Consider the following 57671-nt stretch of genomic DNA (forward strand, 5'->3'; position numbering starts at 1 on the left):
GTTCGATTTAATAGAAAGGTCTACTCGGGCGCAACGACTTTGGGTAAAGACACATAATGCCCAGTAAAAGCAGCACACAATAACTCGTTACAATACAATCCAACTTCTAAAGTGACCTTAATACGTTTGCCATCAGCCAGTCCCGACATGTCGGTATTTGGCCAAATCACTTTAGCAATGGGATCGGCTGTAATAGGTTTAATGTATTTTATATTTGCATCTGCCAATACAATGTCCCCCTGTACAGTTAAACGTTGTTGTTGCAACCACACCATGCCCCAACCAGTGAGAGTCATTAACGTATAAATACTTCCAGCAAACATAGTATTATGAAGGTTGATGTTCGGCGATAACGGCGCTGTGACCTGTAATTCGGCGCCACTAAAACTAAGCGGAATGACTTGCATAAACTGACTTAATGGAATGGTGCTGTGCCAGGTATTTTGCAACTGCGTTAATAGTTCACTAAAACTACCACCGATTGGCATGACATTATCTTGTGACATCACAACTCCTTCTTGCCTGTATCTTAAAGCTAAACCTGCAAATTAAAGGTTACTGGGCCGTCATTGATTAATTCAACCTGCATGTCGGCACCAAATTGACCCGTTTGAGTTTCAATGCCTTGTTGGCGACAAAAATTAACAAAATCGAGATACAATTGTTTAGCTTGCTCTGGAGTCGCGGCACACGAAAAACTTGGCCTTAAGCCTCGCCCGGTATCTGCTGCCAAGGTAAATTGCGATACCACGAGTAACTTACCACTCACTTGCGACACATTAAGATTCATTTTGCCATTTTCATCGCTAAACACTCGATACTTCATGACCTTAGTTGCAAGCTTTGACATTTTATCAGCATCGTCTTCACGCTCAACACCTAGCAATACCAATAATCCTTGATCAATTTTACCGACAACCGCGTTATCAACTGTTACCGACGCCCGTTTTACACGCTGAATTAATGCAATCATAAAATCCTAACACCCTACAATGACAGGTAAACATGATGCCTTGAGATATTCCATGTCGCACGATATTACTATTTCACGCAACATATCCCGGCAAATTATCTAAAGTATTTAAGACTTATCCACCGTTGAATCACTTTCCGCTTTAGCCTGTGAATGATTTGTGGTGATAACAGGATCATGTACATTCATTTTTTGAGCATCATCTGCTTCGCTCGATGTTTCGCCTTCAGTAAAGATTTCAGCTTTCATCTCTTCTGCAATCACTGCCAAGCTATCTAAATACTCAGGTAATGCCGCTGTAATTTCGGCACCAAGTAACACGATCATCCACGACAGATACACCCACACAAATAAAATAGGAATAACAGCTAACGCACCATAAATCGCTTCGTAACTAGGAAACTGTGTCACATAAAATGCAAAACCTTTTTTGCCCGCTTCAAAGAGGACTGCTGCCACAATGGCTCCAAGTAGCGCATGTAAAAAATGCACCTTTTGGTTAGGCACGACCATGTATAGCAATAAAATAGAGGCCACAGAAAACAACAATGGGATCCGCTCTACAATCCACGGAACAATGCCCGAGAGCTCTGTGCCAGTAACAACTTCTAATGACACCACATAAGAAGTCGCAACTAAGCTTGCTCCAATAAGTACAGGGCCTAGCGTGAGCACCATCCAATACATCGAAAATGACACCACGTATGAACGTTTTTCGCTAATTCGCCAAATGTTATTTAACGCTTTATCGATTGCCGATATCAACATAATGGCGACAAAAACTAATGCGATAATACCAACAAATGTCCCCTTCGAAGCATTGGCGACAAACTCGTTGATATACACTTGAACCGTGTCACCTGCCGCTGGAATGAAGTTATTATAAATAAACCCTTCAATCTTGCCCCTAATGCCTTGAAAGACCGGAAAAGCAGACAGCATCGACATGGTCACAGCCACCATGGGTACTAACGACAACAAAGTGACATAGGCCAAATGGCCCGCGCGAATATTAATTTGGTCGTCGGCTAGGCGCTGCTTAAGGTGCAGTAAAAACTGTCCTATACCAGTAAAGAACTCGACAAATGGTCTAAAATCAAACTTCTTGGGCATAATAATCCTTATTTCATAGTCCGTTAGTGGAGATAACATTTGTATTAAGCCTCTAACTTCGTACAATGTTATAACATATTAGTGCTAAAAGAATGGAGCGAATTGATGTCTCAGCAAGGTTCGGCGGGTAATGTCCTCGCAGCAGTAGCAAGTTTATTTTTCCCAGGCCTAGGTCAGCTTTTACAAGGACGCATTTTAGCGGCATTGTTGTTTTTCTGTATTACTGCCGTGTGCTACTTCTTTTTCGTATTAGTCATTCCCGCCATTATTGGTGGTTTGTTCCATTTATGGAGCATTATCGACGCTGCAAAATTTAAATCAGGCAGTTAATCAAATATGATCGTTAGCCTCTTTGAGGTTACGTTCAACTCAAACAATAAAAAGAGATACATTGATGAAAAAATGGATATCACTGACACTATTAAGTAGCAGTTTACTGTTGAGCGGTTGTCAAAGCGCCTATTACGGCGCCATGGAAAAGGTCGGCTATCACAAGCGCGACATTATGGTTGACCGTGTTCAAAATGCCAAAGAGTCACAAGAAGAAGCACAAGAACAATTCAGTTCTGCCCTCGAAGAAATGCAAGCTTTGCTGGCTTTTGATGGTGGCGATTTAGAAGACGCCTACAACAAAGCTAAAGATGAATATGAATCTGCGCAAACAGCAGCAGACGAAGTCACAAACCGTATTGATAAAGTAGAGGATGTTGCCGACGCATTATTTGAAGAATGGCAAGATGAGATCACCGAAATCAGTAAAGCCAGCTTACGTCGCAATAGTACTAACAAACTAAACGAAACTAAGCGCGCTTATGCCTCATTAGTGAAAAGCATGCGCCGTGCAGAAGCAAAAATGCCACCAATTTTAACCGCTATGAAAGATAATATGCTCTATCTAAAGCATAATTTAAATGCCCAAGCAATTGGCGCTATAAAGGGTGAATTTGCTAGCTTACAAACTGACATTTCAAGCTTAATTAATGAAATGAACAAGTCGATTGAAGAATCAAATAAATTTATTGCTTCAATGGAACAAGGCTAATCGAAAATACTTGGAAGTTAATAGTCATTGATTTAAGTATTGGCTATGTGAGCACGCTGAACATAGCCAATACCATCTAAGTAAACTACTCTATTGGTGATGCATCGACCGGTAATACGTTGTGGCTAAAGATTTGTTTTAACACCACTGTGGTCTCAATGTTAGAAACGTACTTTAAGTTGCCTAAAGACTTTTTAATAAACTGCTCGTAAGCCACTAAGTCTTTAGCGACGATTTTGAGTAAGTAATCATGTGAGCCCGTAACTACAGAGCATTCCATTACTGCAGGCAATTGTGCCACCGTACTTTCAAATAGTGCAGTAGACTCATCCGAATGCTCACTCAAGCGCACTGAAGCATAAACCACGACACTTAAACCCACTTTTGCTGGGTCTACCTGAGCACCATAACCAACAATCACTTTATCCAATTCAAGCTTTTTGACTCGACGCAGACAAGGCGTATCAGACATATTTACTTTGTCGGCTAATTCAGAAACAGCCATCCGGCCATTACGCTGTAATATTTCTAACAGCTTTAGGTCTTTCTTATCCATTGAACTGGTCGCTTTTTACTGAGTGATTATTAGTATAAATATCATATTTTTGAGTGAAATCCTCTACAAATCGTTCTTAAGCATAAAAAAATCAAGTTTCTAGACTCAATAAACCCTTTGTCATTATTGCTACAAACAAAAATGCCATGAAGTTATCTCCATGGCATTCGTTTTACCTTAAAATATTAACCATATTAGCACTCATCGATATACACTTCGACAAGCGGTTGCTCACCGGCAGCTAAAGGCTGCGAGTAACGTATTTCGCACTTGTTTGCGTCGTAGTCAGCGTCAGGGCGAATTCGTAAACCAGTTCGACCTGAAGAGGTATAAGTGGTTATTTCAAAGTCCACACCGTCGGTAATGTTAATCATTCTGGCAATACCTGCAGTTGCTGTATGACGAGGATAACCATAAGCGAGCGTAATCGATTGGCCTTGTACGGTAATACTATTACCCAAACTGTTCCCTGTACTTGCAGGCGCAGTTTCATCGCAACTGGTACTAATAACACAGGCTGAATACACCATGGTTTTACCACTACTGATCGCCGCTGCAACACCTTGCATTGAGCTGGCATACGCATCGCTTTTTAAGCTAATAAATTTAGGTGCCGCCGCCACAGCTAATACACCCAAAATAATGATCACGACCACTAGCTCAATTAAAGTAAAACCGTTAGGTTTGGTTTGTGCATAGCGAGAGATTTGTGCGAGTCGGCTCATTATGTAATCGTAATCCTTAATCTAAGTACGTTAAGCTGATTATTTAACTGTATATCTAGTGCGGTAACTAACACGCATACATTACTTGGTCTTTGCCTGCATGCTTGGCTTGATACATGGCAACGTCTGCTCGATGAATAAGGCTGTCGGTATCAGTATCGACGCCATCGTATTTAGCTATGCCAATACAGGCGCTAACATGTAACTGGTGGCCATTTATATTATAAGGCTGCTTAATTAACTCTAACACTCGTTTAGCCTTACGATTAACAGTATCACACAGGTTATCGTTCTGTAAAAGTAACACAAACTCATCACCACCATAACGAGCTAAAATATCTCCAAACTCTAAACTGGCCGCAACCTGTTGGCCAATACTCACCAATAGACTGTCACCAATGCCATGACCATAAGTGTCATTTACTTTTTTAAACCCATCTAAATCGATAAATAAAAGAGAAAATGATTGTTTCGCATCGATGCGTTGCTGAATCGTATATCTAATAGACATCCGATTGGCTAACCCTGTAACCTGGTCATGATTGGCTAAATGCAATGCTTCTGCTTGAGCTTGAGCTAAATCAGCAGTTTTATCTTTCACTCTTTGTGCCAACTCTGCCTGACTATTAATCACCTGTTTAGACATACAATGAAAGCTGTCAAACAAAGTCACAAATTCGGTAGTTTCAATACGCTGTTTAGCCATGGGGCTTAATTGGGTGGGTTGTTCTGCTAAATTACACACTTGAGTTGTCAGCGCTGCAATCGGTCGTGTGATCAATCCGGTCATCCACCAACTTATTAACAAACAGGCAAAAAACGATAGGGAAGCAACCCATAAAATTGTATTAATTTCAGATTCTGCTCGAGCATACAATTCATCTAAAGGTTGTGGGATCATCACCCCCCACCCAGTTGTTGGCACAACAGTATAAGCCGCTATCATATCTTGCTTAACTGCTGGTGAGTAAAACTCCATCACACCGGTATTGCCAGCCATCATTTGTTGCACAATGCTGACTTTAGACAAACTTTTACTACTGGCTTGCCACTCTTTATTCGGATGAGCTAAAACATTACCTTGGCTATCGACAATAGCAGCATGACCTTTTTTGCCAAATTTAACTGCAGACTGCAATAAACCGATAAATGCTGGATTCATTACCGCCAACCAAATACGTTGTTGTTTATCTTTACGGATCATATACAAGGTTGGATTAACGACACCGAGTTTATGCACATCAGTAAATGTAGCGCTAGATAATTGAGAAAGATCAAAAACATTATCGCCTTCAATTAACGATAAGGGTTGCAATTGTGCAGGGCCAAATAACACGTTGACGAGCTGACCTTGAGCGTTATATTCGCCAACTGACTCAACATCAATGTCTTTAAAAAGTGAGATAAATTCTGAAGAAATTTGCTGCTTGAAAACAGAGTCAGTCGCATGATTAAATATCGATAAGGCATCAACACTGTAACGGTCTAGTGCTTGTGATAAGTTTTTAGCTAACAATAAATGTTTGTCGTGCACCGTTCTATATTCATTATCGAGTGCATTATGGCTGGTCCACAACGCTAATACACAAATAGGTATTAGCGACACTAAAGTCATCGCAATTAATAACAAATACCTAAATGATAATTTCATCTAATTATAATTCTCATTATTTTTATTTTGGGCATGTTTCTGCATTGTGGATGAGAAATATATCGAGCATATTTCAGCATTGCCGCTGGGTATAGCAATACAAAGGCAACACCTTAGACACATCTGTTTACATTTGCAACATACTGCATAACAAAAAACCCCGATAATTGCTTATCGGGGTTGGGTATTTTGCAATACTGAGTCGTCTATAAAAATAGACTCATTATAGGCTGTAGTACATCTCAAACTCTAATGGGTGAGTAGTACGTGCTACACGTTCAGCTTCACCTTTCTTAATTGCGATATAAGACTGGATGAAGTCTTCACTGAATACGCCACCTTTAGTTAAGAACTCATGATCAGCTTGTAGATTCTCAAGCGCATTTTCTAAAGAGGTCGCAACTTGTGGGATCTCAGCCGCTTCTTCAGCAGGTAAGTCATACAAGTCTTTGTCCATTGCTTCACCTGGGTGGATCTTGTTTTGAATACCGTCAAGACCAGCCATTAGTAGTGCAGCAAAACCTAAATATGGGTTTGCATGTGGATCAGGGAAACGCGCTTCGATACGACGGCCTTTAGGGCTTGGTACCACTGGGATACGGATTGACGCACTACGGTTACGCGCTGAGTAAGCTAGCATAACTGGAGCTTCAAAATGTGGTACTAAACGCTTATAAGAGTTAGTGCTTGGGTTGGTAAATGCGTTCAATGCACGAGCGTGCTTGATGATACCGCCAATATAAAACAAAGCTAATTCACTTAAGCCAGCGTACTTGTCACCAGCGAATAAGTTAACGCCGTCTTTTGCTAAAGATTGGTGAACGTGCATACCGCTACCGTTGTCACCAACGATTGGTTTTGGCATAAATGTCGCTGTCTTTCCATAAGCATGAGCCATGTTATGAACAACGTATTTTAGAATTTGGATTTCATCTGCTTTTTTAGTCAGCGTATTAAAACGTGTCGCGATTTCGTTTTGACCCGCTGTTGCCACTTCATGGTGATGCGCTTCAACAACTTGACCCATTTCTTCAAGCACTAAACACATTGCTGAACGTAAGTCTTGTGATGAATCGACAGGAGCAACTGGGAAATAACCCCCTTTAACCATTGGACGGTGACCAGTGTTGCCGTCTTCATAGCTAGTACTTGAGTTCCAAGCAGCTTCTTTGGCGTCGATTTTAACGAAACAACCTGACATATCAGTGCCAAAACGTACGTCGTCGAATAAGAAGAATTCTGGCTCTGGACCGATCAATACTGTGTCAGCGATACCCGTAGAAACAAGATACGCTTCTGCTTTTTTAGCAATTGAACGTGGGTCACGATCATAACCAGTCATAGTACCTGGCTCTAAAATATCACAACGAATAAGTGCTGTTGTTTCTTCAGTAAATGGATCTAAAACGAACGTTGTTGGATCAGGCATTAATACCATGTCTGATTCATTGATGCCTTTCCAACCTGTAATTGAAGAACCGTCAAACATTTTGCCGTCTTCAAAAAAATCTTCATTGACTTGATGAGATGGAATAGAAACATGCTGCTCTTTACCTTTAGTGTCGGTAAAGCGCAAATCAACAAACTTAACTTCTAACTCTTCAAGTTGCTTTAAAACTGATTCAACTGACATTCTTAAGCCTCCGGTAGGGTAAAGGGTTGTCCCTTAATATAATCTTGGTATTCGCCAGATGGTGCATCTGGAAAACGAATTTTCATTATTACGATTACTGCCAATAAAGCGATAATCATGCCAATTAGTTAACCTTTTGATTTTGTTGATTTTGAAAATATCTAAAATCAGCAAAACAAACACTTCGCACCAACCTTGTGCATCACTATGTTTCAATGTGGTGCAAAAGTCCATTGTGGTGCGTGTGCAAATTGATAAAATTTTAGCCACTGTCACATTTGTGTATGACAAGCTTGTTACGATTACTTAAATAAAGGTTTTAACGTGGTTTTTGAGCTCAATCAAGCTGAAAAAATTGATGTGTTCAAAAATAATCCTATCTACAAAAGCCGTGCTGAAGTAGAATGGCACGCTTTTTTGTAGTGTATATAATGATATTTCACTATGAAGCCCCCTTTTTTTATTGATGGTTTAGAGGTTTATCCGTGCTAGAGAATTTACGTAACATCGCCATTATTGCCCACGTTGACCATGGTAAAACTACCCTGGTAGACAAGTTGTTGGCGCAGTCAGGAACCCTTGCATCTCGTGGAGAAGCTACTGAGCGGGTTATGGATTCTAACGATCTTGAAAAAGAACGTGGGATCACCATTCTGGCAAAGAACACTGCCATCAAGTGGAATGACTACCGTATTAACATCGTAGACACACCAGGTCACGCCGATTTCGGTGGTGAAGTAGAACGTGTTCTATCTATGGTAGATTCAGTTTTACTATTGGTTGACGCTGTTGATGGCCCAATGCCACAAACTCGCTTCGTAACCAAAAAAGCGTTCGCGCAAGGCTTAAAGCCGATTGTTGTAATCAACAAAATTGACCGTCCAGGCGCTCGTCCAGATTGGGTTATTGACCAAGTATTCGATCTATTCGACAACTTAGGTGCAACTGACGAACAGTTAGATTTCCCTATTGTGTATGCTTCTGCATTAAATGGTTTTGCTACTTTAGACCCAGAAGATACTAGCACAGACATGACACCTCTTTTCCAAACCATCGTTGAGAAAGTTTCTTTCCCAGACGCTGATTCGGAAGGTGCATTCCAGATGCAAATTTCTCAAATCGATTACAACTCATACGTAGGTGTTATCGGTATTGGTCGCATTAAGCGTGGTAGCGTAAAAACTAACCAACAAGTTACCATTATTGGTGCTGATGGTAAGAAACGTAACGGTAAAATGGGCCAAGTATTAGGTTACATGGGTCTAGACCGTACTGAAGTTGAAATCGCTAACGCCGGTGACATCGTGGCCATTACTGGTTTAGGTGAGCTAAAGATTTCTGACACTATTTGTGCAGTGAATGAAGTTGAAGCATTACCGCCATTAACAGTTGACGAACCAACGCTAACAATGACGTTCCAAGTAAACACTTCTCCGTTCGCGGGTAAAGAAGGTAAGTATGTGACTTCACGTAACATTCTTGAGCGTTTACAAACTGAATTAGTTCATAACGTTGCATTACGTGTTGAAGAAACTGACAGCCCAGATCGTTTCCGCGTATCTGGCCGTGGTGAATTACACTTATCAATCTTAATTGAAAACATGCGTCGTGAAGGTTACGAGTTAGCGGTATCACGTCCTGAAGTAATTCTTAAGACTATTGATGACCAGCTATGTGAACCATTCGAAACGGTTACTGTTGACGTTGAAGAAGAACACCAAGGTACCGTAATTGAAAAATTAGGTATCCGTAAAGCTGAAATGAAAGACATGCAACTTGACGGTAAAGGTCGTGTACGTATCGATTTCGTTATCCCAAGCCGTGGCTTAATTGGTTTCCAAACTGAATTCTTAACTGCGACTTCAGGTACTGGTTTGATTTACCATTCATTTGATCACTATGGTCCACATAAAGGCGGTGACATCGGTCAACGTGCTAACGGTGTATTGATTTCAAACGCAACGGGTAAAGCATTAACATTCGCACTATTTGGTCTGCAGGACCGTGGTCGTCTGTTTATTGGCCATGCTGCCGAAGTATATGAAGGTCAAGTAGTTGGTATTCACGCTCGCTCAAACGATTTGACAGTTAACTGTCTTAAAGGCAAGCAGCTAACCAACATGCGTGCATCTGGTACTGACGAAGCTCAAGTATTGACTCCACCAATCAACTTGACTCTTGAGCAAGCGCTTGAGTTCATCGATGATGACGAGTTAGTAGAAGTAACACCTAAGAATATCCGTGTTCGTAAAAAATTCTTAACTGAAAACGAACGTAAGCGTAACAACCGCGGTTAATTCTGTTCAGTAAAAATATCTAGCCCAGATAATTATCTGGGCTTTTTTATGCCTGTAGCAACATGAAAACATTTAACTAGGAAGTTTAATTAAAGATCTGTAATACTCATCCACAACATTTAACATTAATTGGGAGTCGATATGAGTATGTTGCAACATGTCAGTGTGGCAAAACAGGCCAACGTATATTTTAATGGCAAGGTCACAAGCAGAAGCGTGTTGTTTACCGATGGCAGCAGACAAACTTTGGGTGTAGTACTACCGGGTGAATATGAGTTTTCAACTGCTGAAGGTGAAATCATGCAAGTGACTTCTGGCGAATTTGAGGTGTTACTACCAGGCGAAACAGACTGGAAGGCATTCAGCGCAGGTAGCCAATTTGAACTTGCACCAAATGTGAGCTTTAGCTTACGCACGAGTCAAATATCAGAATACTGCTGTCATTATATCTAGCAGCAAATTTAGCATATTGTCAGATCAGCTTAATCAAGACAGATTAAGCTGATTTTTTAATAAAAAGCGTCTACTCTATGAAAATATTGGTTTTCAAGGAGTTCAACATGCGCGCTATTTTACTTATTGGCTTGCTTATCATTAGCGCCAGCAGCCTCGCTACGGTTTATCGCTGGGTAGATGAAAATGGTAAAGTACATTATTCTGACGAACCAAAAGCTAACGCAGAAGCTGTTGACCTTAATCAGAATACTCAAAACAGTATGACCATCAATACCCCGCCCCAAGCTAGTGTGACACCGAAAGAAACCACACAAGTTAGCTATACAGTCACGATTATCTCACCACAAGAAGAAGCGACCATTCGCGATAATAATGGCGACATCAGCGTCGATGTGAGTGTTGCACCAAAACTGCCAAAAGGTGCCAAAATGATATTGCTAGTAGATGGTGTAGCGGCAACTGAGCCACAAACCTCAACGACATTTCAACTCAAGGGTATTTTTAGAGGCGAACATAACATTGTTGTCAATGTGGTAGCACAAAGCGGCAAAGTACTTGCATCTAGCTCTCCAAGAAAGGTATTTCTGCACCAGGCATCAGTATTTGGACCGGCTAAAAAGTCTAGATAAAAAGATAAAATTTATATTATTCATTAAGTTAACATTAATGTTTAGATTTTTTGTCTCGATTGCTGTTTGTGTGGAATAGGTTGCAGCCTGCACCAAACTGGTGCACCATGTTAGTGCAACCCCATATTAGGACGGCGAATGGACACCAATAACCTACTCAATCATTTAGTTACGGCAGTGCTGGTTATCAACACGGAGCTAAAACCATGCTATGCCAACGCCGCAGCGGCGCAATTACTTGGGATAGGCAATCACAAACTACTTGAGCAAACATTACCTGAACTTTATCAATTAATGGGAGTAGAGCCACAGCTACTTCGCGATGCCATTGCAGCCGGCCAAGGCCTAACCGTAAACACAGCGGCACTAATTACTCTTGACGGACAGCATCACACAATTGATATCACCTTAATGCCCATTGAAAATGATGCCAACCTGAGTATTTTAGAGTTACGCCAAGTTGATCAGCAACGCCGTATACATCAGCAATTAAATATGGACGCCCAGCAGCAAGCTGCACAGTTTTTAGTTCGTAATTTGGCTCATGAGATTAAAAATCCTTTAGGCGGTCTTCGGGGCGCAGCGCAGTTACTCTCTCGAGAATTAACCTCCCCCGATTTAAAAGAATTTACCAGTTTAATCATTGAACAAGCCGATAGACTACGCAATTTGGTCGACCGACTTTTAGGCCCACAACGCCCAACTCAACATTCTGTACATAGCATTCACCAGGTGGTGCAGAAAGTATTAAAATTAGTGCAAATGGCACTACCAGACAATATTAAACTCAAGCGAGATTACGACCCGTCGATCCCAGACTTACAAATGGATCCCGATCAAATGCAACAAGCTGTGCTCAATATTGTTCAAAATGCGATTCAAGCATTGGAATCCTGTGGCGGCGAAATTTTAATAAGAACGCGCACTCAACATCAAGTCACCATTGGTACTCAACGTTATAAATTAGTCTTAGCATTGTCGATTATTGATAATGGTCCAGGCATTCCACCCGACTTAGTAGACACACTTTTTTACCCTATGGTTACGGGCCGAGACGAAGGTTCCGGTCTAGGGTTATCAATTGCTCATAACATTGCTCGTTTACATGGCGGCCGTATTGATTGTATTTCAGCACCTGGACACACCGAATTTATTATTAACCTGCCATTACAATAATTAGTATGCCCTTTATTGGCAGAATGAGGTTTTAACATGAACATAAGCGAACAAGTTTGGATCCTCGACGACGATAGTTCTATCCGTTGGGTATTAGAAAAAGCACTCAAAGGTGCCTCGTTGTCTACTGCAAGCTTTGCCGCTGCCGAATCACTGTGGCAAGCTCTAGAATCATCACAGCCACAAGTTATTGTGTCAGACATCCGTATGCCCGGTACTGACGGATTAACCTTACTCGACCGCTTACAGCTGCACTACCCACATATTCCAGTCATCATCATGACAGCGCATTCAGATTTAGACAGCGCAGTAAGTGCCTATCAAGCAGGAGCTTTTGAATATCTCCCTAAGCCATTTGATATCGATGAAGCCATTAGCTTAGTTGAGCGCGCACTAACTCATGCCACAGAACAAACACCTGTTGCAGCAGTCGATACCGCGGTCAAAACCCCAGAAATCATTGGTGAAGCGCCAGCGATGCAAGAGGTATTTCGGGCGATTGGGCGTTTATCGCGCTCATCCATTAGCGTGCTCATTAATGGCCAATCGGGAACCGGTAAAGAGTTAGTGGCCGGCGCATTGCATAAACATAGCCCACGTAAAGATAAATCATTTATTGCGTTAAATATGGCGGCGATCCCTAAAGACTTAATCGAGTCAGAACTGTTTGGCCATGAAAAAGGCGCATTTACTGGTGCAGCAAATGTGCGCCAAGGACGTTTTGAACAAGCCAATGGCGGCACGTTATTCTTAGATGAAATCGGCGATATGCCATTAGATGTACAAACTCGCTTATTACGCGTGCTAGCTGATGGCCAGTTTTACCGTGTTGGGGGCCATCAGGCGGTACAAGTTGATGTGCGTATTATTGCCGCGACCCATCAAAATTTAGAAGTGTTAGTGCAAAAAGGCACTTTCCGCGAAGATCTATTTCACCGCTTGAACGTGATCCGCGTGCATCTACCACCACTATCACAACGCCGCGAAGATATCGCACAACTTGCGACTCACTTTTTATCAACAGCAGCAAAAGAGATCGGTGTTGAGCCCAAAATTCTAACTAAAGAAACAGCAATCAAGTTGGCAAATCTGCCATGGCCCGGTAACGTTCGTCAGCTGGAGAACACATGTCGCTGGTTAACCGTTATGGCATCTGGTCAAGAAATTCTGCCGCAAGACTTACCCCCAGAGTTGCTAAAAGACCCGGTCGCAAACCAACAAAAACAAGCTGGCGCAAGCGATTGGCAAACAGCATTAACTGATTGGATAGACGAGAAACTGGCCGCTGGTGAAAGTGATTTATTAACTGAGGTACAGCCTGAGTTTGAACGGATATTACTTGAAACAGCACTACGACATACTCAAGGGCATAAGCAAGAAGCCGCCAAGCGTTTAGGTTGGGGGCGCAACACTCTGACACGTAAACTTAAAGAACTATCGATGGACTAAATGAGTTAAAATCAAGCTATTGATTGAGAGATAAAGAGTATCAGATAAAATTAAGTCTATATATTACAGTAGATTATACTTCCAACAAGGATGCATGTGAGTATACGCTCAAATTTATAAATTATTTTATCTTTTACTCGAAACGGTACATGCAAATAGGATTGTGAGTGCTAGAATAAAACATCAGTACAACGATATTTGCTTATCTCAAGTGCAAGGATAGATTTTGGATTTTGATGCTCAATTTGGTGTTGTAATTCACCAAGACTTTATTCCGCGACACGCAGATGACACTTATGCGAAAATCTTCGGCTATGAAAGCGCTCAAGACATTCTTGCATTAAAGAGTATTTTAGAATTAATCGATCCTGAATCACAAGATATTGCTGCCCATACATATTACGCACTAATGAGTGGCATCGAAAAACCACAAGTTCGTAGTTACATTAACCGTAATCGCCTTGGCGAAGTAATGAATGTACTTTCAATTGAGCATATTGTTGAATGGCAAGGGCGCCCTGCACTGCAAATTACTATCGTTAATTTAACTCGCTCACAGCAATTGGAACAATCATTACAACAGAGTGAATATCGCTATCGAGAATTATTGAACGGATCGGTACAAGGTGTATTAATTCATCAACATTTTACTCCGCTTTTCTGTAATCAAGCTTTAGCCACTATGTTAGGTTACCCTAATCCACAAAGTATTATGGCATTACCTTCCGTATTAGATTTTGTCGATCCGGCCTATCGCGCTAGACGCGAAGAAACACTTGAGAAGTTGTTCAGTCACAAAACCAAACCATATCCAGTTGAAATAAAATGCCTGCACCATAGTGGTAAGCCAGTATGGGTAAAGTTGCTAGAAAGTATTATCGACTGGAATGGTAGGCCTGCAATACAAGTCACCATGACTGACATTACTGAATCATATTTACTCAAAGAAAAGTTTGAGCAACAAATTCATTTAGACTACCTTACCAAAACCCTCAATCGTCGCGGTATCACTCAGGCAGGTAAAGCATTACTACTTGATAACACACTGCAACATAAACAACTCTATTGCGTGCTGATGGGCTTAGATGAGTTAAAACAAATTAATCATTTATTTGGCCATGAAATAGGTGACAAAACATTAATACATTTTGCTCAGCAGTGCCAAAGTAAGCTTGCTGATGCCGACTTACTAGGACGCTGGAGTGGTGATGAGTTTATTGCAATTATTCAAGCGTCTAGTCATAACATTGCGAGAAATATAGCCGAAAGCATTCGTCATAGTATGGATAATATGGATCTAATCGAGCCTGAAACAGGTAAGCACCTTCGTTTTAGTGCATCTGTAGGCGTGTCTCATTGGCAAGAAAACGACACATTCGATAAATTGATTTTACGTGCTGACTCAGCATTAGAGCAGGCTCGTTCGCAAATCACCCACCAATTAGTGATGGTCTAGGACGTTGATCCTGCTGCGCCGGTTCGATAATAGCAACAGTTATACCATTGCGTAAAACACCTGCATACTACACAGGGTCTTGGTGAATAATCACTTCGGCATCATCAAAAGCGGCTTTAATTACCAAGCCTGCCTTATCGGCAATATCGTGTGCTTCCTCAAGCGATAATTCACCCGGTAACTCCATGTGTAATTGAATAAAGGTTGTTTTACCTGCTTGGCGAGTGCGTAAATCATGAATACCTCTTACGCGAGAGTCTTGTTTGGCTAATGCTTTAATTTGCTCGCGGGTTTCATCATCTAACTCGCGGTCTAATAAGCTTTGTATTGAACGATATCCTAAATCTAGCGCTTGCTGGCCAATAAACACCGCAATTAACACTGCAAATAAACCATCTGCCCACCACCAACCGTACATTGCCAACACAAAAGCCAGTAATACTGCACCATTAAGTAGCAAGTCAGATTTATAATGTAATGAATCAGCTTCAACTACCGTGCTCTTGGTTTTTTCAAGTGCACGCTGTTGTAATAACACCAATCCTAGAGTCATAACAATGGCAATAATTGACACCACAATCCCAACGCCAGGACTAGTTATTGGTACCGGATTAATTAATTTTTCACCGCCATAAAGCAACAACAATGATGCAGAGCCAAGAATAAATGCCGCTTGAGCTAGTGAAGCTAACGGTTCTGCTTTTCCGTGACCATATCGATGATCTTTATCCGCGGGCACAATGGCATAACGGATTGCAATAAAGTTTACGATTGAGGCTAACGCATCAGCAAATGAGTCGGTTAATGACCCCAGCATACTGGCAGAGCCAGAATATAACCACGCCAATAACTTAATCACAATAAGACACAGTGCAGTAGCTACCGCCGCTCGGCTAGCTAGTTTGACCCAAAAGTCATATTCAGAGGATGAGGACATAAGATAGTTATCGATTCTATTGGCTAAGTTTAACTACGGTAACTATAGCAAGTTCAATACTATATTAGGACAAAGTTTACTAAACCAGGGCATCACTTTTATCAAACTGTGACCATTAGCAAACTTGCATAAACAAAAAGCCGTTACCTAAATAGGTAACGGCTTTCATTCTTAACTTGCTCAAGGCATGTTAACCGCGATCTTTACTGCCTTTTCTACCTTTGCCATCTTTATCTTTGGCAAATTTTTCTTGAAATTGTAATTGTTGCTCTGGAGTCAATAATTGATAAATTTCATTTTGCATTTTTAACTGTGACAACATGCGTTGTAAATGCTTTTGTTGCTGTGCTTCAGCTATTTCTGTTGCTTTAGCTTCATCCACACTTGCGCCGGTGATTAACGCTAACATTTCTGCACGGTGAGCAGCGCGTTGCTCATCAGTTGGACGCTCAGGACGATCCGCTTTGTATTTTTCAACAACTGCTTTTACTTGCTCTTTTTGAGCATCAGTTAAATCTAGCTTACGTAACATTTTATGCATGCCATCTTTAGGGCCGTGACGTTTATCACCCTTCTTGCACGTTTGTTCTGTTTTCGCTGCTTTATCTGTCGCATCAACAGCATATAACTGGCCGGCTAGTAATGCAGAACTTGCCACTAAGGCAACTAAACTTGTCTTAATAATCGATGATGTTTTCATTGTGAAGTTCCTCGGTATAAATGAGTGTTTGTTTTCTGCCTTAGCAGATTTGATACTCAGTTTAGCGAATGCAACGTCAAGTAGGGTTAATGATGAGTAAACCTGTGTAAAGAGCATTTTCATAACACGTTAACACTAATCATTCATGATCAACACGGCAAATTCGATCATAAAAATCACTGAAATGAGAGCCAGTTAACGTAATGTGGACTTGTTTGTTACAGTAAACAGATAAGGGCATAAAATCATATTATTAACGTTTTAATGGAATTAATTATGAACAGATTGATTGGCCAACTACTTTTTCTTCTTAGCATTTTTCTGTTAGCACCGAGCTCAATAGCCAATACATCAACCGCAGCAGATGACGCCATTTGGTATAGTCAGCAAAACCTGCAACCGGTGGTAAAGCTGCATTTCTTCTGGTCTAAAACCTGCCCACATTGTAAAGAAGCACACCCGTTTATTGATGCCTTGGGTGAGCGTTTTCAATGGATAGAGTTACACGACTACCCGATCAGCGAACCAGGCAATGTTGATAAATTAATGCAAATGGGCCAACGCACTGGCGTTGAACCTAAATCCGTGCCCTATTTTGCTATTTGTGGCGAAGCGGTTGTAGGTTACAACAGCCATGATGTCACCGGACGCTATATTTTAGAGCGACTAATAGACTGCTATCAACGCCAAGGGGGGCAAGCTGATATAGGAACTAAACTAGACGATTTCTTAGGCGCTGCATCAAATAATGATGCGCCGTTGTTTGAAACCTGTGCCGACACCAGTGATAACCCTCAAGCAGAAGGCAGTTGCGGCATGTCATTTGACAACACCAGTCAAATCGATTCACCAGCAAAACCGAGCGTTCAACCAGTTGACATACCACTCATTGGCGCGGTACACCCCGAAGAATTGTCGTTACCTGTATTAACCGTGGTACTCGCCGGTGTTGATGCCTTTAATCCCTGTGCTTTTTTCGTACTACTTTTTTTATTGAGTATTATGGTAAATGCTGGCAGCCGTAAACGTATGTTATTGGTTGGTGGTATTTTTGTCTTTTTCTCAGGTTTTATTTACTTTATCTTTATGAGTGCATGGCTGAATTTGTTCCAACTGCTTGGCGGCGGTGATGGTGGCATTATAATTACCTGCGCAGGCTTACTGGCACTAGTTGCGGCCGTGGTTAATATTAAAGATTATTTCTATGGGCGCGGTGATGTCAGCCTATCGATGTCGGTAGAAAATCGTGGATCGTTGATAAAACGAATGGGTAAACTGTCTAAAGCAAGTTCACTGCCGACAATGATTTTAGGCTCGACGATTTTGGCTATTCTAGCCAACGCGTACGAATTACTCTGTACCGCCGGATTTCCAATGATTTACACCTCAGTATTATCATTGTCAGATCTTGATTCAGTGCAGCGCTACATGTATCTAATTGCCTACAATATTGTCTACGTTATTCCGCTAGCCGCCATCGTCATTGTATTCTCGATGACATTAGGCAAGCGTAAACTCACAGAAAAAGAAGGCGAAGTGCTTAAACTAATGTCTGGTATTATGATGCTAGGCTTAGGGGGAATGTTAGTACTCAACCCAGCCGCACTTCAAAATGCCGTGTTTTCAGTCGGCTTAATATTAGGGGCTATTATTGTCACATTTTTCGTTGTGAAAATTACCCGTTATGTTAAAAAACAAAACGGTGCAATGTAAAACTATGCAATGTTAATGTAAATTGTCCCTAGTATGAGATAATCTGCAATTGATTGAAAATTGGTATGTTGTACCGATTTTACTTGTGCTAGAGGACAGTTATGAATCGCATTTTATTGATAGACGATGATATTGGTTTATCCGACCTGCTCAGTCAGTTGCTAGAGCTTGAAGGCTTTGCTCTGACCCAAGCCTACGATGGCGAACAAGGGTTATCGCTAGCGCAACAACAAGACTTTGACCTCATTCTGCTTGACGTTATGCTGCCAAAACTAAATGGTTTTGAAGTACTGCGTGCCTTACGTCAACGCAAGCAAACACCGGTACTCATGCTTACCGCACGCGGCGACGAAATCGACCGTGTCGTAGGGCTAGAAATAGGTGCTGATGACTACTTACCGAAACCGTTTAACGACCGCGAGTTAGTGGCCCGTATACGCGCCATTTTACGTCGAGCACAAACCACACAGCAAGATGCCCAAAACAATGACATGTTGCAATTTGGTGATTTACGCCTTGACCCAACTCGCCAAGAAACCTATTGCAACGAGCAACTCATTATCTTAACTGGCACTGAATTTTTATTACTATTCCATTTACTTGAAAAAAGCGGTGAGCTGGTGACTAAAGAGTCGTTAAGTGAAAATGTACTGGGCAAAAAATTAATGCCTTTTGACCGCAGTTTAGACATGCACTTATCAAATTTACGTAAAAAACTACCTGAGCGTCAAGACGGTCGTCCACGGGTCAAAACCTTACGTGGTAAAGGTTACATCTGGATACCGTAATGCTAAAGAACAACCCGTTTAATCGACTCTTTTTTAAGTTACTGCTGGGCTTTTGGCTTTGTAGCTCATTGATTATTGCCCTCGTGTCATTATTGCCGCTGTTGCAGCAAAATCATGACAGATCAAAGCTCCCACCCAGCCTTGAACGGGTACTTCAAAATGTTGCTGAACGCATTCAGCAGCAACCGCAATTACTTGAAAGCAATAATCTACAACGCTTGCAGCGTGGGCGTGACCGTAACGGTGGTCCAATCCGTTTATACTTAACCGACGATGAAGGTAAAGTATTAAACAACAAACGCGTCTCTCGAGAATTTAGACGCTTTCAATTAATGGCTGAAGAAGCAAACCAACCCATCAGCCATCAATTTAGAGACGAGCTTATTTTTGGACCTTATGCTTTCGACGTTAACGGCAAAAACTACCTGTTATTTGGCCGCTTGCCCGATAATCATCCCCGTCCATGGTTTTTCTTTTTTGCCGATAACAAATTACTCACTGCTGGATTAGCCATATTATTATCAGGCTTTTTATGTGGTCTGCTGGCATGGTATTTAGGCAAACCATTACGTTCATTAAAACTGAGCGCCAACGCCCTTGCCAAAGGCGACTTAGCCAATAGGGTTGATGCTGCAACCGCTAGCCGTAGAGACGAAATGGGCCAGCTCGCTGTTGCCTTTAATGGTATGGCAGACGCCATTGAAACCATGGTAAACAACCAACAACGCCTTATGGGCGACATATCTCATGAACTGCGCACCCCTTTAACTCGGCTACAATTGTCACTCGCACTTGCGCGTAAAAAAGGCCAACACAGCACCGAACTGGACCGTATCGAATACGAGGCACTGCAACAAGAAGCCCTTATTAGTGAGCTTCTTACGTTGTCACGAGTAAGGCTGAATGCCACTGAAAAGCGCCTCACAGCAGAGTTAACCGAAACCTTAAGCCAAGTGCTAGATGACGCTGAATTTGAGGCCGAACAACAAAGAAAACTATTGCACATCAATATCGATGAATCGATCTGCTTTGAACATTTACCCAAAACCTTATCGCGCGCCATTGAAAATTTACTACGTAATGCTATTCGCTATGCCGAAAAAAATATCTACATCGAAAGCCACCAAACCAAGCATAGGGTGAGCATTGTAGTTAAAGATGATGGCCCAGGATTGGCTGAAGAAGAGTTAGAAGCGATATTTACGCCATTTTACCGACCAGACAGCTCTAGGGATCGTGAATCTGGTGGTTGGGGATTAGGATTGGCCATTACTCAAGCAGCTATTAATGCCCATGGCGGCCAGATAGCAGCTACTAATCAACAACCACATGGATTAGTGGTGACAATTAATTTACCGACCGAGTTAAGCACGCTTTAGCCTGTAATAATTAGTTTAAAACATCACGAATCTGATGCTATGCTTAACAGTATCATTACATTACTTAGCGTCATATGTATCAAATAATCGTTGGTTTACTATGCTGCTGTATTTTTACCAGCCAAGCCCAAGACATTGACGTCATTGCCTTTGAGTATCCTCCTTACTTGACTCAATACAGTGCCGACCAAGGTGAAGCTGTGGTGTTATTGCAGCGCGCTTTTGCATATAGCGCGTTAAATACCAACGTGAAATTTGTAAATAGCACAACTGCGCAAAAACAATTAAATAGTAACAATTGGTGCTTGAGCTTCTTACCACCAAAAACGCCTTCCGCACTGCATTTACAGGTGATATTGGCAGACAAAACCATACCATTGATGTTATTTCGTCTAGCTGAACCACATGTGTTTATCGGTAACGAACTAAAAGACAAAGTAATTGCGCACTTACCCATCTCGCTAGAAGACCGAAAAATACGCTCATTTGTCGATGCAGAAGCTAAGCTGCAACTTGTCGAGACAATCGAACAGGGTCTGTCGTTATTATTAGAACAAAAAGTTGATTATGTTTATGGCGATCAACAAGGAATTAATTTTGCGGCCAATAAACTCAATTTTCCTGCAATGCTATTACAAGACTCTGCCATGGTTTTTTATCAGTTTCCAATGGCGGTATGGCTAAATGCCCAATGTAAAAACGCAGAGGTGATTAAATCGCACTTAACTGAAAAAAAATATCAAATTAAGTCATTTTAGTTTATTGCTATTAAATAAAATGAAGCGACTTAACTTCCTTTGTATACGTTTTATGTTTATTCATTTCAATCTCCAGTTAAATCAATTATGTTTTAACTGCTTAAGCCGTAATATTCATTCACCTAAATAGCTTTCAAGCAGTTATCGTCTAATATTAACCGCGCTAAATTCACTTGCAATAATCTCACTTTTTACCGGATATTGAGCTTAAGGTTGCTAGCTGCTAAAAGACATCATACAAAGTAAACATAATTACTGGTCCGATAATTGCTTTGTACTACATGTAAGTTAATACCGTTAGGGGAAAGCCCCATCATTATAAAAATGGAGAATATTATGGATTTACTACGTATTTTAATCGCGATTTTATTACCACCTCTTGGTGTGTTTTTACAAGTAGGACTAAGTAAGACCTTGCTTTTAAATATTATTTTAACCTTATTGGGTTACATCCCTGGCATTGTGCATGCCGTTTGGGTTATTGCTAAGCGCTAGTGTCGGTTAATCAACAGTATTTATGATGTTGTTGCGCAGCTATAAGGCTGTAGCTGCGCAGCTGTCAATCGGAAAATATTGCCATTAACTCGTAATTTTTACCTAACAATTGCTTGCTCACCAGCAACTCAAACAACCCAGGAAATTATCCTGACAACTGCGCTATAAGCCCTATCAATATTGAATCCCTCGCTTTATGGTAAACCTGCTCTTACATGGATGACGCTACCCTCCTACTGAGGTATAATTTGTTCCTGTTTTTAAGCCTCGCAAAGCCTTAAGGTGACTATGTTTCATATCGCACTCTACGAACCCGAAATCGCTCCGAATACCGGAAATATTATCCGCTTATGCGCAAATAATGGTGCACAGCTGCATTTAATTGAACCATTAGGATTTGATTTAGAAGAGAAAAAACTTCGTCGAGCTGGGTTAGACTATGCCGATTTAACTCGGGTCACTCGTCATAAAGATTACGCGAGCTTTTTAGCCGCTATGCCGGGTAAGCGCATCATGGCATGCACCACCAAAGGCAGTCGCCCACACACTCAAATTGCCTTTCAAGAAGATGATGTATTATTGTTTGGCCCTGAAACTCGTGGCTTACCGATGGACATTATTAACGCCACGCCACTAGAGCAGCGTTTGCGTATACCAATGACGGCCAACAGCCGCAGTTTAAATCTGTCTAACTCTGTCGCTATTATTAGCTACGAAGCATGGCGACAACTTGGTTTTGCAGGCGCAGAATAATGAAACAAACACCGTCGCCAGAAACCCAAAATAATGCACAGGCAATGGCCAAAGCCACTCAAAAGCCGGGGCAAACCAAAGAGCAAACTAAGCTGATTGCTGCCGGAATTGAAAAGGGTATCGCCGAGTATAAAAAACGCGAAAAAGCCAAATCTCGCGAGCGCGATAAAGCCCGTAAGCAACGTTTAAAAGCCAAGAATAACGATTATGAAAGTGATGAAGTTGATTCATTAAACGAAGAGTCATACTCACAAATGACGTCGCTGACTTGGGTGTTACTGGGGCTGTTATTGCTAAGTTGGGCAGGATTTGCAGCTTACTTTTTGATGTTGTAATCCAACATCAAGTCGCAAATAATTATTAAGGCTTAAGCAAGCTTAGTGCCCTCACCACTTGATATTGTTCGCTGTCGTCATCCAGATAATGAGCGCTTTGCAGCCATTGCCAACCCGCTACTGGTTGTTCAATACTGGCCTTAATGGGGTCGAACTGCAATTGCACTAATGCAGGGCGCTGATTAATCTCACCTTCTCCTAAAAATGAAAAGCTGCCTGCTTGTTGGTATAAGGTAAGTTGTTGAGTGATATCTTCCGTCACGCCATTGCCATAGACTAATAAAACCTTATCTTGTTGTTGCCTAAACCACCATGTTTCGCTGTTTGAAAAACGACTACCGCGGCTGACACTAATGTAGATATTACGTTTATCGGCAGAGCACATAACAGAGGTACTCACCGCCATTGGCGCTAAGGTTGGGTTGGCAGCTGTTCCTTGCCATTCCCCGGCTAACACAACACACAATTCAGCTAAGGGCACTTTCCCAGCAAGTGCCGTCAAAGGAACATACAAAGTCAGCAGTCCTAGCAATACCCCGCTCATTTTCATTGCAATGCCTCCCGCAACTGTTCATATCAAATTCTAGATAATATAACCTAAAAAAATAGCCCACTAGTTAAGTGAGCCATTTTAATGCTTCAACACCAATTCGCTTTAACGGCGTACAGCATGCGCGTTAAGTATGCCGACACTGTTAGCCCATTTTATTTATGGTCTGTGTGCGAAAGAGCATGCTCCAAAATGCCACCTCTAATACCACACCTAGAAGCAGAAATAGTGTCCCCCCAGCAGGCACGCCATCGAGGTAGCACGCAATTGCAGCACACAAGCAAAAACTCGCAATCAACAGTCTTTTTAACGTATTCATATTTTTACCTCAAATAATGGCAATGAAACACACTTAACAGCTTTAGTTATATTAACTACTGACCAAAGCCAGATGCCGTGATAGCGACTTTGGTCACTTCACCATATTGTGCGGCAATATCGGCGATTTCATCTGCATTACCAATTAGCACAAACTGTAGGTTTTGCTGTGGGAAATACTGGTTTACCAATCGTTGAGTTTCAGCCAATGTTAAGCCATCCACTTTCGCCTGGAATTGGTTAATAAAATCATCGTTCATGCCATATAAATACATGTCCGACAGTAACCCAGCAAGCTGGCCACTGGTTTCGTATTTAGGTGGGAACTGTCCTTTAACATACGCTTTTGCTGAGTCTAGCGTCGTTTGATCAATGCCCTTTTCCCACAAACGCGAATACGTAAGCAAAGCTAAATCGATGGCTTCTTTGGTAGTCGACGACTTAGTAAAAGTACTAATTTGGAATAATCCAGACTGTGAATATGGGCTAAAACCAGAGCGAGCACCATAAGTTAACCCAGCATTGACACGTAACTCATCATTTAACCATGAGGTAAAACGGCCACCTAAAATGGTATTCACCACAGTTAAGCCGACATAATCAGGATTGTCGTAACGGATGCCAACACCACCAATTAAAAACGTGGTTTCAATGGCGTCTGGCTTGTCGACTAACAACACTCTTGGCTTCGTTAGTGTCGGCAAATTCTGGCTCAAATCTGGCTGCATAACTGTTTCTGTCGCTTGCCAATCACCAAACGCTTTATTGAGTTTGGCGGTCATCTCAGCAACATCAAAATCACCGACCACGTTAATGGTCATGTTATTGGGCTGATAGTAACCTTTATGAAATGCCCGTAGCTCATTGGCGTTAATGGTGGCGATCGATTCACTGCTACCAGAAGCCGGATTTGCATAAGGGTGTTTGCCAAACACCAGCTTACTAAAGTAGCGCCCAATCACTGCACGAGGACTTTCTTTTTGTTGTGATAAACCGACAATTTCACGTTGTTTAAGCTTATCAAATTCTGCAGAATCAAAGTCGGGTTGGCGAATAACATTGCTGAAAATAGCTAACACACTGTCGATGTCTTTGGTCATCATGTTTGCGCGTACATAAGTGCCTTCTGCATCGGCATTGGTATCCACGCTAGCGCCAATAAAGTCGAGCTGCTGTTCAATATCAGCTTTAGATTGACCTGCAGCACCTAACATTAAGCTTTGCGAAGTGATGTAAGCTAAACCTGAAGTTGTGTCATTAACCGCACCCGCTTTAATCACCGCATCAAGGGTGACTAATGGCACTTCTTTCTGCACCATTAAATTAACAGTTAAGCCGTTATCTAAGGTGACTTTTTGATAGCTTGGCAGCACAAAACTTGGCGTTGCTGCTACTGGAGCAGTAGTGTTTTTTTGTGTGGCTGCGCAACCGGCTAAGCTTAAACTACACGCTAACGCGATGGCTGATAACGACAAGGTCATTGTTGAATGAGTGCTGGTTTTCATTTGTCTGACTCCTCAGTCGCAGCGAGCACACCGACAGTGCGATTTGCTTTAATTAAATAGGTTTGTGCTACGCGCTGAATGTCAGCTGGAGTCACTTTGTTATAAGCTTCAGGGGCATTAAACAGTTTGGTGTAATCACCAAAGTAGAGCTCATATGTACCTAAAGTATTGGCTTTGCCGTTAATGGTTTCCATGGTTTGATAAAATCCCATCAACTTGATGTTTTTCACTTTTTCTAGCTCTTGCTGAGTTACGCCTTGACTGGCAATTAAATCAATTTGCTCAATAAGGGCGCGCTCTAAGGTGTCGGCGCTCACACCCGCATTGGCCACACCCAAGATATAAAACAGGTTTGGATCAAATGACATGGGCATATAAGTTTCGGCGGCTACGGCTAATTGCTTGTCGACTAACGCTTGGTAAAAACGTGAGCTGTTGCCCTCGCTTAACATTGACGCTAATAAATCCAATGCATAGTAATCGGCATGGCTAGTGGCTGGCACATGATAAGCCAACATAATGTTTGGCGTGCTTACTGATTCTTTTTTAACAAACACGCGGCGCTCGCCTTTTTGTTCAGGCTCTACTGTTCGCACGGCTTTTGGCGGCGCTTGGGCAGGAATAGGCGCAAAATATTGATCAGCTAAGGCTTTTACTTGGGCAAGCTTTACATCACCTGTAATCACGACTAACGCATTGTTGGGTGCATAATAGGTTTTATGATATTGCTGTAAATCTTCAAGGGTCCATGCGGCAATATCTGACTCATAACCAATCACAGACCAGCTGTATGGATGTGCTGCAAAGGCAACACTTTTAAGCGCTTCTTGAATAGTGCGCCAGTTAGAATTTTCAAGTCCGGTAGTGCGCTCTGATTGCACAACGCCACGCTCACTTTCAACCATTTCAGGGTTAATATCTAAGTTGGCAATACGATCAGATTCAAGATCAAAAATCGTTTCAATACCGCTGGCAGGGAACCAATCAGTATATACGGTCATATCTTCTGTGGTGTACGCATTATTGGCCCCACCAGCAGCTTCCATGGTGCGGTCGAACATTTTAGGGCCGAACTTTTTTGAGCCGTTAAACATCATGTGTTCAAAAAAGTGCGAAATACCAGTAATACCTGGGACTTCGTTACGCGAACCGACTTTCCAAAAAATATACATGTTGGCATTAGGGATAGAGCTATCCTCAAGCACCATGATTTTCATGCCATTACCTAAGGTAAAGCTGTTAATGTCTTCTGCTTGTGTTGCCGACACAGTTGGTGTGTTCAGCACACCTAATGTCATCAACAAAGCGATGAGTTTGCGAGTCATATCTTGCTCCTTGAGCTATTGTCCAATATTGTTTTTATTTACTGAGTTATTGTGCCGCGCCAAGTGCTGTTAATGCAACTTGGGTCATGGTTTGCACACCCACTTTTAGCGCACTTTCATCAACATAAAATGCAGGCGAATGGTTGCTGGCCACCTGGCTTGGGTCTTTATCTGTTGGCGTTACGCCTAAAAAGAAAAACATGCCTGGGGTTTCTAACGCATAGTAAGAAAAGTCTTCTGCACCGGTAATTAATCCCGGTTCAATCAGCATATTATCACCCACAACAGAGGCTATCACTGGGCGCATTTTACTGACCAACTCTGGGTTATTTACTGTGACCGGATAACCTGGTTGGATCTCCGTCACGGCGGTAGCCCCAAGGGTTTTAGCAGCATTAGTGGCAATTTCAGCCAATTTAACTTTAATGTCGGCGCGCATATCTTGATCAAAAGTGCGAATAGTACCAATAAGCTCAACTTCATCAGGAATAATGTTTGAGCGAATGCCGCCATTAATGGCACCAAAGCTGACAACTGCAGGTGCTTTAGTAATATCGACCTGACGGCTAATAATGGTTTGCACACTGTTGATGATCTGCGCAGAAGCCACGATAGGGTCAACACCGCCCCAAGGGCGCGAGCCATGAGTTTGTCTGCCCATCACTTTGATCGTAAAAGAATCTTCACTGGCCATCGCAGGGCCAGAGCGTAAACCAATCACGCCAGTTGGCATGCTTGATGTGACATGCATACCGAACACTTGATCGGGTTTGCGCTTGGCAAACAAACCTTCTTTTAGCATTAACTCAGCGCCGCCTTGCTCACCTTCTGGTGCGCCTTCTTCAGCCGGCTGGAAAATAAACATCACATCACCAGCCAAACTGTCTTTTACCTTCACTAGGTTTTCGGCCACGCCCATCAACATCGCCACATGCGTATCATGACCACAGGCATGCATCACACCGACTTTTTGGCCACGATAAGTGTCAGTAGCTTTAGAGGCAAAAGGTAAATCCACGACTTCGGTCACGGGCAGTGCGTCCATGTCGGCACGTAAACCAATTAACGGCCCAGGTTTACCGCCTTTAAGAATCGCGACCACGCCGGTATGTGCAATACCCGTTTGCACCTCAAGCCCTAGCGATTTGAGGTGTTTCTCAATCACTTTACTGGTGCGAAATTCACGATTTGATAATTCAGGATGTTGGTGTAGGTCGCGGCGCCATGCAATCACTTTGCTTTCGACTTGAGCGGTTAATTCTGCAGCATTAGGCACACTGGCCACGGTAGATGAACTGTAAACACTGCTAGCAAATACACTAGCAAGCAAGAAAGCGAGGGAGGTCAGGCGCATGTAAGGTCCATTTTTGTTGTTATTTGAGCAACAAAACTACCCTGAAACGCCTCTGTTGTTAACTGTTTTACCGATTTACCCTACAGACAATTGTATCTATTTATTAACATACTCAAGTTTATATCGATGGCAGCTGTAGAAATACGACGTCATTGTCGATGATTTCAAGCTGCCAACCCTGTTGTTGTGCCAGCCATTCAAAGGTCTCGACGGAGTAAAAATTAATATGGGTTGGGTCACTTTTGTAGTGCCAATTAATAAAAGCCTCTAAGCCAAGCACCCGCTTAGTCATAATGGCTAAAATGCCACCGGGTAACAACAATTGACTTAAGCGTTCAATTAACTGATGAGCATCGGCAATGTGCTCTATCACTTCGGTTAAACACACAAAATCATATTGCAGATTAAGCACCTGAGTATCTGGGTGATAAAACAAATCATAATTAGCAACACTGACACCCTGGGCTGCAGCCATTTGACTGAGCACAGCGCCTTCGCCGCAGCCAAAATCTAAACCTTTGGCATTAAGCCCGGTGCGAGCAAGTAGTGGCGTAAGTGTACGCGACAAAAACCGTTGGTAACCGGCATCGGCAAAATCATTATCGTGTAAGTCATACTGGGCTTTTTCTGCTGTTTCATCTAAATAAAACTGTACGGGTACCGACACTAAGTAACAGTGCTGGCAACGTACATACTGACGGTTTTTATCTTGATGAAAAGCAAAGGTTTGTTGGTGACACAATGGGCAAGACGACAAAGACAATACTCCAAAACACGACAAATATGGTACTACTCAGACTGCGCTGGGTCGCTGGTTTCTTTCGGGATTTTACGAGTTTGCGCCGCAGCTTCTTGCGCTTGCTGTAAGTATTTTTGTTCACGTGTTAAGCGCTGTTCAGATTGTGTTTGAGCTTTTTCGAGTTGCTGCGCTTCCCAGTCATTTGCCTCTTGCTTGGCTAACACTTTTTGTTCGCGTTCCGCGGTGGCATTCGCGGCATCACGGGCTTTTTGCAATTGGGTTTGTTCAAGCTCGGCTGATTCTATACGCGCTTGTTCGCCCTTTTCTGCCAAGGTCATTTTTTTATGTGGCTTATCTGTCGCATAAGCATTGACCGAGAGCATGCTGGCAACACATATAAAAATAACTATTCCAACAAGGCGAGTGTTCATAAGATCTATCCTTTGAGTCCTACCACGTAAACTTATCGCTATTATAGCGCTGACGAACCGCCGTAGGCATGGCGGATAACTTATGGTGCACCATTGCGTGAAACACTGCAAATATTGGCGCAACATCGGCGTCAGGTTCTAAATTTTCCAATGTATAAACCGCAGCCTCAAGGGTTGATAAACTGTCACTGCGTTTGGCTTTGCGGATTACATATTGCGACTCATCTTCACACTCAAGGTGCAATGACGGATAGTTAAGCAACCATGGGTTAAGCTGCAACATACGGTAAGCTTTACGCCAGGTGCCATCAATTAGCACAATAATCGCTTTATTATCGGCTTCAACCTCACTTGCAGCTTTGCTGTGCTCATTAGGGTACACAATCAACACAGGTCGAGTTTGCGCAGCTAAATACCCTTGCAACTCAGCAAAGTCAGCTGCGGTTTCACCGACATAAATTTGGGTTTGCGGCAACGCCAGCTTGAGCAACCTAACGGTATTTTTAGCATGCCCCACCTCAGATGGATGCTGCATGATGATAATGTCAGTTGCTGTAGTGATTGGTTTTACTGCATGACAAATGCAAGCTGATTGTGGGTATTGGCAATTAATACAATAACTTCTACTCATATTTAATCTTATTTATGTTGCAATTTTGTAAAGCGCAATCCAGTATATTCCACTCTTATGATACCACCTCAAGGAAGAACCACTATTATGACTGGAATTATGACTACAACTAAGGTAATAACAATGACAACGGTGTCTATTGCCTTAATGCTCGCACTTTCTACAAGTTCTGTTTATGCCGCTCAAGACAATGCTTATCACCACGAAGCTGAAATCGGCTTTTTAGATTCAGACGATGGCGGTGATGGTATATTTAATGCCAACTATCGTTATTATTTTAACGCGGTTGAACAAGCAGACAAGCCTTATGCGCTCGCTGACTTTTTTCACCAAGGGTCAAAGGTTGCAGTACGTTATTCGACTTCTGATTTCGATGATATATATGCACTTTCTGGCCAATATGTTTTTGACTCTAATTGGTTTATCAATGCAGAAGTGAGTCAGGTAGACTTTGAGGAATATGAATACTCTACCACTCTTGATAGCTTCACCATTTACGCTGTCAATCTAGGGTATTTTTTCACCGACCATTCAGCTTTAACCCTAGGTTACAGCACAATGTCTGAATCTAAAGCGACAAGCTTTACATCTGCAAGCTATAACTCTGAAAGATATTACAGTAATGACTTTGATGCTTTCCGTTTAACTTACGAGCACTTTATTCCACTGCAATCAACCGTCGGAGTAATGCTTACAGGTACATTGGCCTACAGCGATGAGCAATATAGTAATCATTTTTTAAACTCCGACACTAATGACCAAGGGCAAGTAACAAACAGTAATTCTGGGCAGAACATTACTTACGACAGATATAATGTTGCCATTAATGCCGATTGGTATATTAATAATTCATGGTCTGTCGGTGCTGTTATTGAGCAAGGTAATACCGATACTCATTATAATTTCAGTAGTGCCAATTATGACGATGTAGGCAGTATTGACCAAACAGACACATCTACTAGCATAAACACACGCTATACATGGCGTTTTGCCGATATATTCTCAGCTAAGTTCTCACTTAGCTATTCAAATTTCGATGGCGAATATGAGAACGACTCACAAACTAACTTTAGTGTAGGTGTTAACGCGCGCTTCTAAGAAACCTAGTATTGAGAAAAAATACCCGCAGAATGTGGTTAGCATACTGCGGGTAAAGGTGATATTACTATTATTTAACCTGAGCTCGGGATATTTAATTAATCGTGTTGTAGTTGCTCTTGATGCAGATGGCTTAAACGGTTCATTGCCATCATGGCGAGTAACACACTGCAAAATCCACCCATCACAATCGCAATGGCATAAGGTGCTGGTATATCGGTTAACTGGATAAGTGCAGTTAAAATCGATGCGCCGCTCATTTGAATACAGCCTAACATTGCCGTTGCAGTACCTGCGCGCTCACCAAAGGCCGATAACGCCATACTGGTAGCAGGCCCAAGCAATAGGGCAAAACCAACACAAAGCAGCATCATAGGTGCCATAAAGGCAATAGCAGCAGCAATGCCTTGCTCTGGTCCAACTAATTGCAATACCACTTCAACCATAGCCGCTAAGACCATTAGCGACAATGCCACTACTACACCAGGGCGATTACCAATTCGTTTAATCAATACTGGGGCAGCAAAACATGCTGCGACGTTAACCAAAGCATTTAACCCAAATAAGCCGCTAAATATCAGTTCAGAAATACCCAAGTGACCGATTAACCATACTGGTGAGTAAGACACGTAACATAAAATAGAGGCCATCGCGATCATGCAACATGATGCATAAAACATAAAATGCGGGTCACCAATTACTGGCTTGTAACGTCCCCAACGATAAAGTGGGCCTGTACTGTCTGTGTTAAGAGGGCGTGTTTCCGGGAAACGGAAACCGACAATAAACAATACGATTACGGCATAGATAGCCATAAAGATAAACGTTGAACGCCAGCCAAACTGCAGTGCTAATAAACCACCTAAAGTCGGTGCTAGCGCAGGAACAACACAAATAGCGCCATTTAAGTAGCTATATATCGACACACTTTGCTTACGGTCATAACAATCGCGTACGGCACTAAACACGACAATAGAAGTAGAACATGCGGCTAAACCTTGAAACACTCGTGCCACTTGTAATAATTCAAATTCAACCGCGTAAGCGCCCAACAAACTGCTAATACCGTAAAGCACAATACCAAACAAGGCGACGGGTCTGCGACCGAAGCGATCGGCTAATGGGCCAATTAATATCTGCCCAACACCCATAGCAAATAAAAACAATACTAAAGTAGACTGAACCTCACTGTTCGACACCCCATACTCAAGCGCCATTGTTGGCATAGATGGAAGATAAATATCGATAGCCAATGGGCTTAATAGCACCATAAACATCAATAATGGCAGTAGGTTACGATGCATAATATTATTTCTCTTAATCTAAAAAAGCGAAAGGTCACCCTTAATGGAGCGCTATGATATGCCAAATGGTGGTATGAACAGAAATGATATAAAATCCAAAGTGAATTTCCATTTGAGAATATCTGATGAATTTAGATAATTTAGCGCGTGTTGACCTTAATTTACTGGTTATTTTACAAGTGTTACTTGAGGAGCAAAGTGTGACCCGTGCTGCTCATCGCTTGCACCTTAGCCAATCTGCTGTGAGCAAAAGCTTAAATCGGCTACGAGAAGCATTAGACGACCCCTTGTTTCAACGCACTGCTCATGGATTAAAGCCGACCGCGCATGCGTTAGCGTTAAGACAAAAACTCTTGCCTGTGCTACAAAACTTATATCAGTTAACTCAACCCCCCACATTTCACCCAGCGAGTAGCCAGCGTCACTTTACATTTTCAATGGTCGAAAGTGCTTATGAAACATTGATTCCCTATTTTATCGGGCCATTGTTACAACAAGCACCATCAGTAAAATTAGACTCATATGTATGGACAGAAAAGTCGATGCAAGATTTACAGCAAGGACAAATCGATTTTGGTATTGCGGGCCGAGATATTCATCCACAAAGCGACTTCAAAATAGAGCATGTTCCCGAAGGTATTGAGTATCAGACACTGTTTAACGACCATCAGGTATGTTTAGTTCGCAAAAACCATCCTATTTTAAAGGTTATCGAATCGGGGAAATGGGATCAAACCCAATATTTAAGAATGTCTCATGTGCAAGTAAGGTGCGAGGGCAATGACTGGTGGGCGCTCGATTATTATTTAGCAAATTTAGGTTTACATCGCAACTTGTCGACAACCGTGCCTGACTTTTACGGCGCAGCCAGTGTATGCGCACATACCGATCTTATTTTCACTCTTCCCTCGAGCTTTGCCATCCATGCACAAAAACTCTATTCGCTAGAGTCTATCCCACTGCCATTTGATTTTATGCCGATGGCGTATGTGTTTTTATGGCACGAACGTAACAACCAAGAGCCAGGACATCAATGGTTTCGTCACCTTATTTTTAACAGTGTCGATAACGCCATTGCCAACAACCATATAATCCAAACTGTCATACCAAGCTAACAAAAACGCTCTAAAACGGTGAACTTTTGCGGCTAACAGCACTCAAAATATTGTGTATATAAAATACGCTTTAGCGACAATGTATTTACGGTAAAGGAACCACAATGTTCAGCTCAATTAACTTATGGCATATTCGTCAACGTTTGTGCCAAATGCGCCCGCTCAACGCTTTATTAAGCTTATTATTGATCATTGTTGGCAGCCTGATTTTGTTGCCATTAATATTGCTGTTTTTAATAGTGGGTTTTATTGGTATGACATTACTAAGTCGTCAATATTTAGGTAAACAAACCCCTGCCTCAAACATGGTTTCATCGACAAACTTGCAGCAGAACATGTACCAGCAACATCCCAATATTGAAAGGGAATGTTCAGTTAAGCAATACAAAAATAACAGAACAATTAACCACTAATCGCTAACGTTAATTGTTAAGCAAAGAGCACCTTACCCTTCAACCTTATCAAGTTAATGTGGCTCTAAAGAGTAGGCAATAGTTAAAACATTAACTCAGTTTAACGTGACATATTATGTCTACTCGTTGCACACTGCATGTTCAACAATCATACATATTTCAGGCGCAGCCCCTCAGTTGATGAGTTCAATGAGTGAACACAAACAATACTCTCGAGTCGACAATAGGATAAGCCGCATTTAGGAGCCTACATGAACGTTAACCAAACATTTAACAGCACTAATTTTAAACATCGTGTGACAAACATGAATCCAATTTTGGCATTAATAATGGTTTTCGCTATGACTTTAGTGGCCATTACTTTACTGCCATTTTTACTATTGTTTGGCTTAATCAGTTTTCTTACCTTGCGATTTTTAGGTAAAAAAATGCTGCGTCGTCAGCAAGCAGAGCAAGAAAACGCGTATCAACACTACGCCAATGTAAAGCGCGAGCCTGCAGCGCCTTATGCAGATATGTTTAAGCCATCAGGAGCCAACCAGACTAAAACCACGGGCAGAACATTCGAACACCAGGCGGATTAACTCGGTAAAAAAGGTTTATGGATTGTTTGCGTAAGCGACAGGGATTTTCGAAGTGCTAAATGATGAATTGCTATAGGAAAAGATTGCGACACTGTGATAGGTTTTGCTTTTGAGCAAATGCAGCGGCTTGTTCAGGGGGCTTAAAGCCCGTGACTGCGGCTATCGATACAACCAACAAAACGCTTTTAAGCATAAATAATAGAACGCCTCATTAAGAGGAAATTTATAGTTGGCTAAAATGTTGAACGCAGTGAAAACAGCCAACTGTAAATTTTCCTGCTTTAATGACTTGTTATATGCTCTTTTCGATCGCTGCCAGAATACCGTTATATATATTTAAGGCCTCTCCAGTTAAATCGTTTTTTACACTGGAAAGAGTGTTAAGAATTTCCTTTGAACGAGAACCTTCAAGTATTTCTTCGTCATCAAAATATACTTTCATGTGATCATACGGATCGCCCGAACGTGACATTAATAGTGTAAATCCTGAATTTTCAGTTTCCACTATAACTATATCAGGGCCAATGTCTGATGTTTCAGAATAACAGTCAACGATTCGCATAACCTTCCTTGAGCATATAACGAGACTGTAGAATAACTCTAACAGTCAAATTCAATGAAAAAAAGAGCTCCTCAAATCAATCCTAAGCGCTTTTAAGACACTAGGTAATGCATTTGGAACCCTAAAAAATGGCTATTTTTCAATAAAAATAGAAATTCTACAGCCTCAACGCCCCAATAAGGGGAAATTTATAGTTGGCTAAAATATTGAGCGAAGCGAAAAAAAGCCAACTGTAAATTTTCCCGCTTGATTGGCTTGTTATATGCCTTTACAGACGATCCATTTGGCTTCGCCAGTGACCGATTAAGGCCCACCAAATAACTTCAATATACTCTGGAGTTTCATGTTCAAATGCAACCTCAGGCCAAATATCGAGAAATGAGCCCATACCGCCACCTTTAAACATTTTTAGACGAGATAAAACTATTTTCTTATCGTCTCGCTCAAGCAACTCAGCAATTTCATTTAAACGAGAAACCCAACCGGGCGGACAATGATGTTCAGCGCAAAATTTTGCTAAAGCTTTAGTTGTTTGGATTTGACCTTTATCGCCGACCACGACTTCTCCTTGGCATATAACAGCGCGATTAAGCTGCTTTTAACGATTAACGTCCCGATGTATTCAATAGTTAAGCTAATCTCAACATCAATATCTAAATACCAAAAAATACTTTGAGCAATACTCAGTGCAACCACTAAAGACAGCCAATGAACTAACCCGCTTTCACGAGGGTCGGTGCTTTTCATGTTTATAAAATTCCCTTTTCAACTCGCTAAACTTACCCCAGCAATAACTTCGCTTGTTGCAAAGCAATCATTTCATCCTCACTCGGGTTAAGCTCAATAACACTGTCGATTTGCATTGCCAGCGATTGCCATAATGGCTCAATAACCTCTAAGTGTTCATCATTGCCATGAGTCTTAGCTAAGGTCAGCAGATACGCGGCTTGCACCACATCAATACGCCCTAAAATACCGTCGGCTAATGCCACACTCAGCTCTATCATGGCACTCACATTGTGACCATACTTAATGGCTTGGTGCAAATAGCCTTCGGCCTTAACACGCTGTTGCTGACTGGCATTGTCGTCATGCAAAATGTGACTGCCACAATGCAACATAGCATCAACTTGCCCTTGCTCTGCTGCTTCAAGCATCCATTGCTGGCTGGCAGCCAAGTCGGATGAACACCCCAAGCCCTCTGCTAACATTAGCGCCAAATGATACTGGGCATTGGGGTAACCAGCTTGAGCCGCCTTATTAATCCACAAAAACGCATTTTCAAACTGCTTTACTTGGTAATACAACACCCCTAGATTTGACATTGCTTCAGCATTTTCGGCATTAGCGGCCAGGGTGAGTAAACGTTCGGCTTGAATTAAATCAACCTCAAATTGGTCACTGCCCACCAGATAGAAAAAGCCTTGTAATGCCTGAGCTTCAACAATGCCGCTATCTGCGGCCTGAGCGATTAATTGCTCGCCCTCACTCTGATTAGCCTCACCACTATAACCATGCAATAAGCTCACGCCATGCTCAAACACAGCGGCTTTATACTGAAGTGAAGACAATGCAAACCAATAACCCGCTTGAGCAAATGCATCAGCGGCAGTGATATGTTCGCCCTTAGTAAACAGCTTATTTTCTGTTGACACATCGGTAGCAGCTTGCGCCAATGCTCGCTCTTGCTCTTGTAGCATTAAGCCTTTGGCTTTTAAAGACATTCCCACTAGATACTGCGCTTCAGCATCGTTATTCATCACAGCCCGGTAACACAGATCTCGCCCAGCAAAGGAATCAAATGGCTCAAAAGTATAAGAGGGAGCAACTTGCTGATGCACTACAGGATAGAGCTTGGCCACTAAGCGCAAAATATGCTCAATCGACTTCTCAGCAATCGTAACCAGTTGCGCTTGGGTTAGATGGTATTTTTCAGGATGAGCACCACGATTGCCGTCGCTACGTAAACGATGCAATGCCCGTACGGCTGGCGGGTCAATCAGCCTGGCTTGATGTAGTTGCTCAATACGGTCGTATAAATTCGGACTAGTGAATATGAGTCCATGAGGCGAAGCTAATTGGCTGGTGAGCTTATGGGTAAAACTGCGAATATATACCAGTGCCTGGGTGGGAATATCGCGAACATAACTTTTGGCAAGGCGATAATCTTCACTTAAGTGTTCAGAGAAACCATCAATAAACGCATCATCATTTAACAATGGTCTCTCCTTGTATAATCAGTTATTTTTCCAAATCGATTGGTTGGCGATTAACCATATACAATCTAAATAAGGCAATATTGACAAATAAACCGATAAACGCAAATAGGGTTTCGACGACTAACTGTAGTGGAAATCCAACTTGTGTGGCCATTTGGGTAAATATGCCCGCAAATAACGATAGTGGAACATATAACATTAATACTGCAATGGTTTTAAATGCCACTGAACCTGCGCTAAAGCTAAAGCTCTTTTTAATCGCTTCGAGTGGCGTTAAGCGCTCAACCACGACCATAAAATTGACATAGGCCAGGCGAGCAAACAAATACAAACTCACCACTAAGCCAATTAACCATAATGGACCAAAAGCCGCAAAGATCATCACAGGCGCTAAAATCGCTAAACCAGAAAATACGCCCGCGAGTAATAGAGGCGGTACAAACGGCAAGCTGGCTTTTAGAATTTGCCCAGATGATAACTCATGCCCTTGCGACCGTAGCTCTAAAAATAATGTTAAGGCAGCAATGAGCACCGAAAAGACCAACAATAGCACCATCATAACAGCAGCATGAGATACACCAAATTGTGGGTTTTCTGGGTCGGCAGTTAACATTTCATTACCGAGCCATAATTGGATAGCAACTTGAATTAATAGCAGCGGCAAAGTCAGTGCTGCCAGCTGACGGATATGGTTTCGAAAAAAGTTTAATGCTTCAGTCAAAAGAGCAAACAATGACATGTAAATTCCAATAATCGATTAACAATAAATATGGCGCTTAGGATAACCAAAAAAGCCTCAATTTGCACAATTGAAATCGCTAAAAAATCAATCTCCTGTCGCATTTAGTCAAATCAGGGTAAAATAGTGCCTTAGTTTAGCCATTTATATCATTATACAGGACACGCATTATGAAATTAGCATCCGCATTACCGGTACTATTTACTGTCTTAGCATTCTCATCACCTGCATCAGCTGGTTGGTTAGACAAAGCTTCTGAAGCTGCTAAAAAAGTTGTCGAAACCCCAGCAGCGGCAACGGCTGTAGCAGAAACAACGACGACGGCACAATCTACTGAATTAGTGGGTAGCGTGATGTCTCAACTTGGTTTAAGCCAAAACCAAGCAGAAGGTGGATTAGGTTCATTACTGAGTTTGGCACAAACTAATTTAGGCAGTAACGATTTTAGCCAACTAACTAGCAGCATCCCTAATGCCGATGGTTTACTGGCGGCTGTACCATCAATGTCGTCAGACAGTGGTATGTCAGGTTTACTCTCTAAAGCGGGCGATTTAGGTTCATCATTGCAAGGCACTGCCATGGTATACGATGCGTTTGAAAAGCTTGGAATTTCAAAAGAGTACATCGTACCTATGGTCGATATTGCTAAAAACTACCTAGAACAAAGCGGAAGCGAAGGCACGGTAGGTTTGTTAACCCAAGGATTAGGTTCATTACTGTAATTTATCCCGAGTTCGGGTTAAATTAGACCCTATTAATTTTGGTTAACATTAATTAATCCCAAGCCATTCGCTTGGGATTATCATTTTTGCTAGCATCAAAGTGATTTAACCCAATAGCGGAGCTAGTATGATCGCCAAACTAAAACAGTTTATTCAGTCACATACTCAAGAAAGTAGCCCAGAAGAAAAGGCCCAGCATCTCAATTTAGCAGCGGCAACTTTACTCTTAGAAGTGGTTTATGCCGACGAAAAACTGGCTGATGCTGAAGCGGCTTTACTACCAAAGATGCTCGTCAATACCTTAGGCATTAACTCCGAACAAGCCAAAGAGTTAGCTGATGAGGCCAAACAAGCGCGTCACGATGCTATTTCGCTATTTGAATTTACCTCTGAAATTAATGCGCAATTTAGCATTGAAGATAAACAGAGTTTATTATTGTCAATGTGGCGCTTAGCTTATGCCGACGGTGAATTATCTCAGTTTGAAGACCAAATCATTCGCCGTACTGCCGATTTACTCTACCTTAAGCACAGCGAATTAATTCAGATGCGTAATATTGCTATACAACAATCTGCATGAGTAAAACCTAGGTTAACTCGCGGACAATTGCTTGCGTTGTAAATGATTTTTTTGCCACCACATAAAGGGGGCAATCACCATGACCAACACCAGCACGTATATCATATTGTCTGCTAGTGCGATGCCAATCCCAATACAAAACACACAACCTGCAGCCACCAAAGGCCAATAGCGTTTACTGAGTAACTTAGCGGCAGACAACATCGCTAATAAGTAAATAATCACAAATACCCCGTTACTCCAGGCTATCAACTTCTCTAAATCCTGCCCAGAATAAAAGGTCAATACAATAACAACGGCCATACTGCCCAGGATGCAAAAAAGAGCTCTAAATGGCACACCATGTTGGTTTAATTTCACAAAGTATTTAGGCAAAATTCCTTCATTACTAAAACTACACAATAGTCGGGCAGCACTAGCAGAATACACATTTACGGTCGCTAAGCCGCTGGCAATCCCTAAAATACCGATCACTTGTGCCCCATAGCCATGTAAAAAACTGTCACTGAGCAAATAATCAAAGGCACTTATCATCGCAAGGCCCGTTTTATCGGTTGGTACCATCAATAGCAAAAAAGTGCATGCTAAATAAATAACCCCAACCAAAAGTGTCCCCATTAAAATAGCAGGTAACATGTCTTTGTCCGGTCGGCGGAAGTCGCTGGCCAAATGTGTCATCGCCTCTATGCCTAAAAAGCTCCAAAAACCAATACCCATGGCAACCATAACGGTACTCATTTGTGGATGACTGGTTTGGTTAAATGATTCAAGCTGTTCAGAGTTAAGTCCACTGGCACCAAATAACAGTGCGACTACCGTCACTATGGCTAAAGTAAGCGCAAATTGCAGCTTAGCCGACACTTGAATGCCCCGAATATTCAAACCGAGTAGCATCAGCACGACAATCAGCTCTGCGACTAATTGCCAACCGCCTTGCAATGGAATTAAGGCATTCATAAACTGAAAAGTCATTAAAATAGCAGCCGGAGCGCCAATCGGGATAACCAATAAAAAGATTAAGCCTATAGTTCTCCCAGCTGTTCTACCAAAGGCTTTTTCAACAAAATAGGCAGGTCCAGCCGCATGTGGAAAGCGACTCGCCAGCAAACCAAAGACTAATGCCACAGGAATAATAGCTAACGTTAATATTAACCAGGCCAGCAATGCCCCTGAGTCTGCTACCGCAATGGTCATTTGCGGTAAAATAAACACTCCTGTACCCAGCAATGTGGTGGCCATTAACCCTGCACCTTGCCAGCGGCCTATCGTTCCTGTTATTTGATTCATATTCTTATTCTTGCTGTGATATATTGCGATATTATAAGTGGCATTGGCTAAACATTCTGTTGTTTAATCTACGCAAGTTGTACGAACAAACCGACAAAATGACGGAATTATCATAATATACCGACAATATGTCGCAGAGCTGACATTAACAACAACTCCGGAATACTGTATTGGATAAGTTTGATAAAGCGATTATAAGCGAATTACGCCTCAATGCTCGACAGAGTATTTCATTCATTGCCGAACAAGTGAATTTGTCTCGTAGTGCAGTGACCGAGCGCATTAAGAAATTAGAACAAGCCGGGGTTATTCGCGGTTATCAAGTTTTACTAAGCGAATCACAAAAGTCAGGCGTATCTGCATATTTTGAAATTCAACACCGCTGTGCACGTTGCGCTGAGGTGATCCATATTTTTACCACCATTCCTGAAGTCATTACTTGCCAGGGGATCACCGGCGATATGGACTTACTGGTTTATGTGCACGCAAACTCGATGCAGCGATTACATGAAATACGAGAGTTTATTGATGCTCAAGCCGATATCGTTAAAATAAAAACCCATGTGGTGATGAGCGAGTGGATTAATAATCAGGCATAAAAAAGCTCTGTAACAACAGAGCTTATAATGGCGTTAATTGCTAATGACTAAAAGTAGAAATAAGTTATGCGAGTTGTTTACCTATCTCTAATCCTTTACCTCTTAACGTCACCAATTTGTCGCCTAGGCCAGACATATCCATTTTGATGATACCTGCTTCATTATTCGCTTTACCTGCTAACCATGCAGTAAATGACTCATCGTCACGTTCATCATCCCAGTAAGCAAAAACCTCATGAGACAAATAAATGACTGCTGCCAGTTTTGAAGCGGGCTTAGCCTTGAGCGGCGCACGTTGAAATTCAATCCCCTGAACTAACGACGGGGCAAATTTCCAGTTTGTTGCCAATAACGCGCCAACAGATGGAGAGTCAAACCCGAGTAAACTTTTCTCAAGCTGCTGTTTATCTGCACCTTCTGCCACAGCTGCTCGAATTTGTGCCGCCACAGCCGGCTCAACGACTGCAATTAATAAATCACCAATTTTATGTAAAATGGCACAGGTAAATGCTTCATCTGGCGCCACACCACACACTTTGGCTATTTCTTGAGAATACAGTGCAATCTCAAAGGTTTCGCCCCAAAACTCAGCTAAATCGATACCTTCGGCATTTGGGATCGCCCCAACAACAGCCGAAGCAATAACTAACGTTCGTAATGTTTGCATCCCCAAACGGACAACAGCATCTTCAATAGAACCGACTTCACGACTGCGACCAAAATGAGCTGAGTTTGCGAGGCGTAATACTCTTGCGCTAATTAATGGGTCTTGCGCAACTTTTGCAGAGATACTTTTTATTGAGCTATCTTCATTATTAACGGCATCAAGTAACTCACTGACGGCTTTAGGTAAACGCGGTAACTCATCGACTCTTTTTAATAATTCAGCAGACGGCATATGTTTAGGTCCTTAAATTAACTGATACGTATATAAATCACTTTTATAACATTAGCACAACATAAATCAAATAATTGCTAATGCAATGAATGATTAATCCTACTGGTGGTTTATTATTTTGCGTCTGCTTAAAAAAGTCTGCGTTAAACCTTAGATATCAATCACACTTGGCGTTACACTAATATTCGTTATTTATCTTCTACATGAGCCAATATGCAACAACAGACTAGCGCTGATATGAATTTATTATGGGGACAATTGATCCTCGAGGAACTCGCGCGTTTAGGCGTCAAACATGTGTGCATGGCACCGGGTTCTCGTTCAACTCCGTTGACATTAGCTGCTGCTAGCCAAACCCAAATAACTCGCCACATTCATTTCGATGAACGAGGCTTAGGTTTTATGGCACTGGGTCTTGCCAAAGCAAGCAATGCCCCAGTTGCGATCATCACCACCTCAGGTACTGCGGTAGCAAACTTATACCCAGCCATAGTAGAAGCCTGGCTAACCCATGTGCCGTTAATTGTATTGTCAGGCGATCGCCCAAGTGAATTAATTGATTGCGGCGCTAATCAAGCCATTATTCAGCCAGCAATTTTTTCCGGTTACGCCAAACAGGTAAATTTACCTACGCCAGATATTGGCTATCCGGCCAGTGCATTATTAAGTGCTATTGACCATGCAGTAACCAACCAGCACCAACCCGTGCATATCAACTGTATGTATCGTGAGCCGTTATATCCTACAGAACTGGTCACTTTGGCCCACGTAAAAAAAACAGCCAGTGTGACTACCACCACTTATCTTGCACCGTTAAATACATGGTTTGACAATAATAAACCGTTAACTCGGTATGCGGGATTAAACTGTGCTGAATTACCCTCTACAGATACCCTAATGCGCTTTGTGCACGGCAAAGGTGTAATTGTTGTCGGTACTCTATCACCTGCAGATAATCCACAATTGATTGTGGCATTGGCACAAAAACTCGGCTGGCCGGTATTAGTCGACGCGCAATCGCAATTACGCCAACACCCTGGTGTGATTGGCCATACAGACCAATTATTACTTAACCCTAAAGCCAGCAAACTGCTTGAACAGGCTGAGCGTGTATTAGTTTTTGGTGGACGCTTTGTCTCAAAACGTCTTATTCAATATTTAGCTCAACAGGCTTGGCACAGTTACTGGCAAATGTTGAATCATAGCGACCGCTTAGATCCAACACATCAAAATAAACATATATGGCAAGCCAGTGTGCAAGCGGTGTGTCAGTTACCTTGGCCACGCTCGTCAGACGCTAATTGGGCGCTGCAATTATTACCTTATAATGAATCATTAGAGTCGGTACTTAAGCAACAAATCGACAATACTAGTTTTGGCGAAGCGCAAGTTGTGCGGGCCGTAGCAGCAAACCAAACTGAGCAACATATCTTATTTATTGGCAATAGCTTACCCATACGTCTTTACGATATGTATGCCCCCATTGCCACCAATACCCCCGCGATTTACACCAACCGTGGTGCATCTGGCATCGACGGTCTTATTGCCACCGCATGCGGTGTGGCGGCAGATAAAAAAGCGCCCACAACCTTACTCATCGGTGACTTATCTTGCTTACATGACTTCAACTCGATGGCACTGCTCAAACAGATGACGCGCGCGTTTGTACTGGTGATTATTAATAATGATGGCGGCAATATTTTTAATCTATTACCAGTACCCGATGAAAGCTTACGTAATGATTTTTATCGCTTAAGCCATGGCTTAGAGTTTGGTTATGGTGCGGCGATGTTTGGTTTGGCATATCGCCAGGTTGACGACATTGAATCATTCCAGCAAGCGTATCAAGAGGCCTTTGAGTTTAACTGTGCATCAGTGATTGAAGTCAATGTTGCACCCAATCAAGCCAGTGATCAAATAGCTCAAATTAACCAATGGGTGAAACAGCACTAATGGTACTTATCCGTCGTTTTGGCCAGCCGAACTTACCAGCATTAGTGATGTTGCATGGCTTTTTGGGCAGTAAAGACGACTGGTCTATTTTAATGCCTCGTATAAGCCAACACTTTCACTGTATTTGTATCGATTTACCCGGCCATGGTGCAAATACATTGGCGTTAGCATCACCCGGGTTTGCTCAAGTGGCAGCGCACATTGTCGCCAAAGTCGGTGAGCTTGGAGTAAACCAGTTTCACTTATTGGGTTACTCATTGGGGGGCAGAATAGCCTTGCATATTGCCCAAGATTTTCCGGACTCATTACTCAGTTTAACTTTAGAGTCGGCTCACCCAGGCTTAACTGACGATACACAGCGTGACGCAAGAGCTAAAAGCGATTTGTTGTGGTCCAAAAAATTACAACAATTATCGATAAGCGCTTTTTTGTCATTATGGTACCAACAAGCGGTATTTAACGATCTAAGTAAAGCACAGAAGCAACAATTAATTACACTGCGCAGCAACAACGACCCGCAACGCCTTAATAATTGCTACCTCACCACCTCGTTGAGCCTACAACAAAACTGTAAAGCGGTGCTAAACCAACTATCATGCCCTTGCTTTTACCTTTATGGTGAAGACGACAGTAAGTTTGCACAAGTCGCTAAAGACTGGCAGGCTGAGTACGGTAACGCAAAATTAACGCTGCAGCCTTTAGCTGCCGCAGGACACAATATTCATAGCCTACATCCAAGGTTATTTAGTGACACCTTATTGGCTTTACTGACCCCAATTACCCCTGCTTAGGAGTTGCCATGCAATCTGTCGACGCACCGACCATTAGCAGTACTACACTATATCAATATCATATTGCACTAAACCCAACCTTACCTGTAGCGAAACAACGCATTGATCACCGCAAAGGTATAGTATTTGTTGTAAACCTGACGAATAAGCAACAAGCTTGGGTTGAAATAGCACCGTTGTCGGGTATTGATACGGAAGGCTTACCCATTGAAGGTTTTAGTCAAGAGTCTATCGACGATGTGACTACGTATTTATCACAATGCAGCGATAAACTGATTGGCCAGTCTGTCAATGCCATGATTGCATTAGCAGATAATATATTATTGCCAAGTTGCGCATTTGGGTTCAGTTTATTGCATGCCAAACTCACTCACCAATTACCCTGTAGAATCGATAACCCACACACCCAGTCGGCTACTGTTCCGCTGGTTTATGCTGGTATGACCGAACAACAACTGCAAGCTAAACTACTGCAAAATGGCACAGTAAATAGCGTGAAAGTCAAAGTTGCACAAACGTCAATGGAGGACGAAATCGCCTTTATTTATCGGGTGTTAGAGATCGCGCCACAGGTCAGCTTTCGTCTAGATGGTAATCGTGGTTTTAGCCTCGAGCAAGCCATCGACTTTTTAGCTTGTTTGCCCAGAGATAAAATAGAATACATTGAAGAGCCCTGCATCAACCCAGCTGACAACCCACAAATTTATCAACATCTTGGCATTAACTACGCCCTAGATGAATCGCTAAACTCGTCCACATTTGATGTTGTTAATGCGATAAAGCAACAACCTGGTATTGGCGCGCTCATTATCAAACCTATGTTACTCGGCTCACTCGCTACGCTGCAAAACATGATAGACACCGCCCATAGTTATGGCGTGCGCTGCATTATAAGTTCGAGCTTAGAGTCAGACATTGGCATCAATGATTTACGCCTCATAAGCCAGGCTTTAACACCCAATGAAACACCAGGGCTAGATACCTTAAACGCATTTAGTCAGTCATTAATACTTGCACCAACAATACCTCATCAGCTTAATATTAACGCTTTACAACTAATCCATCATGCTGGTGAAGTAAACGAAGCGGTAGATTCATAATGATGATATCGCCACTGCATCAAACAGCGCTAACAACGCCCGACGCTGTTGCAATTGAAGATGGTCATGATACTTATACCTATGCCACCTTAAGCGCAATGGTGAGCAATTTAACTCAATCATTGCAAGCACAACATATTGAGCGTGGCGACATTGTGGCGTGCTTGTCACAAAACAACCTAGAGATGATTTGCTTGTACTGGGCTTGTATTGATGCTGGCTGGGTATTTTTACCTTTATCACCCCGGCTATCTAATCAACAGATTAATCTGCTGATCGACACTTATCAAATACAATGGCTATGGACAGACAATCCCAGTAGACAAATCGATATTGTTCTCGCGCATTGGTTAAACCTTTCGTTGTGTATACAAACTAACTCATCGCAAACCGCTACTAAAGTGTCACCTCATATCGCGTCAAATATTATCCTGACGTCGGGCTCTAGCGGCACACCTAAAGCAGCAATGCATTGTTTGCTCAACCACATCGCAAGTGCACAAGGTTCGGCTAGCTATATACCGCTAAGAATGAATGATACTTGGTTATTGTCTTTACCATTATTCCATATTGGTGGCTTAGCGATATTGCATCGATGCACGCTAGCAGGCGCGTGTATAGTACTTCGTAACTCGGCTATTTCATTATCCGAACAACTGCAACACAGTAATATTACCCATGTGTCGCTAGTTCCAACCCAAGCATTGCAAATATTAGCTCAGCAACCTCACGCTTTAACCCACGTAAAAGCATTATTACTCGGCGGTGGCATGATAGAGCCGCAACTCATTAACACTCTTAACGCACACAATATCAAAGCTTATACGAGCTATGGTATGACGGAAATGAGCTCTCAAATCACTACGGCTAAAGCCAATCTAGATGGGCATCATGGTCGAGCCTTACCTGCTAGGCAGCTTAAGTTAGTTGATGGGATTATTTGGGTTAAAGGGGAGTGTTTATTTATGGGGTATTTAACCGCGCAAGGTATCATTCGCCCGGTTGATGAACAGGGCTGGTTTTGCACTCAAGACAAAGGTCAGTTAAACGAAAAAGGTCAACTAATGATTTTAGGCCGTGCAGACAATATGTTTATTTGTGGCGGTGAAAACGTGCATCCTGAGCAAATAGAAGCAGTATTATTGTCGCATCCTAACGTAGCTCAAGCTATTGTGTTTGCCATTTCCGACCCAATTTTTGGCCATTTACCTGCTGCGATTATTGATTATGTAGATAACAATGGCGCCGAACTGATAAAAGACACCGCGATAAAATCGATTAATGCCCAACTTAGCGAGTTAATAGAACAAAAACTAGCTCGATTTATTCGCCCAAGACAGTATGTTAATTGGCCTAAACAGATAGTATCTAGCGGCATTAAAGCGCCCAGAAAATTGATCATTGCAGCTGTTCAACAGCAACTAGCGTAAATTAACTCTTTAACGTTAAGGCTATAAACAAAAAACCTGCCGAAGCAGGTTTTTTGTTTAAAAAGCGTAAGGAGTAAAGATTATTCCATACACGCTTTAAGCTTGTTCATGGCATTTTTTTCTAACTGCCTGATACGTTCTGCTGACACTTGGTAAGCTGACGCGAGTTCTTGTAGCGTGGTTTTATTATCATCTAACCAACGGGCGCGAAGAATATGCTGGCTGCGCTCATCTAAGGTTTTGATTGCTGATAATAAACGCGCTTGCGAATCGGCTTCCCAATTATCGTTTTCAACTTGCTCAGCTAAATCTGAAGAATGATCTTCTAAATATAATGCTGGAGCAAAATCGTGGTTATCGTCATCGCTGTCACTGGCAAGGTCAAACGCAGGATCTTGCGCAGCCATACGTGACTCCATTTCAGTCACATCAGCTTTGGACACACCCAGATTTTCGGCAACCATAGTCACTTCAGCATCGCTGAACCAACCTAAACGCTTTTTAGATTTACGAATATTAAAGAACAACTTACGTTGAGCTTTAGTGGTCGCAACTTTTACGATACGCCAGTTTTTAAGCACGTATTCATGAATTTCGGCTTTAATCCAATGTACTGCAAATGAGACTAAGCGAACACCTACGTCGGGATCAAAACGTTTTACCGCTTTCATCAAACCAATGTTGCCTTCTTGAATGAGGTCTGCCTGAGGTAAACCATAACCTGAGTAACCTTTAGCAACGTGAACCACGAAACGTAGATGCGACATAATTAATTGCTTTGCAGCCTGTAGATCGCCTGTTTCTTGTAAACGCTTGGCAATATCGTACTCGGTATCCGCGTCCAACATATTAATGCTAGTCACAGACTGGATATACGCTTCTAAACTACTACTGCCTCTAGGGACAGTCAGTGCCATTGATTGCGTTTGATAAGTCATTCGCTCTCCTACTACATTCAAAAAATTTACTTCAGTTAGCTAAATACGCTTTATGAAACCCAATGGTTCATCTAATTCTATACTCGATTTAGCTGATGAACTATCAACTAAATGACATCATATGTCAAATCAGCTTCAGCTCAATTAATATTTTCACCGCTAGCCAGTCATATTACAAGTGAACAATCGTTCATTAATAGACTCACCAGTACTATTATATTCCTCAAATTATGAGGGTTCAATATTACGTAAGTGTTGTCGTACTGATAAATACGAGCCTAGCCAACCTAAAAATGACGCTAATAACACAAGCTTAATAAGTTCAGTAAAGGTTAATGATTGAATGGTCAATTGGCTACCATATAAACCCAACAACTCCGCTAATGCGCCGTCGAGATACCACACTAAAACGTTAATGATCAGCCAGGCTAAAATACCACCAATCACCCCATACCAAATGCCGGTATATAAAAAGGGGCGCTGAATGAACGCTTCGGTTGCACCCACCAACTTCATTACTTCAATTTCGGTACGTCGGTTCATAATGGCTAAACGAATGGTATTACCAATCACAAGTACTACTGCTAATACTAATAACGCGGCAATAGCCAGCACGGTTTTTTCGAGTAATTTAAGCAGGGCTTGTAAGCGCTCTAGCCACTCAATATCGAGTCGGCCAAAGTTGACTTCGGGTTCACGCTCCAATTTTGCCAATAATTCACGTGCGCCTGTAGGACTTGAGTACTTCACAGATGGCGTGACAGTCACAACTGCTGGCAATGGGTTATCGTCAAGATATGACAGCGCCTCGCCAAAACCAGATAAGCGCTGAAATTCTTCTAGGGCTTGTTCGCGGCTGATATAGCTGACGGTTTCGACTTCTCTAAACGCTTTAATCCGCGATAATAAACTTTGAATCGATTGTTCGCTGCGACCTTTGTTAATAAACAACGAGATTTCAGCCGCACTATTCCAAGATTGAGTAATATTTTCGGCATTTTTAACCAGTACTTGTAATGCTGCTGGCAAACTTAAGCTCACCCCCAGCACGGCCATGGTCATAATCGATGATACAGGGCTACGCCACAGCTCCCCCATACTCGACATACCTTGTTGAACATGTCGAATAAAGAACATGACAATCCGGCCACTTAACGGTAGCTTGCTTTGAGTAATATTGGGTTTCTTGCTCATCGCATTGCCTCCCTATCACTGCTTTCGCCACCGAGCATTCGCCCCTGGCGCAACGTAAATGTACGGTATTTCATGCGGGCTATTAGGCCAAGATCATGGGTGGCAATTAATACGCTGGTGCCGGAGTCGTTAAAGGTCTCAAACAGGCGCAAAATATCCATCGACAATTTAGGGTCTAAATTACCCGTTGGCTCATCGGCTAGCAGTAATGGAGGTTTATTTACAATCGCTCGAGCGATACCGACACGTTGTTGCTCACCACCCGATAACATTATCGGTAAGTGACGCTCTTTGCCGTATAGGCCAACCATGTCGAGAGCACCTGCAACACGTTTTCGAATTTCACCATGAGAGAAGCCTTCGATTACCAAAGGTAAAGCGATGTTGTCAAACACGCTCTTATCCATCAATAGATGATGGTTTTGAAAAATCATCCCGATATTACGACGCAAATAAGGCACATGCTTAGGGCCTACATTGGCAATGTTGTGACCGTTAATCGATACTTTACCTGCGGTTGCACGTTCGATAACCGTGATCAATTTGAGTAAGGTACTTTTACCCGCACCTGAATGGCCAGTTAAAAAGGCCATTTCACCTTGTCGAAGATGAAAATTGACATCCATCAGCGCTTTTTGACCGCCGGGATAAATTTTACTGACCTGCTCAAATTGGATCATAAATTATTGGTCCGTTTTTTCCTGACTGAATAACGCTTCAATAAAGTCATTTGCGTTAAACGTACGTAAATCGTCAATTTGTTCACCTACGCCAATATGGCGAATAGGGATATTAAATTTGTCGGCAATGGCAAATATCACCCCACCTTTAGCTGTACCATCAAGCTTACTGATCGTTAACCCCGTCACTCCTACGGCCTCCTGGAATAACTGAGCCTGGCTAATGGCATTTTGGCCTGTACTCGCATCTAAGGTAAGCATCACTTCATGCGGGGTATCTGGGTCGAGTTTTTTCATTACTCTAACCACTTTTTTAAGCTCTTCCATTAAGTGACTTTTGTTTTGTAAGCGCCCGGCGGTATCGGCAATTAGCACATCCACTTTACGCGCTTTAGCCGCTTGTAATGCATCAAATAATACCGAGGCACTGTCGGCGCCAGTATGCTGAGCGACCACAGGAATATTATTGCGCTGGCCCCATACCTGAAGCTGTTCTACCGCCGCTGCACGGAAGGTATCACCTGCCGCTAACATGACAGATTTACCTTGATTTTGATACTGTTTTGCTAATTTACCGATAGTGGTGGTTTTTCCTACACCATTCACACCGACCATCAAAATAACAAATGGGCCATTGGCGTTATCAGGTACTAATGGTATCGCTACCGGCTCAAGCATTTTTTGCATTTCTTCACGCATTAAATCGTATAAGGCTTCTGCATTTTTAAGCTGCTTACGCGAAGCATGTTCTGTTAAGCTTTTAATCAATTTAGTCGTGGTTTCAACACCTACATCAGCAATCAATAATTGCTCTTCAAGCTCTTCAAACAAATCATCATCGATTTTTTTACCGCTGAACAAGCCAATAAAACCAGAACCGATATTTTCGCTGGTCCGCATCAAGCCGCGCTTTAAACGGGCGAACATGCCTTCTTTTTTAGGCTTCTCTTGTGGCTCGTCTTGGACTTCTAGCTCAATTGACTCAATAGGTGCTTGTTCAGCAACGAGCTTTTCAGCAGCTAAAGCTTCAGCTTCGCTAGCCTCAGCATCAAGGCGCTCTTGCTCTTGACGTTCATTTTCAATACGCAACAGCTCTAGGCGTTCTGCCTCTATACGAGCAGCTTCTTGTGCCGCTTGCTGTGCTGCAAATTGTTCAGCAGCGAGTTTTTCGGCAGCTAACGCTTCAGTTTCAGCAGCAATTCGTTCAGCTTCAAGGCGTGCTTGTTCTACACGTTCATTTTCAATACGTAATTGCTCAAAGCGTTCAGCCTCTATACGAGCAGCTTCTTGCGCCGCTTGCTGTGCTGCAAATTGTTCAGCAGCGAGTTTTTCGGCAGCTAACGCTTCAGTTTCAGCAGCAATTCGTTCAGCTTCAAGGCGTGCTTGTTCTGCGCGTTCATTTTCAATGCGTAATTGCTCAAGGCTTTCAGCCTCTATACGGGCAGCGTCTTGTGCCGCGTGCTGTACTGCAAGTTGTTCAGCAGCGAGTTTTTCGGCAGCTAACGCTTCAGTTTCAGCAGCAATTCGTTCAGCTTCAAGGCGTGCTTGTTCTACACGTTCATTATCAATGCGTTGCTGTTCAAGCTGCTGTTTTTCAAGTTCTAAAGCCTCGATACGAGCCGCTTCTAATTGCGCTGACTCTTCAGCTTGCTTTTGTTGCTCAGCGTGTTGAGTGTGTTCTGCTGTGTCAGTTGCAACATCATGCGAGATTTCTGCATCAGTTTGTTGCTGCTCTTCAACTTCAGGGGCGGGCTTGTCTTTACGAAACCAGGAAAAAAAACCTTTCTTTGCCATGTTTGCTACCAGTTTTATATGCTTAAAAATTCGGTTGAAGCCGTTTGTTGCATCTCTCAGCAGTAAAATGATGAATAATCACATTTAATCACGAGTTTGATATAAAATAACGACGGTTCAGATTGTGGCATAGTCTACCACTTTCTTTTTTCTTTGTTCAGGCAAAATCACGAGGGTGAGATGGCTAAAAAAAACACCAGTAGCGGTCAGGTGCGAATTATTTCAGGTCAATGGCGCTCACGTAAACTTCCAATCCATGATCTTGAAGGCTTACGCCCAACAACCGATCGGGTTCGCGAAACCTTATTTAACTGGATAGCCAACGATATTCGCGGCGCTCGAGTGCTCGACTGTTTTGCAGGCAGCGGGGCTCTATCGCTTGAAGCACTGTCACGTTACGCAGAATTTGCCACCATGATTGAGTTGCAACGAGATGCCGCTAATCAATTAAAGCAAAACCTAGCTACTCTACAATGCCAAAATGCCGACGTCATCAATGGCGACAGTTTACAAGTGTTAGCTAAAGGCACTAAAAGTGGCTTTGACTTGGTATTTATTGACCCACCATTTCGTAAAGAATTAGTTAACAAGGCCATTGATCTATTAATGGCTCATCAATGGCTCAACAACAACGCCTTGATTTACGTTGAAACAGAGTCTGAAATTGCGACCCTAGCCTTGCCTGCCTCTTGGATTCCACTCAAAGAGAAGCAGGCTGGCCAAGTAACTTATCGGCTTTATCAATATCAAACTACAGACTCTTCGGCGCAGTAATCGTGTCCATTAATCAGACGTTAAACGATACTGCACGAAATGATCTGATATTAATCGGCAAAACGGCCACATTGTCGATGTGGGGATTATTCGCTTATGGATTTTTGGTGTTTAGCCAAGATGTCACTACCATACTGACTCTTTTGGCTGCATTTACTGCGGTGATGCACTTGCTATTACTTTTAGCTGTATGCCTCAGCCCTAAAGGTAAACATCAACCAACCATAAGATACGCAGCCATTTTACTATGGGGCGTATTTGCCTTAGGCAACCTTTAATCTCAATCGGCAACCGTTTAGCGCATTTCACTTTGTACTATTTACAAAAAAGCCTCGTTAATTTAACGAGGCTTTTTTAAAGTCGATAATCTATTACTTTTTAGGGTAAGGGTGAGCAACACCTTTATGACAATCTACACAGGTTTTTCTATCTTCAGGTGCTTTCTTGAAGTTATTGCTGTGCATTCTAACGGCCATTTTCTTCATCGTTTCAGGCTGGTCTTCATAAATACGAGTATGACAGTGCTGACAGTTAGCGGAGTCATTACTACGGAAGTATTCTAGGGCTAAATCAGCTTGCTCTTTACGGTTTTCATCTAACCATTCTTGCGTCATAAAACCATCAATGGTCATCAAACCAATAATATCTTTCGATACGATGATTTTCTTGATCAAGTAATCAACTGGAGCATGAGGTAAGTGACAATCTTGACATTGCACAGTAATACCGGCTTTGCCGCCACCATGGGCAGATGCCATAACTTCATCTCTTAGCGAGTGGTCACGGTGACATGTCATACAAAAAGCATCGCTACTTGTTGCATGTAATGTCTGTTGTGTTGCGAAATATCCTACGACACCCACAATTACACCAACCACAATAAGTGCAATAATTGAGTACTTCGCGCTTGGTTTAAATAGTGCACGCCAGTTCATTGTTCAATCTCCATAATTTCTAAAACTACATTTCTAATATTTGTTTATCTAGTTTAGGATTTTTTAAAATTATAAAATTGATTTTAGTCGCTGTTTTTATGATTCCTTATCAGAAAATATCTAAAATGGGAGATAGATCGCTACTCATTATGACTGAACAGCATTAAAACCTTCTAAATGCTGAAATGGTTTGGTGTTTTTAGCGGTCTTATTGATTTGGTTAAGGTTAAAAATGCGTACTGGCGCATTGTTTGCCACGCCGTATACGTTTATATTGTGATTGGTCTTTAATATTGTGATTAGCCTTTAACATTATTGACCGATAAAGCTTTCATGTTGATTCACTTTTAGGATGTTATGCGTAAATCGATTCGCCATTATCTGATTGCTATTTGCACTTTGTTGTCTTTAATCGGACAAGGTGTGTTAGCTAATGGCTATACCATGATTATGCCAAACGATATGAAAATGAACCAACAGATGATCACTAACGTGATGTCAAACGACATGCAAAACCGAAGTGATTGTCATAGTATGATGCAAGATCAAACAGACATCGCTACTAGCTCAAGCCATTGTTGTGACAATGCCGGAAGTTGCACTAATGATTGCAACCATTGCTTTACCATTACTTTCACTGGCACCGTTTTCAGTACTGATATTACCGTTAGCCCTAGCCCTGAAAATACCGCTGTAAAATTACCGATTGCACAATTATTCTCTATTGATGGTTCCCCTGCGTTTCGTCCTCCTATTGTTTAACCTCACTCCTGCTAGTGTCGACTGATACTCGACTACGTAAACTCGATTATATTTTTTACATAATATTCATGGTTTATCTGCGCATTGGTGCTACGCAATTTTTTATTGTACGCCACGCTCAACCATGATTTGAGGTTGATATGAAACACTCTCTTTATTTTGCGCTTGTGGTGACGGTTAGCTTATTAAGCTCTACGACTATGCTCCCAACTCATGCTGCGATTGAACCTGCACATGAACAACATCAACACAATTATTACTGCCCTATGCACCCTGAAGTCACTAGTGACAAACCAGGTAGTTGCCCTAAATGTGGTATGTTTCTAGTCGCAAAAGAGCCTGATACTGCTGATATTGAATCTAAGTCTGATGCTCACAATAAAACACACATGACAACCGTTGCCCAAAAGGTATTTGAGCAACCTATTGTTTCGCTACAACCCACTGCCACACCAATCGTTACTAACCAAGCACCTACCCAAACAACTAAATACATTTGCCCAATGCATCCTCATGTTGTTTCAGACGCGCCGGGCAATTGTCCGATTTGCGGCATGAACTTAGAAAAAGCGGTTATGGGTGATGCAAGTCAAGAAATTGTGGTGGGTGTATCTGGCGGAATGCAGCAAGCACTCGGCATGCGAAGCCATGTAGTGGCTAAAAGTAGTTTATCGCGACAAGTGAATACTATTGGTACGGTGCAATACAACGAAAACACTATAGGCCATGTCCACACTCGTGCTACCGGATGGATTGAAACTCTGACTGTACACAATGTAGGCCAACAGGTAAAAAAGGGGCAGTTGCTATATGAGCTTTATTCACCTGATTTGGTTAATGCACAAGATGATTATTCACAAGCTCGCGACTACCTAAAACAAGACAAGCAACGTGGCAGCATATTACTGAGTAAAGCCCGTAAGCGCTTAGAATTATTAGGTGTCGACAACTCGGTGATTCATCGCTTAGAAAAAACTGGAGAAACGATTTATCGCGTGCCTTTTTATGCACCTCAAAGTGGCTTTATTAGTGAGTTAACCATACGACACGGTATGTACATCCAACCTGGTGATACCTTGTTTGAAATTGTTAATTTAGACAGCGTATGGGTTATTGCAGACGTTTTTGAAAATGAGCAAAGTTGGTTAACAGAGGGGAGAAAAGTTAGTGTGAGCGCGGCCGCACAAGGCTTGTTTGATATTGACTCGCAAATTGACTACATCTATCCAGAGCTAGACCCAGTAACTCGCGCGATGAGAGTAAGGATCCAATTAAATAATACTCAAGATAAGTTAAGACCAGGCACCTTAGTCGATGTCACGCTATACGGCCAACCAAAAACCAATGTGCTTACCGTGCCCACAGAGGCGTTAATTCTAACGGGCAGAGAAAACCGAGTAGTCGTACAGCGAAGCGATACAAGTTTTGCTTCTGTGCCAGTAAAAATAGGCATGATGGCACAAGGTAAAGCCGAAGTATTAGAAGGGCTCAACGAGCATGACAAAATAGTCGTTTCGGGACAATTTTTACTCGATTCGGAAGCGAGTATTCAAGGCAGTTTACAGCGATTAAGCGGTGCGACTTCGCCTTCCCCCACTAATATTCATCAACACTAAGGAGCTTTGTTATGCTAGCGCAAATTATCAACGCTTCAATTAAAAACCGCATCATGGTGTTGCTGTTTACTGTAATCATCGCATTAGTGGGTTACCAAGCGATGCGAACGACGCCATTAGATGCGTTACCCGATTTATCTGACGTGCAGGTTATTGTCAAAACAAGTTATCCAGGTCAAGCGCCACAATTAGTAGAAGACCAAATAACTTACCCATTATCGTCTGCTATGTTGGCTGTTCCCGGGGCAAAAACCGTGCGCGGATTCTCCATGTTTGGCGACTCGTTTGTGTATGTAATTTTTGAAGACGGCACCGATATTTATTGGGCTCGCTCACGGGTACTTGAGTATCTTTCGCAAACCCAAGATCAACTCCCTGCAGGGGTAACACCAAGCTTAGGCCCTGATGCATCTGGTGTCGGCTGGATTTTCCAATATGCGTTAGTCGATCGTAAAGGCCAATATGATTTAGCTCAATTACGGTCACTACAGGATTGGTTTTTAAAGCTAGAGTTACAAAGCGTTGCAGGCGTATCTGAAGTTGCAACCGTAGGCGGTATGGAGCAAACCTATCAGGTTGTCGTCGACCCACACAAATTGGCTTTATACCAAATTGATCTCATGACGATTAGAAATGCCCTCGATAACTCCAATAGTTCAACGGGTGGATCTGTTATCGAAATGGCAGAAGCGGAATACATGATAACCTCTAGCGGTTATCGTCAAACTATCGCCGATTTTGCTGAAATCCCTTTGGGTATTCTGTCAGAAACTGGCACGCCTATTTTAATGAAAGACGTTGCAGAATTACGCACTGGCCCAGCGGCTAGACGCGGCATTGCAGAGTTAGATGGTCAAGGTGAAGTGGTTGGCGGTATTGTTGTTATGCGCTATGGCGAAAATGCCTTAGAAACGATTAACAACGTAAAGCTCAAGCTTGAACAAATTAGTAATGGTTTACCTGATGGTGTTGAGTTAGTCACCACTTACGACCGTTCAGATCTTATTGTTCGTTCAGTTAATAACCTAAAACATAAAGTACTAGAGGAAATGCTAGTAGTAGGGTTAATTTGCTTATTGTTTTTACTGCATGCTCGCTCAACATTAGTCGCGATTATTACCTTACCAATTTCGATTTTAATCAGCTTTATTGCCATGCACTTTATTGGTGTTAATGCCAATATAATGAGTTTAGGCGGTATTGCGATTGCAATTGGCGCGGTGGTGGATGCATCTATTGTGATGGTTGAAAACACCCACAAACATTTAGAGCATTACCGCCAACAACATGGCTGTGCACCTGAAGGTGAAGACCATTGGCAACTTGTAAAAGAAGCCTCCATTGAAGTGGGTCCTGCACTTTTTTTTAGTTTATTAATTATTACCCTAAGTTTTACGCCCGTGTTTGCACTAGAAGCACAAGAAGGCCGTTTATTCCATCCCCTGGCCTTTACGAAAACCTTTGCAATGGCGGCTTCCGCTATACTCGCTATCACATTAATTCCGGTATTAATGGGCTATTTTGTACGTGGAAAGATCCCCGACGAACGTAAAAACCCACTTAGCCGTATTTTAATTGCTGTGTATCAGCCACTGTTAAAATGGGTGTTACGCTTTCCAAAAATGACCATCGTTATGGCAATCGTAGCGTTACTCAGTGCTTATTACCCCCTAAGCCAAATGGGCTCAGAGTTTATGCCTACACTAGAGGAAGGTGA

General features: G+C 42.2%; 60 protein-coding genes (1 of these 60 only partly in view). 31 read left to right on the forward strand and 29 right to left on the reverse strand.

The genetic code is table 11. The features are described from left to right. Positions 1–20: 20 nt before the first annotated feature. The 3 genes from IEY40_RS14855 to IEY40_RS14865 form a co-directional block, all read right to left on the reverse strand. The gene (locus IEY40_RS14855) at positions 21–506 is read right to left on the reverse strand and encodes a thioesterase domain-containing protein (RefSeq protein ID WP_229777125.1); all 486 of its coding nucleotides are present in this window, start codon (positions 504–506) and stop codon (positions 21–23) included. 29 nt (positions 507–535) lie between these two features. Continuing rightward, the gene (dtd, locus tag IEY40_RS14860) at positions 536–973 is read right to left on the reverse strand and encodes a D-aminoacyl-tRNA deacylase (protein WP_188957509.1); all 438 of its coding nucleotides are present in this window, start codon (positions 971–973) and stop codon (positions 536–538) included. A gap of 108 nt (positions 974–1081) precedes the next feature. Next, positions 1082–2086: a virulence factor BrkB family protein gene (locus tag IEY40_RS14865; RefSeq protein ID WP_188957510.1), complete on the reverse strand. Its 1005-nt coding sequence runs from the start codon at positions 2084–2086 to the stop codon at positions 1082–1084. A gap of 105 nt (positions 2087–2191) precedes the next feature. Here IEY40_RS14865 and IEY40_RS14870 point away from each other — a divergent pair, with 105 nt between their 5' ends. Beyond that, complete coding sequence (locus IEY40_RS14870) at positions 2192–2416, forward strand: hypothetical protein (protein WP_011635820.1); 225 nt, start codon at positions 2192–2194, stop codon at positions 2414–2416. A 64-nt stretch (positions 2417–2480) separates the two neighbouring features. Beyond that, positions 2481–3128 (forward strand): DUF2959 domain-containing protein, encoded by a 648-nt coding sequence (locus IEY40_RS14875; RefSeq protein ID WP_188957512.1) that lies wholly within the window; start codon positions 2481–2483, stop codon positions 3126–3128. Between the two features lie 85 nt (positions 3129–3213). On the opposite strand, the gene IEY40_RS14880 is transcribed toward IEY40_RS14875, so the two are convergent. From IEY40_RS14880 to glnA, 4 genes are all read right to left on the reverse strand, one after another. Continuing rightward, complete coding sequence (locus IEY40_RS14880) at positions 3214–3684, reverse strand: Lrp/AsnC family transcriptional regulator (protein ID WP_188957513.1); 471 nt, start codon at positions 3682–3684, stop codon at positions 3214–3216. Positions 3685–3878: 194 nt separating this feature from the next. After that, entirely contained in the window at positions 3879–4409 is a 531-nt protein-coding gene (locus IEY40_RS20275) for a type II secretion system protein (RefSeq protein ID WP_188957515.1), read from the reverse strand. 67 nt (positions 4410–4476) lie between these two features. Next, complete coding sequence (locus IEY40_RS14890; protein ID WP_188957517.1) at positions 4477–6060, reverse strand: sensor domain-containing diguanylate cyclase; 1584 nt, start codon at positions 6058–6060, stop codon at positions 4477–4479. 223 nt (positions 6061–6283) lie between these two features. Beyond that, the gene (gene glnA, locus IEY40_RS14895) at positions 6284–7693 is read right to left on the reverse strand and encodes a glutamate--ammonia ligase (protein ID WP_188957520.1); all 1410 of its coding nucleotides are present in this window, start codon (positions 7691–7693) and stop codon (positions 6284–6286) included. A 485-nt stretch (positions 7694–8178) separates the two neighbouring features. Between glnA and typA the strand changes: the two genes are divergently transcribed. From typA to IEY40_RS14925, 6 genes are all read left to right on the forward strand, one after another. Beyond that, positions 8179–9990, forward strand: a complete 1812-nt coding sequence (gene typA, locus IEY40_RS14900; protein WP_188957522.1) for a translational GTPase TypA — start codon at positions 8179–8181, stop codon at positions 9988–9990. A 141-nt stretch (positions 9991–10131) separates the two neighbouring features. Further along, positions 10132–10443 carry a pyrimidine/purine nucleoside phosphorylase gene (ppnP, locus tag IEY40_RS14905; protein ID WP_188957524.1) on the forward strand — a complete coding sequence of 104 codons (312 nt, stop codon included), beginning with the start codon at positions 10132–10134 and terminating at the stop codon, positions 10441–10443. 107 nt (positions 10444–10550) lie between these two features. Then, positions 10551–11075 carry a DUF4124 domain-containing protein gene (locus IEY40_RS14910; protein ID WP_188957526.1) on the forward strand — a complete coding sequence of 175 codons (525 nt, stop codon included), beginning with the start codon at positions 10551–10553 and terminating at the stop codon, positions 11073–11075. Positions 11076–11213: 138 nt separating this feature from the next. Then, positions 11214–12251 (forward strand): nitrogen regulation protein NR(II), encoded by a 1038-nt coding sequence (gene glnL, locus IEY40_RS14915; protein ID WP_188957528.1) that lies wholly within the window; start codon positions 11214–11216, stop codon positions 12249–12251. Between the two features lie 36 nt (positions 12252–12287). After that, on the forward strand, positions 12288–13700 hold the full coding sequence (glnG, locus tag IEY40_RS14920; protein WP_188957529.1) for a nitrogen regulation protein NR(I): 1413 nt from the start codon (positions 12288–12290) through the stop codon (positions 13698–13700). Positions 13701–13926: 226 nt separating this feature from the next. Next, the gene (locus IEY40_RS14925) at positions 13927–15156 is read left to right on the forward strand and encodes a sensor domain-containing diguanylate cyclase (RefSeq protein WP_188957531.1); all 1230 of its coding nucleotides are present in this window, start codon (positions 13927–13929) and stop codon (positions 15154–15156) included. A gap of 67 nt (positions 15157–15223) precedes the next feature. Here the strand turns inward: IEY40_RS14925 and fieF are convergent, their stop codons facing one another. Next, positions 15224–16093 (reverse strand): cation efflux pump FieF, encoded by an 870-nt coding sequence (gene fieF, locus IEY40_RS14930; protein ID WP_188957533.1) that lies wholly within the window; start codon positions 16091–16093, stop codon positions 15224–15226. 190 nt (positions 16094–16283) lie between these two features. Next, the gene (locus tag IEY40_RS14935) at positions 16284–16793 is read right to left on the reverse strand and encodes a Spy/CpxP family protein refolding chaperone (RefSeq protein ID WP_188957535.1); all 510 of its coding nucleotides are present in this window, start codon (positions 16791–16793) and stop codon (positions 16284–16286) included. Positions 16794–17069: 276 nt separating this feature from the next. On the opposite strand from IEY40_RS14935, the gene IEY40_RS14940 reads away from it, so the two are divergent. The 7 genes from IEY40_RS14940 (at position 17070) to IEY40_RS14970 (ending at position 23014) form a co-directional block, all read left to right on the forward strand. Then, the gene (locus IEY40_RS14940) at positions 17070–18506 is read left to right on the forward strand and encodes a cytochrome C biosynthesis protein (RefSeq protein WP_188957537.1); all 1437 of its coding nucleotides are present in this window, start codon (positions 17070–17072) and stop codon (positions 18504–18506) included. A 101-nt stretch (positions 18507–18607) separates the two neighbouring features. Continuing rightward, on the forward strand, positions 18608–19294 hold the full coding sequence (locus IEY40_RS14945) for a response regulator (RefSeq protein WP_160051961.1): 687 nt from the start codon (positions 18608–18610) through the stop codon (positions 19292–19294). Continuing rightward, positions 19294–20673 carry an ATP-binding protein gene (locus IEY40_RS14950; RefSeq protein ID WP_188957539.1) on the forward strand — a complete coding sequence of 460 codons (1380 nt, stop codon included), beginning with the start codon at positions 19294–19296 and terminating at the stop codon, positions 20671–20673. The genes IEY40_RS14945 and IEY40_RS14950 overlap by 1 nt, the downstream gene beginning before the upstream one ends. Before the next feature lie 74 nt (positions 20674–20747). After that, positions 20748–21431, forward strand: a complete 684-nt coding sequence (locus IEY40_RS14955) for a hypothetical protein (protein WP_188957541.1) — start codon at positions 20748–20750, stop codon at positions 21429–21431. 336 nt (positions 21432–21767) lie between these two features. Continuing rightward, entirely contained in the window at positions 21768–21926 is a 159-nt protein-coding gene (locus IEY40_RS14960; protein WP_011635799.1) for a YqaE/Pmp3 family membrane protein, read from the forward strand. 288 nt (positions 21927–22214) lie between these two features. Beyond that, complete coding sequence (trmL, locus tag IEY40_RS14965) at positions 22215–22679, forward strand: tRNA (uridine(34)/cytosine(34)/5-carboxymethylaminomethyluridine(34)-2'-O)-methyltransferase TrmL (RefSeq protein ID WP_188957543.1); 465 nt, start codon at positions 22215–22217, stop codon at positions 22677–22679. Next, complete coding sequence (locus IEY40_RS14970) at positions 22679–23014, forward strand: DUF2956 domain-containing protein (protein ID WP_188957545.1); 336 nt, start codon at positions 22679–22681, stop codon at positions 23012–23014. The genes trmL and IEY40_RS14970 overlap by 1 nt, the downstream gene beginning before the upstream one ends. A 25-nt stretch (positions 23015–23039) precedes the next feature. Here the strand turns inward: IEY40_RS14970 and IEY40_RS14975 are convergent, their stop codons facing one another. The 7 genes from IEY40_RS14975 to IEY40_RS15005 form a co-directional block, all read right to left on the reverse strand. Then, positions 23040–23564, reverse strand: coding sequence for a hypothetical protein (locus tag IEY40_RS14975; protein ID WP_229777126.1), 525 nt, complete (start codon positions 23562–23564; stop codon positions 23040–23042). A 374-nt stretch (positions 23565–23938) separates the two neighbouring features. Beyond that, positions 23939–25387 carry a M16 family metallopeptidase gene (locus IEY40_RS14980; protein ID WP_188957547.1) on the reverse strand — a complete coding sequence of 483 codons (1449 nt, stop codon included), beginning with the start codon at positions 25385–25387 and terminating at the stop codon, positions 23939–23941. After that, the gene (locus IEY40_RS14985) at positions 25384–26712 is read right to left on the reverse strand and encodes a M16 family metallopeptidase (RefSeq protein WP_188957549.1); all 1329 of its coding nucleotides are present in this window, start codon (positions 26710–26712) and stop codon (positions 25384–25386) included. Before IEY40_RS14985 ends, IEY40_RS14980 begins: the two co-directional genes overlap by 4 nt. A gap of 46 nt (positions 26713–26758) precedes the next feature. Next, positions 26759–28066 carry an amidohydrolase gene (locus tag IEY40_RS14990; RefSeq protein ID WP_188957551.1) on the reverse strand — a complete coding sequence of 436 codons (1308 nt, stop codon included), beginning with the start codon at positions 28064–28066 and terminating at the stop codon, positions 26759–26761. Positions 28067–28184: 118 nt separating this feature from the next. Continuing rightward, the gene (locus tag IEY40_RS14995; protein ID WP_188957553.1) at positions 28185–28823 is read right to left on the reverse strand and encodes a class I SAM-dependent methyltransferase; all 639 of its coding nucleotides are present in this window, start codon (positions 28821–28823) and stop codon (positions 28185–28187) included. A 32-nt stretch (positions 28824–28855) separates the two neighbouring features. Then, the gene (locus IEY40_RS15000) at positions 28856–29236 is read right to left on the reverse strand and encodes a hypothetical protein (RefSeq protein WP_188957554.1); all 381 of its coding nucleotides are present in this window, start codon (positions 29234–29236) and stop codon (positions 28856–28858) included. A gap of 19 nt (positions 29237–29255) precedes the next feature. Then, positions 29256–29867: a tRNA-uridine aminocarboxypropyltransferase gene (locus IEY40_RS15005; RefSeq protein ID WP_188957556.1), complete on the reverse strand. Its 612-nt coding sequence runs from the start codon at positions 29865–29867 to the stop codon at positions 29256–29258. Positions 29868–29990: 123 nt separating this feature from the next. Between IEY40_RS15005 and IEY40_RS15010 the strand changes: the two genes are divergently transcribed. After that, on the forward strand, positions 29991–30965 hold the full coding sequence (locus tag IEY40_RS15010) for a hypothetical protein (protein ID WP_188957558.1): 975 nt from the start codon (positions 29991–29993) through the stop codon (positions 30963–30965). Between the two features lie 98 nt (positions 30966–31063). On the opposite strand, the gene IEY40_RS15015 is transcribed toward IEY40_RS15010, so the two are convergent. Beyond that, entirely contained in the window at positions 31064–32269 is a 1206-nt protein-coding gene (locus tag IEY40_RS15015; RefSeq protein WP_188957560.1) for a multidrug effflux MFS transporter, read from the reverse strand. A 125-nt stretch (positions 32270–32394) separates the two neighbouring features. On the opposite strand from IEY40_RS15015, the gene IEY40_RS15020 reads away from it, so the two are divergent. From IEY40_RS15020 to IEY40_RS15030, 3 genes are all read left to right on the forward strand, one after another. Then, positions 32395–33384 carry a LysR family transcriptional regulator gene (locus IEY40_RS15020; protein WP_188957562.1) on the forward strand — a complete coding sequence of 330 codons (990 nt, stop codon included), beginning with the start codon at positions 32395–32397 and terminating at the stop codon, positions 33382–33384. Between the two features lie 104 nt (positions 33385–33488). Beyond that, positions 33489–33797 (forward strand): hypothetical protein, encoded by a 309-nt coding sequence (locus tag IEY40_RS15025; RefSeq protein WP_188957564.1) that lies wholly within the window; start codon positions 33489–33491, stop codon positions 33795–33797. Between the two features lie 251 nt (positions 33798–34048). Then, positions 34049–34381 carry a hypothetical protein gene (locus tag IEY40_RS15030; protein ID WP_188957566.1) on the forward strand — a complete coding sequence of 111 codons (333 nt, stop codon included), beginning with the start codon at positions 34049–34051 and terminating at the stop codon, positions 34379–34381. A gap of 292 nt (positions 34382–34673) precedes the next feature. Here the strand turns inward: IEY40_RS15030 and IEY40_RS15035 are convergent, their stop codons facing one another. From IEY40_RS15035 to IEY40_RS15055, 5 genes are all read right to left on the reverse strand, one after another. Further along, positions 34674–34943 carry a hypothetical protein gene (locus IEY40_RS15035; protein ID WP_101033035.1) on the reverse strand — a complete coding sequence of 90 codons (270 nt, stop codon included), beginning with the start codon at positions 34941–34943 and terminating at the stop codon, positions 34674–34676. Positions 34944–35211: 268 nt separating this feature from the next. Next, positions 35212–35502, reverse strand: a complete 291-nt coding sequence (locus IEY40_RS15040) for a hypothetical protein (RefSeq protein ID WP_153913091.1) — start codon at positions 35500–35502, stop codon at positions 35212–35214. Beyond that, positions 35460–35690 carry a hypothetical protein gene (locus IEY40_RS15045; RefSeq protein ID WP_188957568.1) on the reverse strand — a complete coding sequence of 77 codons (231 nt, stop codon included), beginning with the start codon at positions 35688–35690 and terminating at the stop codon, positions 35460–35462. Before IEY40_RS15045 ends, IEY40_RS15040 begins: the two co-directional genes overlap by 43 nt. A gap of 32 nt (positions 35691–35722) precedes the next feature. Continuing rightward, positions 35723–37162: a DUF4145 domain-containing protein gene (locus IEY40_RS15050; RefSeq protein ID WP_188957570.1), complete on the reverse strand. Its 1440-nt coding sequence runs from the start codon at positions 37160–37162 to the stop codon at positions 35723–35725. 22 nt (positions 37163–37184) lie between these two features. Further along, complete coding sequence (locus IEY40_RS15055) at positions 37185–37901, reverse strand: hypothetical protein (RefSeq protein ID WP_188957573.1); 717 nt, start codon at positions 37899–37901, stop codon at positions 37185–37187. 170 nt (positions 37902–38071) lie between these two features. Between IEY40_RS15055 and IEY40_RS15060 the strand changes: the two genes are divergently transcribed. Further along, entirely contained in the window at positions 38072–38623 is a 552-nt protein-coding gene (locus IEY40_RS15060; RefSeq protein ID WP_188957575.1) for a DUF2780 domain-containing protein, read from the forward strand. A gap of 127 nt (positions 38624–38750) precedes the next feature. Then, positions 38751–39203, forward strand: coding sequence for a tellurite resistance TerB family protein (locus IEY40_RS15065; RefSeq protein WP_188957577.1), 453 nt, complete (start codon positions 38751–38753; stop codon positions 39201–39203). A gap of 12 nt (positions 39204–39215) precedes the next feature. Here IEY40_RS15065 and yjeH read toward each other — a convergent pair whose 3' ends face one another. Next, positions 39216–40490, reverse strand: a complete 1275-nt coding sequence (gene yjeH, locus IEY40_RS15070; protein WP_188957579.1) for an L-methionine/branched-chain amino acid transporter — start codon at positions 40488–40490, stop codon at positions 39216–39218. Between the two features lie 170 nt (positions 40491–40660). Between yjeH and IEY40_RS15075 the strand changes: the two genes are divergently transcribed. Continuing rightward, complete coding sequence (locus tag IEY40_RS15075; protein WP_188957581.1) at positions 40661–41089, forward strand: Lrp/AsnC family transcriptional regulator; 429 nt, start codon at positions 40661–40663, stop codon at positions 41087–41089. 64 nt (positions 41090–41153) lie between these two features. On the opposite strand, the gene IEY40_RS15080 is transcribed toward IEY40_RS15075, so the two are convergent. Continuing rightward, complete coding sequence (locus IEY40_RS15080; RefSeq protein ID WP_188957583.1) at positions 41154–41987, reverse strand: HDOD domain-containing protein; 834 nt, start codon at positions 41985–41987, stop codon at positions 41154–41156. Positions 41988–42200: 213 nt separating this feature from the next. Between IEY40_RS15080 and menD the strand changes: the two genes are divergently transcribed. The 4 genes from menD to menE are packed head-to-tail and all read left to right on the forward strand — an operon-like array spanning position 42201 to position 47261. Next, positions 42201–43940 carry a 2-succinyl-5-enolpyruvyl-6-hydroxy-3-cyclohexene-1-carboxylic-acid synthase gene (menD, locus tag IEY40_RS15085; protein ID WP_188957585.1) on the forward strand — a complete coding sequence of 580 codons (1740 nt, stop codon included), beginning with the start codon at positions 42201–42203 and terminating at the stop codon, positions 43938–43940. Beyond that, positions 43922–44731 (forward strand): 2-succinyl-6-hydroxy-2,4-cyclohexadiene-1-carboxylate synthase, encoded by an 810-nt coding sequence (menH, locus tag IEY40_RS15090; RefSeq protein WP_229777127.1) that lies wholly within the window; start codon positions 43922–43924, stop codon positions 44729–44731. Before menD ends, menH begins: the two co-directional genes overlap by 19 nt. Positions 44732–44739: 8 nt before the next feature. After that, positions 44740–45831 (forward strand): o-succinylbenzoate synthase, encoded by a 1092-nt coding sequence (menC, locus tag IEY40_RS15095; protein WP_188957586.1) that lies wholly within the window; start codon positions 44740–44742, stop codon positions 45829–45831. Then, a complete protein-coding gene (menE, locus tag IEY40_RS15100; RefSeq protein ID WP_188957588.1) occupies positions 45831–47261 on the forward strand; it encodes an o-succinylbenzoate--CoA ligase in 1431 nt (476 codons plus the stop codon). Before menC ends, menE begins: the two co-directional genes overlap by 1 nt. 80 nt (positions 47262–47341) lie before the next feature. Here the strand turns inward: menE and rpoH are convergent, their stop codons facing one another. The 4 genes from rpoH to ftsY form a co-directional block, all read right to left on the reverse strand. Next, positions 47342–48199, reverse strand: a complete 858-nt coding sequence (gene rpoH / locus IEY40_RS15105) for an RNA polymerase sigma factor RpoH (protein WP_188957590.1) — start codon at positions 48197–48199, stop codon at positions 47342–47344. A gap of 228 nt (positions 48200–48427) precedes the next feature. Beyond that, positions 48428–49393, reverse strand: a complete 966-nt coding sequence (ftsX, locus tag IEY40_RS15110; protein WP_188957591.1) for a permease-like cell division protein FtsX — start codon at positions 49391–49393, stop codon at positions 48428–48430. Then, positions 49390–50073: a cell division ATP-binding protein FtsE gene (ftsE, locus tag IEY40_RS15115; RefSeq protein ID WP_188957593.1), complete on the reverse strand. Its 684-nt coding sequence runs from the start codon at positions 50071–50073 to the stop codon at positions 49390–49392. Before ftsE ends, ftsX begins: the two co-directional genes overlap by 4 nt. 3 nt (positions 50074–50076) lie before the next feature. Continuing rightward, on the reverse strand, positions 50077–51867 hold the full coding sequence (gene ftsY, locus IEY40_RS15120) for a signal recognition particle-docking protein FtsY (RefSeq protein ID WP_188957595.1): 1791 nt from the start codon (positions 51865–51867) through the stop codon (positions 50077–50079). A gap of 180 nt (positions 51868–52047) precedes the next feature. On the opposite strand from ftsY, the gene rsmD reads away from it, so the two are divergent. Both rsmD and IEY40_RS15130 read left to right on the forward strand, forming a co-directional pair. Beyond that, a complete protein-coding gene (rsmD, locus tag IEY40_RS15125) occupies positions 52048–52641 on the forward strand; it encodes a 16S rRNA (guanine(966)-N(2))-methyltransferase RsmD (RefSeq protein WP_188957597.1) in 594 nt (197 codons plus the stop codon). A 2-nt stretch (positions 52642–52643) separates the two neighbouring features. Further along, a complete protein-coding gene (locus tag IEY40_RS15130; RefSeq protein ID WP_188957600.1) occupies positions 52644–52919 on the forward strand; it encodes a DUF1145 domain-containing protein in 276 nt (91 codons plus the stop codon). 93 nt (positions 52920–53012) lie between these two features. Here IEY40_RS15130 and IEY40_RS15135 read toward each other — a convergent pair whose 3' ends face one another. Next, entirely contained in the window at positions 53013–53576 is a 564-nt protein-coding gene (locus tag IEY40_RS15135; protein WP_188957602.1) for a NapC/NirT family cytochrome c, read from the reverse strand. A gap of 357 nt (positions 53577–53933) precedes the next feature. Between IEY40_RS15135 and IEY40_RS15140 the strand changes: the two genes are divergently transcribed. The 3 genes from IEY40_RS15140 to IEY40_RS15150 all read left to right on the forward strand — a co-directional run. After that, on the forward strand, positions 53934–54338 hold the full coding sequence (locus IEY40_RS15140) for a hypothetical protein (RefSeq protein WP_188957604.1): 405 nt from the start codon (positions 53934–53936) through the stop codon (positions 54336–54338). Positions 54339–54478: 140 nt separating this feature from the next. After that, on the forward strand, positions 54479–55954 hold the full coding sequence (locus IEY40_RS15145; protein ID WP_188957606.1) for an efflux RND transporter periplasmic adaptor subunit: 1476 nt from the start codon (positions 54479–54481) through the stop codon (positions 55952–55954). A gap of 11 nt (positions 55955–55965) precedes the next feature. Further along, positions 55966–57671: the 5' portion of an efflux RND transporter permease subunit gene (locus tag IEY40_RS15150; protein ID WP_188957608.1), read on the forward strand. The gene runs 1426 nt beyond the window's last position; 1706 of the gene's 3132 nt are visible here — the first part of the coding sequence; its start codon is at positions 55966–55968; the stop codon falls past the right edge of the window.

This window comes from Shewanella ulleungensis, assembly GCF_014648315.1.
Taxonomy (GTDB): domain Bacteria; phylum Pseudomonadota; class Gammaproteobacteria; order Enterobacterales; family Shewanellaceae; genus Shewanella; species Shewanella ulleungensis.

Coding starts and splice junctions, on each gene's coding strand:
- ppnP (WP_188957524.1), top strand. CDS start 10,132: ATGAGTATGTTGCAACATGTCAGTGTGGCAAAACAGGCCAACGTATAT.
- menE (WP_188957588.1), top strand. CDS start 45,831: ATGATGATATCGCCACTGCATCAAACAGCGCTAACAACGCCCGACGCT.
- IEY40_RS15020 (WP_188957562.1), top strand. CDS start 32,395: ATGAATTTAGATAATTTAGCGCGTGTTGACCTTAATTTACTGGTTATT.
- IEY40_RS15000 (WP_188957554.1), bottom strand. CDS start 29,236: ATGAACACTCGCCTTGTTGGAATAGTTATTTTTATATGTGTTGCCAGC.
- IEY40_RS14950 (WP_188957539.1), top strand. CDS start 19,294: ATGCTAAAGAACAACCCGTTTAATCGACTCTTTTTTAAGTTACTGCTG.
- IEY40_RS14935 (WP_188957535.1), bottom strand. CDS start 16,793: ATGAAAACATCATCGATTATTAAGACAAGTTTAGTTGCCTTAGTGGCA.
- IEY40_RS14970 (WP_188957545.1), top strand. CDS start 22,679: ATGAAACAAACACCGTCGCCAGAAACCCAAAATAATGCACAGGCAATG.
- IEY40_RS14865 (WP_188957510.1), bottom strand. CDS start 2,086: ATGCCCAAGAAGTTTGATTTTAGACCATTTGTCGAGTTCTTTACTGGT.
- glnL (WP_188957528.1), top strand. CDS start 11,214: ATGGACACCAATAACCTACTCAATCATTTAGTTACGGCAGTGCTGGTT.
- IEY40_RS14880 (WP_188957513.1), bottom strand. CDS start 3,684: ATGGATAAGAAAGACCTAAAGCTGTTAGAAATATTACAGCGTAATGGC.
- IEY40_RS20275 (WP_188957515.1), bottom strand. CDS start 4,409: ATGAGCCGACTCGCACAAATCTCTCGCTATGCACAAACCAAACCTAAC.
- menC (WP_188957586.1), top strand. CDS start 44,740: ATGCAATCTGTCGACGCACCGACCATTAGCAGTACTACACTATATCAA.
- IEY40_RS15080 (WP_188957583.1), bottom strand. CDS start 41,987: ATGCCGTCTGCTGAATTATTAAAAAGAGTCGATGAGTTACCGCGTTTA.
- IEY40_RS15015 (WP_188957560.1), bottom strand. CDS start 32,269: ATGCATCGTAACCTACTGCCATTATTGATGTTTATGGTGCTATTAAGC.
- IEY40_RS14975 (WP_229777126.1), bottom strand. CDS start 23,564: ATGAAAATGAGCGGGGTATTGCTAGGACTGCTGACTTTGTATGTTCCT.
- rsmD (WP_188957597.1), top strand. CDS start 52,048: ATGGCTAAAAAAAACACCAGTAGCGGTCAGGTGCGAATTATTTCAGGT.
- IEY40_RS14945 (WP_160051961.1), top strand. CDS start 18,608: ATGAATCGCATTTTATTGATAGACGATGATATTGGTTTATCCGACCTG.
- glnA (WP_188957520.1), bottom strand. CDS start 7,693: ATGTCAGTTGAATCAGTTTTAAAGCAACTTGAAGAGTTAGAAGTTAAG.
- dtd (WP_188957509.1), bottom strand. CDS start 973: ATGATTGCATTAATTCAGCGTGTAAAACGGGCGTCGGTAACAGTTGAT.
- IEY40_RS14940 (WP_188957537.1), top strand. CDS start 17,070: ATGAACAGATTGATTGGCCAACTACTTTTTCTTCTTAGCATTTTTCTG.
- IEY40_RS14990 (WP_188957551.1), bottom strand. CDS start 28,066: ATGCGCCTGACCTCCCTCGCTTTCTTGCTTGCTAGTGTATTTGCTAGC.
- IEY40_RS15055 (WP_188957573.1), bottom strand. CDS start 37,901: ATGTCATTGTTTGCTCTTTTGACTGAAGCATTAAACTTTTTTCGAAAC.
- ftsE (WP_188957593.1), bottom strand. CDS start 50,073: ATGATCCAATTTGAGCAGGTCAGTAAAATTTATCCCGGCGGTCAAAAA.
- IEY40_RS15140 (WP_188957604.1), top strand. CDS start 53,934: ATGCGTAAATCGATTCGCCATTATCTGATTGCTATTTGCACTTTGTTG.
- IEY40_RS14855 (WP_229777125.1), bottom strand. CDS start 506: ATGTCACAAGATAATGTCATGCCAATCGGTGGTAGTTTTAGTGAACTA.
- IEY40_RS14910 (WP_188957526.1), top strand. CDS start 10,551: ATGCGCGCTATTTTACTTATTGGCTTGCTTATCATTAGCGCCAGCAGC.
- IEY40_RS15005 (WP_188957556.1), bottom strand. CDS start 29,867: ATGAGTAGAAGTTATTGTATTAATTGCCAATACCCACAATCAGCTTGC.
- IEY40_RS14980 (WP_188957547.1), bottom strand. CDS start 25,387: ATGAAAACCAGCACTCATTCAACAATGACCTTGTCGTTATCAGCCATC.
- IEY40_RS15030 (WP_188957566.1), top strand. CDS start 34,049: ATGAACGTTAACCAAACATTTAACAGCACTAATTTTAAACATCGTGTG.
- menD (WP_188957585.1), top strand. CDS start 42,201: ATGCAACAACAGACTAGCGCTGATATGAATTTATTATGGGGACAATTG.
- menH (WP_229777127.1), top strand. CDS start 43,922: ATGGGTGAAACAGCACTAATGGTACTTATCCGTCGTTTTGGCCAGCCG.
- IEY40_RS15010 (WP_188957558.1), top strand. CDS start 29,991: ATGACAACGGTGTCTATTGCCTTAATGCTCGCACTTTCTACAAGTTCT.
- ftsX (WP_188957591.1), bottom strand. CDS start 49,393: ATGAGCAAGAAACCCAATATTACTCAAAGCAAGCTACCGTTAAGTGGC.
- IEY40_RS15145 (WP_188957606.1), top strand. CDS start 54,479: ATGAAACACTCTCTTTATTTTGCGCTTGTGGTGACGGTTAGCTTATTA.
- rpoH (WP_188957590.1), bottom strand. CDS start 48,199: ATGACTTATCAAACGCAATCAATGGCACTGACTGTCCCTAGAGGCAGT.
- glnG (WP_188957529.1), top strand. CDS start 12,288: ATGAACATAAGCGAACAAGTTTGGATCCTCGACGACGATAGTTCTATC.
- IEY40_RS14985 (WP_188957549.1), bottom strand. CDS start 26,712: ATGACTCGCAAACTCATCGCTTTGTTGATGACATTAGGTGTGCTGAAC.
- IEY40_RS14875 (WP_188957512.1), top strand. CDS start 2,481: ATGAAAAAATGGATATCACTGACACTATTAAGTAGCAGTTTACTGTTG.
- IEY40_RS15025 (WP_188957564.1), top strand. CDS start 33,489: ATGTTCAGCTCAATTAACTTATGGCATATTCGTCAACGTTTGTGCCAA.
- fieF (WP_188957533.1), bottom strand. CDS start 16,093: ATGTCCTCATCCTCTGAATATGACTTTTGGGTCAAACTAGCTAGCCGA.
- IEY40_RS15065 (WP_188957577.1), top strand. CDS start 38,751: ATGATCGCCAAACTAAAACAGTTTATTCAGTCACATACTCAAGAAAGT.
- IEY40_RS14890 (WP_188957517.1), bottom strand. CDS start 6,060: ATGAAATTATCATTTAGGTATTTGTTATTAATTGCGATGACTTTAGTG.
- ftsY (WP_188957595.1), bottom strand. CDS start 51,867: ATGGCAAAGAAAGGTTTTTTTTCCTGGTTTCGTAAAGACAAGCCCGCC.
- IEY40_RS15135 (WP_188957602.1), bottom strand. CDS start 53,576: ATGAACTGGCGTGCACTATTTAAACCAAGCGCGAAGTACTCAATTATT.
- IEY40_RS14960 (WP_011635799.1), top strand. CDS start 21,768: ATGGATTTACTACGTATTTTAATCGCGATTTTATTACCACCTCTTGGT.
- trmL (WP_188957543.1), top strand. CDS start 22,215: ATGTTTCATATCGCACTCTACGAACCCGAAATCGCTCCGAATACCGGA.
- IEY40_RS15035 (WP_101033035.1), bottom strand. CDS start 34,943: ATGCGAATCGTTGACTGTTATTCTGAAACATCAGACATTGGCCCTGAT.
- yjeH (WP_188957579.1), bottom strand. CDS start 40,490: ATGAATCAAATAACAGGAACGATAGGCCGCTGGCAAGGTGCAGGGTTA.
- IEY40_RS15060 (WP_188957575.1), top strand. CDS start 38,072: ATGAAATTAGCATCCGCATTACCGGTACTATTTACTGTCTTAGCATTC.
- IEY40_RS14955 (WP_188957541.1), top strand. CDS start 20,748: ATGTATCAAATAATCGTTGGTTTACTATGCTGCTGTATTTTTACCAGC.
- IEY40_RS15045 (WP_188957568.1), bottom strand. CDS start 35,690: ATGAAAAGCACCGACCCTCGTGAAAGCGGGTTAGTTCATTGGCTGTCT.
- IEY40_RS14870 (WP_011635820.1), top strand. CDS start 2,192: ATGTCTCAGCAAGGTTCGGCGGGTAATGTCCTCGCAGCAGTAGCAAGT.